The following is a 57,671-nucleotide window of genomic DNA, read 5'->3' on the forward strand; positions in this document are numbered from 1 at the left end:
TACATCAAGATTTGGAGGACTTTTCTGACCTGTTGGAAGGGTGATTGGGTGCTTAAAATCGATAGCAAAAACATGGGTGGAAAACAAAGATTGCTCAAGAAGAAAAACCTATACCTGAGCAGTTACAAAAAATCTATACAATCACCAGCTATATGCATACCCATTTTGATGATAAGCTCCCACTCTCTGAGGTTGCTGAGAAATTTGCCATAAGCCCTTACTATCTCTCGAGGCAGTTCAAGCTGGTCACCGGAACAGGATATGTTACGTATTTACAGATGATTCGGATCAGGCACGCCCAGAATGAACTGCTTTACAGCAAGAAACCCATTCAACAAATCTGTGAAGAAAGTGGCTTCCCCTCCTTCAGCCAGTTTAATCGTGTTTTCCAGCAATACTGTGCGATGAGTCCCTCTGCTTTCAGAAAGGATACTGATCATCAATCCCAGCTCTTGTTAAGACGTTCAGATCCTGAACACAACACCAAAGCAACACTACCAAGAATTCTGCAAACGCCCGAAGAACAAGGCTAAAGCTGCATATCCTTGGTACCAAAATCATAGAGTGGAAGAGAAACAGGAGCTTTGTCCAGATGGCTCTTATAGATGGCAAGTACCAATTCAAGTGCATCTCTTCCCGCTTGAGCTGGAACATAGGGCATCTGATGTAATTCTATTGATTGCTTGCAATTCTCCGAATACCTGAAAATAACTGAGAACATACACAAAGAGGAAAAGTTCTTACGATAGTCGGAATATTACTCAAAACTGTTTAAAAGGGTATCAATCGCTTCTGCATCTATATCACACAGCGCAAACACCTCCATCTAACAAGCAAGCGTAGATGAAAGATGATCGGGAGCACCTACACCCAATCAATGATTATTATATACCCTAGCGAATCCTCACTGCTTTTTCTTCCGCCTCAATTGCCAATTCAATCGCCCTAAAGGTATGTTCCTGTTTCATTGCCGTTTCACTGCGGTCGAGGCAATCCCTGATCAAGCGACCAAAATCAGAAAATCCCACTTTTCCCCTTACACGAAAATGCTTCTCTCCCTCTCCATCAACCAAAATCACATGGTCTCCCTCTTTGGAGGTTGCGACATAAATATACTTCCGTAGTTCTAAGTATCCTTCGGTGCCCACGATGAACATACGTCCATCTCCCCAGGTACCAAGTCCATCAGGGGTATACCAATCGAGAGAGAAGTAGCAGGGGACTCCATTGCTTGCTGTAAAACAAGCATCCCCAAAGTCTTCCAGACCTAGATACTCCCGGTGGTAGAGATTCCCTACCCTACTGGAAACCAATGTAGCATCCTCTGCTCCACTGAGATTGCTTCGCTGTGCAAGCCTTTCAGCCTTCGACGGATAGAAATCACAAAGAGCCCTTACCTTGCAGAGGTCCCCTGAGGCAAGATACCCTTTCACGTGAGCTCATGCAATATACCCAGAACCAATAATTGCAACGCCAAGTTTTTTCATAGCTTCTCCCTTTTCTTTCTTTAGGATACATGCTTACACCACCGGCATAATACATGATGGTTCGAAGAAACCATCAAGTTGCAAATAAGACCTTTTCTGGGCTACTCTTACTGCTGGGAAATCTTCTCATCTCCTGACTGAAAGGGCTGGAATCAACAAGTTCCTGCAATAAGCCAAACCCTCTTCGACCAAGTCGAATCCTGCAGAGCTGATATTCCAATCCAGGAAAAGCCCCCTGATGGCTCTATTGAAAAGCACCGCCAGATAGGAGCTCTCCATGTCCTTTCTGATTTCACCTGTTTGCTGTCCTTTCTCAATGATTGTCTTGATGAACGTATGCCAGAACCGGGACTGGTCGGTAATGACCTTGGTGGAACCCTCGTTGCTCACCTGGTTGGCATAGAGCACTTTCAGCATCTCAACACCAATGACATCCCGTACATAGGTAAGTTGCAACTCAGTAAACTTGAGAAGCTTGTGAGCGGCATCCTCCTCTCTGGACACCTCATCCTCTATGCTTCGGTAGTAGGCATCAATGGCCCAGAACGCATCCACTATGATGTCGCTCTTCGTGGAGAAGTAGGTATAAAAACTCCCCTTTGCAGTCCCTGCATAGTCAGTTATCTGCTGGATGGAAACTTGGTTGAACCCCTTTTGTCTGAAAAGCGTCAGCGCACTTTCAAAGATCAGACGCTTGGTCGCCTCAGCTTTGCTTGTTCCCTTCGATTTCTTGGCCATTGAACTTCCTTATAAGAGAATCTTTCCTGGATTCATGATGTTCTTGGGGTCAAGCGCCTGCTTGACTGCACACAGTAGTTGATACTCAGGTCTAGGAGTTACATCCTTGAAAAACGACCTTCGTTTCAGCCCAATACCATGCTCCCCGCTGATCTTCCCCCCAAGCTCCCCTACGATAAATGCATAGAACTCGGAAAGCAACCGTGGTTCCATCTCCAACCACTCCTCCATGGAACTTTCGGGATTCTTCACCAGCGTCGCATGGAGATTACCATCACCAGCGTGTCCATAACAAGGAATTCTCATGTTGTACTTCCCGGAGAGCTGTTCAAGACAGGGAAGGACCAAAGGAATGGAACCAATGGGGACAACCACATCTTCCAGACTCTGGATGGGGCTGTAGACCTTGATTGCCTCGGCAATATTCCGCCTGATCGACCAGATCCTCTCCCTGGTCGTGGCATCCTCAGCAATGTAGACCTCCATCGCTTTATGCCCAGAGCAGAGATCCCCAACCTGGATCAGATCATGCTCCACCTGCTGCTCATCAGTGCCATCAATCTCAATAAGCAGCATAGCCCCTACTCCCTCCAGTGGCAAACTTTCATTCAGATACGAACAGGACATCTCTAGGGAACTTTTGTCCATGAACTCGATACTGGTGGGTATGATCCCTTGCTTCATGATCAGGGGAACGACAGAGATGGCATCCTGGGCAGTCCTAAAAGGAACCAACAGATTCGAGGCATACTTTGGGACACCAAGGAGCCTAATGGTCGCCTTTGTGATGATGCCAAGGGTTCCCTCCGAACCGATGTACAGCTGCTTGAGGTCATACCCGCTGACATCCTTGGTCACCTTCCCCCCTAGTTGGACTACCTCTCCCTGGGGAGTGACGACCTCCATACCGAGGACATAGCGTCCAGTCACCCCATATTTCACTGCCTTTCCACCACCTGCGTTCTCAGCAATATTTCCCCCAAGAAAGCATGTCTCCAGACTCATCGGATAACCAGCAAAGAAGAGCCCTGTCCTCTTGAGCTGTTCATTCAGCTCATTGGTTACAATGCCTGCTTCAGCGGTCACGGTAAGATTTGCTTCATCAATCTCCAGCACCTTGTTCATCTTCTCAACCGAAAGCACAATTCCCCCATGGATAGGAATTGCACCCCCGGAAAGGCCAGAGCCTGCACCCCGTGGGGTTACCGGAATGGTGTACCGGTCAGCCACCTTCATGACCTCGCTGATCTGTTCTGTGGAGATAGGGGTAAGCACTACCTCCGGCATATGGCTGAATTGTTCCTTGCTGGTTTCGTCATGGCTATAGTTTTCTATTCGTTCCGTGTCGGTAAACAGGTTGTGCTCCCCTACGATCGCCTTCAGCTCTTCAAGAATGGATGGGGTAATTGCTGTATAGCTGGTATTCATGCCTTCCTCCTCTGCTCAAGGCGTTTCTCTATCTCCGGAAGTACCTGAAATAGATCCCCTATGATGGCGAAATCGGCAAGCCCAAGGATATTGGCTTGCTCATCATTATTAATCGCTACAATACACTTGGCTGTCTTGATGCCTGCCAGATGCTGGATGGCCCCAGAGATACCGGCAGCAAGATAGAGACGGGGAGAGATGGTTTTTCCTGAAAGACCAACCTGATGGGGGTAGGAAACCCAACCCCGGTCCACTGCATCCCGGCTCGCACCTACCTCTGCACCAAACGCTTTGGCCAGACGCTCAATCAGGACAAAGTTATCTCGTTTCTTCAAACCCTTTCCTCCGGCAATGACAATATCTGCTTCTTCGATAGACCCACTCTGGCCTTCCAACCCCCGCAGTCCCAATACCTCAACAGAGGATTTTTCACTCCTTGGAGCAACCGGGACCTCCTCTACCACGAAAGGACGGTCGTGTTGGGCTGCAAGCGGCTTGGTCGATCGTGGCCTGACTGTCGCCATCTGCGGCCGATGCCCTGGAGTCTTGATGGTTGCCATGATGTTTCCACCGATTGCAGGGCGGGTCTGCAGGAGGTTCTCCGTCCCTTCTTCAATAGCCAGTTCGGTACAGTCCGCAGTCAGCCCAGCATGGGCCTTGACCGCCACATAGGGCATCAAGGTTCTTCCAGAGGTGGTGGCTGCTGCAATGATGATCTGAGGCTTCTTCTCAGAAATAAGTTTGAGGAGCAACGCTGCATATCGTCCACAAACAAACGAGGAGAGCGAGGGATCATCGGCAAGGTAGAGTATATCCGCCCCCTGATAGGCAAGCTGCTTTACATCGTCTGTATTGATATTGCTGCCGATAACTACGGTCCCCAGTCTCACCTTGAGGGTGTCAGCAAGCGACCGCCCTCGTGCTAATAGCTCGTAAGAGACATCCTTTACCCTACCTTGATGACATTCACTGATTGTCCAAACCTCATGCATTGAGTCCTCCTAGCAGATCGCGTTCCTCAAGAAAGGTAAAGAGTTGGTCTACAGCTTCGATGAGTGAGTCATCATCCTCCACTTTCACCATTCTGCATTGCCTACTGACTTTGGGGGTCGCAATTTTCACCACTCGGGTTGGAGAACCCCTCAGCCCCATGAAAGCTTGATCTGCATCCAGGTCGGAGGCACTCCAAGTGACAATATTTGTGGCCATTGCACGTTTCTTCCCCCTGAGCGTGGGAAGACGAGGCTCTGCAATCTCCTTGACCACGGTAAGAAGGGCTGGGAGTGGAGACTGGACTCGCTGGTACCCCTCCTCGATCAAGCGTTCGACTATCAAGGAGTCACTGGTAAGATTTTCAATTGATGCAACATAGGTGAGAACCGGGAGGTCGAGCCATGATGCCACGGCCGGTCCAACCTGGGCGGTATCACCGTCGGTTGCCCGCTCCCCGGTAATGACCAAATCGGGAATACCAATCTTCTCTATGGCTTTTGCCAGCACATAGGAGGTTGCCCAAGTATCGGAGCCTGCGAAGGCCCGGTCATTGAGATGATAGACATCATCACACCCCATGGCGATTGCCTCCTTGAGTACTTTGACAGCACTCGCTGGTCCCATGGTGATGACCGTCACTCGTCCACCGTTGCGGTCTTTAATCTGCAACGCCGTTTCCAAGGCATACACATCCAAGGGATTCAGAATGGAGGTGGAACCGCTACGGATCATGGTGCCGGTCTCCTTATCCATCTGTACATCACTGGTCTGTGGAACCTGCTTGATAAGAACTATACTATGCATGAAAATTCCCCTCATTTTCTCTATCCTAAAGGGGGTTCTTTGCTAAGTCAACATTTTTTTGACCGCGGTCAATTTTTAATATGCTTCTCCTTCCATTATTAAAGTAGAGGCAGATTCATGACCACCAGTTCTTCTCCACTCCATCGGACTTTCGCGTAGTGTTAAGAAACATAAATTATTCATTCAGCAGAGTTACCGCGCAAGTTACCGCGCAAGTTACCGCGCAAGACACCGCGCAAGACACCGCGCAAGATACCCGATTACACCTGGTGTTGGATTTTTGCTCTGTTCCAAGAACAAGGGAAGAAATACAAGAATATATTGGCATAGAACATAGGGAACATTTTAGAAAAACGTTCCTCACGCCATTACTCGCATCTGGAAAACTCCAGATGACCATACCAGACAAGCCTACCAGCAAATATCAGAAGTACTTTGCCGTACGATGATTTTCAGCTGGAGAATCACTACATTCCTGAGAGCATATCCAAGGCTAGGTCAAACAGTCCCAATTCGTAGTAGAGATCTAGCACGGTATAGCGGTTTCGGATCATCTGAGCACCAGTAACTGCATGGCGGAGCCCTTCCAGATTACTTGCAATATCAGCAGGAGAAACCGGACAGCCAACCTCCTTCATTGCTTCTTTCAGTTCCTGGTACGGGGGTAGTTGCTCATCCATTCTCTCAATTAGGGCAGGGAGCAAGGAGACAAGCTTCTCTCTTCGGGTAAGCAAGGCGTCCCCATCAAGGAATTTCTCTTTTGCGATGGCCAAGGTCTGTTTCCTTACGCTTTCATCGGGGAAGAATGCTGCAATCGATTGCTCGCGTTCCTCCCAACTCTCTGCACCGGTGAGCGGGATACCAGCAAGATCCAACTGCTTGAGCTGTTCATAGAGGTAGGTAATGGTCAGGGTACCGATGGAGACCTTAAAGCCATGGCTTACCGGAAGCCCATCCTTACTCAAGTGTTCCATCTCCCAGATATGGCTGATCAAGTGCTCAGCACCACTGGCAGGGCGTGAGTCATGCATCACTTGCATCGCAAACCCACTTGCTGAAAGCGCATCGAAAAGCAGCCCGATGGAACGCCCCCTTCTTTGTGCTATCCCTGCATGATGGGCATAGACTTTTCTCAGCGGAATCTGGACCATGTCCCATACATCTCTGCGGATTGGGTGAACCCCAACCAGATCTGCAAGAATCCAATCCATACCGGCAGTGTACTTTGCCATGCAATCACCAAAACCACTTGCGATCATGTCCATGGGAGCTTCACGGAGTACTTTGGTATCAGCAAGCACCACCATAGGGGCAGCACAGGGAAGCGTCTGCTTGAAACCACCTACCGAGACTGCTGCGCCATAGGAGGTATATCCATCAACAGAAGGAGCTGTGGCGACAACCATATAAGGACGGTCCAATTCAGCACTTGCACGCTTGGTAATATCGTTGAGTGTTCCAGAGCCAAGGACCACTGCAATACTGTTGTCCCTCTCCAGGCTCAGCCTAACTTGTGCAATTGCATGCTCATCAGCATAAGGCTGCGGCTCAGAAGGGAAAATGAACTGTCTGACCTGGATATCAGCCTTCTCAAGCGATCTGGAAACAGGGAACCCACCGACTTTCAGTGTTATGCCATCTGCTACCAACAACGCCGGGGTATGCCCAAATGCCTCAACAAAGACTGATCCCACCCGTTCAAGAGCCCCTTCCTCAACTACTGAAATTTTCGTATCCATGCAATCCTCCTCGCCCAGCATACCACAGACTCTTGTAGCGGGAAAAGCTGTAGGATACACTACCCGCATGAAGACACAGACCTTTTCCATCCTCGGCGATTCCATCTCCACCTTTGCAGGTTTTGTCCCTGATGAGAACGAAATCTTCTACCCCCGTGAGGGAGTGGATGTAACTCAAGTGGAACACACCTGGTGGTATCTCCTCCAAGAACGTACAGGACTAAAACTCCTGATGAATGAAAGGTATCAATACCCCAGGGCAAGCCCTGGACTCAGGAGGCGTTGCCTCCTTTTCCGCCCCAAGGGACGGGTTATCTCACCTTGCTTTCCCGGCACTCTCTCGGGAGAGGAACCTTCCTGCTGATTCCTTTCCTCTCGCTCCGTTGGGGAATGAGTCTTATTCTGGAAGCAGGATAAGCAGAACAGGAGTCCGACCTCCCTCCTCTTCCTTCTTGGACGAGAAAAGGCAACAGCGGTTGACAGGGAACATCATCATTGTATTCGGAGGAACCAACGACTGGGGACAGGCTGAAGAACCTACCACCATTGAGGTATTTCAAGAAGCATATGAAACACTGGTGAGTGATATGCCTGCAAGACACAAATCGAGCACATTGTACTTCTGTACCCCGCTGCAACGGACAGACAGGGGCCTTAGGGAAGAGAACATCCACCACTGGAACCAGAAAGACCTTGCTGGGAGTATTCACGAGATTGTTTCTAGGCATGAAGGAGTCAACCTCATTGACCTTGCGAGCTACCCGATCAAGGCCGGTGATGGGCTTCTCGCTGACGGATTACACCCCAGCATGGAAGTACTGGCTACCCTGATGCAAAAAGGACTGGGGCTTTAGATTCCAGCAAGGCGTTTCATCGCTCGCTGACGTTCTGCAAGGGTATTTTCTGCCTGCATCTGGATCAATATGGTCTTCACCAAGGAGAAGAGTTCACCCCCGCTGGTGTAATCTGCCTCAGTGAAGAAGTTGATGCGATCCTCCTTCATCAGCCGATAGCTGATCGCCTCTCTGCCCTTCGCATAGACAGCAATGCTCTTTCCCCCGTTCTGTTTTACCAGCTTCATGCAGGGAACATCGGTCAAACCATCACCGATATACACCATATTCCTGAAGGGGACACTACGTTCACTCTCCGCTTTATAGGCATTCAGAGCTTGGTCATCATACACATCAAGCACCCCTTTGTTGATTCTGAACAGAAATTGGGTCTTGGCAGTGTAATTAACCGATAGTTTCGGCCAGGTGGCAACCCCGTTTTCATCATAGAAGTACTCACAAGCATAGATACGTTTGAACTGTTTTCCGATGGCAGATCCTTCGATGATCTCTCTCAAGCCTGAGGAGATGATGAAGTGCTCTATGTCCAAGCCCAATTTCACACCAAGGTTGTTTACCTCATCGAACCACGAGAGTACGCCTGGGAAGAATTCCAGACTCTTGCCCAACGAGACAAAGTCACTTCTTCTGATCGACTGCTCATGGCGCCTGGACTCGTCAAGCATCAGCTTCATATATGCCAGAATGCTGTCCATGCCTTGCTTTCTGGCGAGCGTATTTGACTTCTGCCAAAATGCTTCGGCAGACATCCCAAGCTTGGGAATGAACGTATACTCCTGCATATCTTTGGTGCTCAAGGTCTTGTCAAAATCATACATGATGGCGATGGTTGGTTTCTGCATGGATAGAGTATATCACGAACCGAGGGGAACAGTTGATCATGTCGTAGAGAAGGTACTGTTGCACTACAATTGGTGACCTCATGTTTTCCCAATTATATCGGCAAACCATTAAAGAACATACCCTTTCCTACTCGTGTGGATTTGAGGTATAACTGATTCTGAAGGAAGCACCTGTTTCCTAGTGGGGGAAATACTGCGACATATTGAAGGCAAAATGAAACAGAAGAGAGAAAGAAAGAAAAAATTCTGGCATGTATTCTTATTCATCACCATTCTCATCGGAATGACCCTAGTTGGTCTATTATTCCGCACAGTCGGCTTTCCTGAAACCAACATCGTATTGTTGTACCTATTGGGTGTTCTCCTGATTTCACGATTCACCGGCGGTTACGCCTATGGTATCACTAGTTCCGTATTTGCTACCGGAGCGTTCAACTATTTTTTCACTGAACCCTATTACACCCTGTCTGTTTATGATTCGAGCTACCTCATTACCTTTGCCATCATGATGGCGACCGCCTTCATCACCAGCACACTTACTTCCAAAATCAAAATGAATGCAGAGATTGCACGTGAGAGAGAAGCGGAGGCGAATGCCTTATACCGATTAACTAGTCGCTTAACCGATGTTACGGAAATCTCGGAAATCACCAGCACGGTGGTCGAGATGGTCAGCAATCTCTTTAATTGCCAAGCAGCTTGTCTGGTCTATACAGACTTGCAAGAACCTGAGAATACCTTTATTCAGCAACAAATGAAAGGCAAACAGATTCGTCGTGAGGTTCAGGACCCCCATGCATTAAAACATCAGATTGCTGGATTGAGAACCGAATTCAATGTAGGTGAAGAATTCCATGATTGGCCTTTGTATGGCCGTGATACGATCCTTGGTGTTCTACGGATTCCCAATTCGGATGTGTCCTTTATGAATGATTCCCAGATGAGACTGCTTCATTCAATGATTGAAAGCACTGCCCTGGCAATGGATAGGGTAAAGAGTGTTTCCGAACGACAAAGATTGAAGGAGGAAGCTACGCAAGAGCGATACCGTGGGAATCTCCTTCGAGCGATATCTCATGACTTCCGGACTCCTCTTTCGAGTATCATGGGCACCTCAGAAATGATCATGGGAGTGACAGACCCCGGGGCAGACACGCACATGCTAGCTAACACTATCTATAATGATGCTGAGCGGTTGCATTCTTTGGTAGAGAACATCCTGGCACTTACCCGTTTGCATGAAGGCAAACTGGTTCCGGAGAAACAGCTGGAAGCTGTCGAAGAAGTGGTAGGAGCGGCAATCAAGGCTATGGCGAACCGATTGGCTGATCGTTCTGTCAAGGTGAACATTCCCAACGAAATCCTGTTGGTCCCCATGGATGCAAAACTCATCGAGCAAGTTCTTATCAACCTTCTGGACAATGCCGTCAAACACACACAACCCGACGAAGAGATTTGTATCTCGGTAGTTGAGAATAAAGTAGAGAAAAGAGCGGAGTTTCATATCGCGGACAGAGGGAAAGGGATCTCTTCAGCGGATTTGCCATATATTTTCCAGATGTTCTTTACAAGCCAGAGTGACAAGAAGGAAAAACGCCGGGGAATTGGATTGGGGCTCTCAATCTGCGAATCAATCGTCGTTGCACACGGAGGAACAATCAAGGCCGGCAATAGGATAGATGGTCCCGGAGCGGAACTTATTTTTACACTTCCCCTTCAGATTGATTGCCTGGATGAGGGAGAGACTACAAACAATGATTGACGGGAGACATGTCTATGCAAAATAAGAAGGAGAAAATCCTTGTTGTTGAGGATGATGGGCAGATACGGAAATTTCTGCAATTCGCATTGGAGCAGGTAGGATTCACTGTTTCCACCGCCGGTTCGGCTCAAGATGGCTTGTCACAGTTGGTTACCGGCCAAACCGATCTGATCCTACTTGACCTAGGTCTTCCCGATTTTGATGGATTGGAAGTGATTAGGAAAATCAGGGAGTGGTCTGAAATACCCATAATCGTCATTTCAGCCCGTGATCAGGATAAGGATAAGATATCTGCATTGGATCAAGGGGCGGATGATTACCTGACTAAACCCTTCTCCACGGTGGAATTATTAGCAAGAATACGCGTCGCCTTGCGGCATAGGGACAGACTAGACGGGCATAAATCTGAGACAAGCGCTACTGTAGGGGAGTTGACTATCAACTTTGGCAAGCGATTGGTGTACTTAAAGGGGGAAGAATTACATACCACTCCGCTGGAGTACGCACTTCTTTCATTCCTGTTCAAGAACATTGGCAGAGTGGTCACCACGAAGAGTCTACTTCAAGAGCTGTATGGTATTTCACATAACGACGACACCCAAGCCCTGCGGGCCTTGATGGCGGGTTTACGACGAAAAATCGAGCGTAATCCTGCGACCCCCCGTTATATTTTGACTGAAATTGGCGTAGGGTATCGTTTGGTCGATGAATAAGCCCCAATCACAAATTTGAAATGACCAGAATAGTCGAAGGGGAGTGAATCTCACACCATTCTCACAAGATTCTTGTCGTTCTCACGGGAACCTCATATACAAATTGCTATCATATGGATGCTTGAAGGAAGGTAATAACCTTACTTAGAGGAGCTGAAGTATGGATAGGCAAGACCGAACTGATATTGAGATTCAAAAGTATTGTGACATCATACGGAACCTGTTATTACAGCGAGCTTATGATGAATGCGAGAGACGAATAATGCGAATGATGGAAAGATTTCCCCATCTGCCTGAACCCCACAACCTTTATGGGATTCTCCTGGAGAAACGGGGAGAACATCTTTTGGCGCTGAAACACTTTAGGGCAGCATTGTCGTTGGACCCCTCCTATGCGCCGGCCATCCATAATCTTGAGACATATGCGACGCTGTTTTCCCACGGCGCATATGCAATAGATGAGAGTGATTGTCAATCGCATGAAATCAAAACGGAATACTCCGAGTTGAAACCAAGCGAAAAGAACTGTGTTGAGGAGGAATCAGAATACCCATGCAAATAAAGCCACAAAAGAAAAAATCGTCCTTATTCACAATCATTATCGGATGCGGCAAGTTGGGTGCGTCGATAGCGAATATGATCTCAGATAGTGGAGGCGATGTTCTTATCCTCGATAAGGACAAGGATGCTTTCCGTCGTCTATCACTTCACTACGGAGGTTTGTCGGTAGTGGGGGATGCGCTTGATCTTGATAAGCTGAAGGAGATACAAATCCAAAAGGCTACGACCTTACTCGTTGTAACAAACGACGATAATACCAACAACATGGTAGCCCAGTTGGCAGTGTACCAGTTCTCAATAAAACGTGTAATCGCACGAGTCGTTGATAGAGATAAGGAAAGCATCTTCAACGCAAACGGAATACAAACCTTCTGTCCTGTTTCCTTATCCCAAGAGAGGATTGGTCAACTTTTATCAGCGGATGATCCTGTGGATGGTCAAACTGTTGATACAGAAGGGAGGGAACAATAGATGAAAAAGTCGATAGTAATAGTTGGGGGCCGCAAGAAAGCAATTATTCTAGCCAAATCCATATTGAGAAAAGGGTATGAAGTCATTGTCATAAACGAGTCATATGAAGACTGTTTATCCCTTTATGAGATACCGGGAATCTCGGTCATTCAAGGCGATGGAACAAAACCATATGTTCTGGATGATGCAAACATACACAATGTGGATATAGCGATTGCATTGACACCCAATGATGAGGATAATCTCATGATATGTCAGTTGTGTAAGGCCCACTTCTCTGTAAAGAAAACAGTCGCTGTCGTCTCAGATCCGAAGAAAATAGACTTCTTTTATGCAATGGGAATTGATAGGGCGGTATGCACCATTTCAACGGTCACGAGCATAATCGAGCAACAGGCATTCATCAACGATATCACCAATATCATTCCCATTCGGGGTGGAAATATCCAGATTGTGGAGGTTCGCATCGATGGGTATTCTCCCGCAGTGGATAAGCAGTTATGGGAAATCGATTTGCCATCGGAAGTCATCATCGGTTGCATATTACGTGGTGATGAAGCTTTGGTACCGCGGGGTAATTCCAGAATCTCAATGGGGGATACCCTGGTACTGATTGCAGGACAACAACAAGAAATACCGGCGATCAAAGCATTGACGGGAAGGTGAAGTCATGGGATATTCAGTTTCCAAACTCTCAAGTGTGGGCAAATTCATGATGCTGATTGGCATTCTGGTTGCTATTCCATTGTTAGTTGTTCCATTTGATGCGCAGGACAATCAGTTTGCCTGGAGCTTTATTATTCCGGCGTCATTCTCTCTTCTTTGTGGCTTCCTGTTATTTCTGTATAGAAAAAAAAGGAGTGGAGCGGTAGAAAATCTCGGCTGGAAATCATCAATGCAGCATAGCAGCATCATTGTTCTATTTGCATGGGCCTGGGGTATGGTGATTGGTGCATTCCCGTTTTTCTTAAGCGGTCAATTGCGTTTGATTCAGTCCTTGTTCGAATCGATAAGTGGATGGACAACGACAGGATTGTCAGTGATGGATACATCGAATACACCTAAGATCTTTCTGTTTTATCGGAGTTTCATGCAATTTTGTGGTGGTCTAGGGTTTGTGATGATGATGAACATGTTCATCCAAGAAAAACAATCAATGAGACTTTATAATGCTGAAGGGCATTCCGACAAACTTTTACCAAATTTGAGAAAAACCACCCAGCTTATCTTTCTAATGTATGGAGGATTGTTGGCAGCTGGCACTTTGCTCTATAGCATTGTTGGCATGAATATTTTTGAATCATTGTTACACGCAATGTGTGCACTGTCTACCGGTGGCTTTTCAACTCGATTGGGAAGCATTGGGGAATACAACAGCATCGGAATCGAGCTAGTCACAATTCTTCTCATGCTGTTCGGAACAACTAATTTTGCCGTTCTTCTACTCATATTCAAAATGAAATGGAGACAAGTGGGTCGTGTCAGCGAAGTACAGTTGCTGCTCGGACTTCTCTGTCTCGGGATACCTGTTTTTGCTCTCGGATTGCTGCAAAATCATCAGTATATGGGAATAGAAGCATTCAGGATTGCAGTATTCAATGTGATTTCCGCGCTTTCGACCACTGGTTACTCTACAATTGATTTTCAAGGAATGTCCCCATCTTCACTTGGGGTGATAATCCTGATGATGCTTATCGGAGGTGGAATAGGTTCAACTGCGGGGGGGATAAAGCTGGAACGGGTGTATATTGGTATCAATGTCATCGCACTGAACTTTCGCACCCGAATCAATTCTGCCAGAAGTATCCATCCGGGATTTTTTTACAAAGCCCAAGGTAAGCACATGATTGATGACAAATTAATATTGGAGACTTCTGCCCATATATTGAGTTATCTATCAATAATTGGAGTTGGAACCATCCTTCTTGCGACAGCGGCAAATACCAACCTAATCGACGCACTTTTTGAATTTGCTTCGGCGTTTGGTACTGTCGGTTTATCAATCGGTATTACAAATCCTAATCTTGGTAACGCAGCTTTGCTCATTGAGATGTTCGCGATGGTTCTTGGCAGATTGGAAATCTTTATTGTCTTTATCGCAATCCACTCCAGCATTGAGTTGATGCATTTGAGACCAAAAAAGGCATGAAGCTCAAGATTCAAGAATCATGTCCAATAGTCTCAGTGACAGAGTATTCATCTTTGAGGTAATATTGAACCAGAGAAGAGACTCTGGCTCACAAATGAAACATAGTACCCTGCTACATATTGGTAGGAATATAACCCCCAAAAACCTTCGGCAAGATAAGGCTAATCTCAGGTATGAACGACACGAAAAGCAGTGCAATTATCATACAGACATAGAACGGGAGCGTCGCCTTGACCACCTTCTCCATTGGCACCTTTCCAACGGCTGAACCGATGAATAGCACGGCTCCAACCGGTGGGGTCAAGAGACCGATACCACAGTTGAGTACTACCATGATTCCGAACTGAATCGGAGTTGCAATAAGAATGACCGGTGCCATGTCCATGATGGCGCCAAGAACCAGCAGGATGATGATAATCCTATTGCTGGTGAAGTTTGTGATTGCCTCAGCTGCAAGAGCGGGAACATGGAGTGTAGTAAGGCAGTACCCGAAGACAGAGGAGGTAGCGATAAGGATGAGAACTATCGCAAGGGTTCCTACACAATCGTCCAGTACCTTCCAAACCCCCTTCCAATTCAAGCCTATAACAAAAGACAGAGCATTCTTGCTCCCTCTTGCGTTGCTTGAAAACAGCAACAAAGTCTGGAAGATTATAGAGGGAAAAATAGGAACCGAGCGATGCACTAGGGAGAGGTAATTCGAGAACCTCACACTGGGTTTCATAAGAATGCGGGATTGATTCCCGATTAATGGTTGACAAATCAACCACTATCTTTTATATATCTCCATATGAATACTAGCCTTGGACACCTTGTCGCCATTCTCCACCGAAACAACCAGATGTATCTCAACACTCACCTGAAAGCGTATGGCATTACCAGCGCTGAGGTGGGAATCCTCATGAACCTCTTTAAAGAAGAAGGGAAAACACAGGAAGAACTTTCCAAGTGGTTACACATCGACAAGGCAGCAACTACACGTACGGTGCACACCCTTGAAGAGAAGGGAATCATCATACGTAAGCAAGATGACCGTGACCATCGATGCAACCGCATCTTTCTCACGGAGAAAGGAAAAACACTGGAAACCAAGGTAGTTCCCGTGGTTCTCGCTTGGAGTGATCATATCAGCAAGATTACCGGGAAAGAGACCTACAGCAGGCTCTGTAATGACCTTGCATCCATCTTCACTGCACTGAAAAAGGAGCCTATACAATGAGTACCACCCTCGAGAAAGAGAATCCTCTCGGCACCGAACCAATTTTCAAGCTCCTGGTCCGCTTCAGTGTTCCAGCCATCGTGGGAATGATGGTCAATGCACTCTACAATATTGTTGACCGGATCTACATCGGAAACAGCCCTTCCCTCGGAGCTGACGGTATTGCCGGTATCACCATTGCCTTCCCCATCATGATCATTCTGATGTCAATGGGGGCACTGTTTGGAATCGGTGGAGCAACGCTCTTTTCCATTCGTTTAGGACAGAAAGAGAAAGGACAAGCACAAGAAGTGATGGGGAACGCCTTCTTCCTGCTTGTTGCCAGTGGGCTTACCTTCCTTGTACTCGGTCAGATCTTTCTCACTGATATACTCACCCTCTTCGGTGCCAGTGAGCAGGTACTTCCTTACGCAACCAATTACATGCGCATCATTTTCTTTGGAGCCATATTCCATGTAACCAATATGGGGATGAACAACTTCATACGTGCTGATGGAAACCCAAAGATTGCCATGCTTTCAATGTTCCTGGGTGCAGGCACCAATATAGTCCTTGATCCTATTTTCATCTATGCCTTGGATTGGGGAATGGCAGGGGCTGCCATCGCCACGGTGATCAGCCAGATGGTCTCCTTCACCTGGGTACTCTCTTACTTCTTGGGGAAGCGCAGCAGAGTGAAGCTCAAACTGAGGGCCATCCGTCCCCAGCGTCACAATACTGCTTTGATCATAAGTCTGGGGTTGCCAGGCTTCGTACTCCAGATCACCAACAGCATCCTGAACGTAATCCTCAATAAAACCCTATTGCAGTATGGAGGGGATCTTGGCATCTCAGCCATGGGAATTGTCAACAGCCTGCACACCCTGCTCATCATGCCGGTTATTGGTATCAACCAAGGAGTACAGCCTCTGATCAGTTTCAATTTTGGGGCACAGAAATATGACAGGGTAAAAGAAGCAACCAAGCTTGGCATTATCAGCGCAACCGTTGTTATCATGGTGGGATACCTTGCCACCCGGTTCTTTCCAACAGCCATGGTGGCGATGTTCAACCGTGACCCTGCACTCCTTGAGCTCGGTACAACTGCCCTGACACGGTGGTTCCTGCTAACCCCGCTGGTGGGGTTTCAGATTATTGCAGGAAACTTTTTCCAGGCTGTCGGAAAGAGCAGAATTGCACTCTTGCTCACGCTTTCAAGGCAGGGAATCTTCCTCATTCCTTCCATCCTACTCTTTGCACACTTCTTTGGATTGCAGGGAATTCTCTATTCAGCACCAGTTTCCGATTTGCTCTCGTTCTTGCTGACCTCAATCTTCTTCATCCCAGGTATCAGGGACCTTGAGAAGAATGCTCGCATCATCTAGCGGAAGCTCTGGGTCTTGGCGAATACCTCAAGCAGCGGTTGCCACCACTCTTTTCCTCCACTTACTTCCCCGATGCCTCGAATCTTTTTCAGCCGGTATCGCACAAGATGCTCAGGTGGTTTGCTGCAGAGGTTGTCAAGGTCACGAATTATGGTTTCCTTGATTAAACGAGCTGTTTCCTCAGGGCTCTTTTCCTCAATGATGTCATGGATGACCCCGAACTCTTTCAGGTGATGGCTGGTCATCTTCATGGCCTCAGCCGCTTCCTTGGCTTTCGAAGGATCACGGAGCAGGATGGAGGCAAAGCCCTCAGGGGTAATGACTGAATAGACTGCATTCTCCAACATGTAGAGCTTGTCTCCTATCCCAATTCCCAGAGCCCCTCCGCTACCACCTTCTCCGATGATAAAGCAAAGCACCGGAGTCTTGAGCGTTGAAAACACCTTCAGGTTTTGGGCAATGGCTTGCCCAATTCCCCGTTCTTCACTCCCCAAGCCAGGATATGCTCCCGGGGTATCTATGAAACAGACCACCGGACGGCCGAACTTTTCAGCTTGCTTGGCCAGACGCAATGCTTTGCGATATCCCTCAGGATTACTCATGCCATAGTTGCAAGAGACATTCTCCCTAAAATTGGCACCTTTTCTATTTCCGATAAAGGTGATCGCCCTTCCCTCTACCGTTCCGATTCCTCCGATCATGGCAGGATCGTCACCATAGGAGCGGTCCCCATGCAACTCCATGAACTGATCACAGATCATGGAAATAAAGGCCTTGGCACCGGGTCTTCCACTCTGGCGAGAGAGAAGCACACAATCCCAGGACGATTTTGCTTCAAACTTCTGATTATTGCTAAGCATGGATTCCATATGTTCTACGGTTTCCTGCAGTACTTGTTTCTTTTCATCTGCCATGGGTTATGCCCTCCTTGTGTGGGTTTCGATCAAGAAGGAAAGGGTCTCTTTCAACTTCTTTCTCTCAACGATGGAATCGATGAAACCCTTCTCAAGCTGGAACTCCGAACGCTGGAACCCTTCGGGCAGTTTCTCCCCGATGGTTCCTTCTATTACTCTAGGCCCTGCAAATCCAATAATCGCCCCGGGTTCTGCAAGAATCACATCTCCCAGCATGGCAAAGGAGGCTGTCACCCCACCGGTGGTAGGATTGGTCAAGACCAAAAAGAGCGGGGTACGGGTCTCCTCCAAGAGGGCTGCAGTACTGGCAGTCTTTGCCATCTGCATCAGGCTGAAGATTCCCTCCTGCATCCGTGCCCCTCCACTTGCAGTGAAGAGAACCACAGGATCCCCAGTGAGGGCTCCCTCGACCATTGCCTGTGTGATTTTCTCACCCACCACCGAGCCCATACTACCCCCCATGAAGGCAAAGGACATGATACCGACCACCACGGGTTTCCCCCCAATCGTACATCGGCCGATGGTAACAGCATCGCTCAGCGATGATTTCTTCTGGTTCTCTTTCAACTTCTCTTCATAGCCGGCAAGCGAGATGGGGTTCATCGACCGCATCCCGCTACTCATTTCCTTGAATGAGCCTTCGTCCGCAAACAGGGCAAGGCGTTCTGCAACGGTAAGCGGAAAATGATAATTGCAATATGGGCATATTTTGTGCTCCCCTACCTGTACATCTTTCTGGCACTGGGGGCATCGTTTCAAAACTTCGTTTGACATCTGTTACTTCTCCTGTTCACAAACCTTCTGGTAGAGGTCGGTTGTGAAGCGACCACCCCTGAACTGTTTGGAGGCGATGAGGCGTTTTTGCTCATCTAAATTGGTAGTAATCCCTTGGATGTTCACTTCCTCCAGGGCTCTGAGCATGACTGCAATACCCTGGTCCCTGTCCGGGGCCCAGATGATGATCTTCGCCACCATCGAGTCATAGTAGGGACTTAGAATGGATCCAGCCTCAAGATGGGAGTCCACTCGTACAAAGGGGCCTGACGGCAGTTGAAGAGTGGTGATTACCCCAGCAGAGAGTGCATTGATCCTGCATTCAAGCGCATATCCAGAGATACGAATATCTTTCTGTTTGAAGGGTAGCTTCTTTCCTTGTGCTATCTTGATCTGGGCTTGTACCAGATCAAGGGAGCTTACCAGCTCACTCACTGGATGCTCAACCTGCAAACGTGCATTCACTTCCATGAAGTAGTAGGCATCACGCTCAACAAGAAACTCCACGGTTCCTGCTCCGCGATAACCCAATTCCTTAAAAAGTCTCACAGAATCATGACACATCGCTTTTCTTAGACCTTCATCGAGGTTTGGGGAAGGGCTCTCTTCGAGTAGCTTCTGATGGTTTTTCTGCACTGAGCAGTCACGTTCCCCTAGGTGTACCACCCCGCCCTGCCCATCGGCCAAGAGCTGGATTTCTACATGACGAGGCTGTTCAAGGAACCGCTCCATATGCACCGAGGCATCCCCAAAAAAAGCAAGAGCCTCTTTTCGGGCCATCTGCAAGGACTGCTCCAGCTGTTCCTCTTTCCTGACGATACGCATACCGCGTCCGCCACCCCCTGCGGCGGCTTTGAGGATGATTGGATAACCGATATGTTCAGCAGTTTTCTTTGCATCAGCGAGATCAACCAGTGCTTCACTGCTCCCCGGGGTTATGGGAATTCCAGCGGCAAGGGCAGCCTGACGGGCAGCAACCTTGTTACCAAGCAGTGCAATGGTCTCACTTCTCGGACCAATGAAAACGAGACCGGCGTCCTCCACCTGCTTTGCAAAATCAGCATTCTCTGAGAGAAACCCTACACCAGGGTGGATGGCATCACAACGAAGCGCACAAGCCGTAGTAATAATGTTCCGTACATTCAGGTAACTCTTGTCAGTAGGAGCCTCTCCAATGCAAACCGCCTCGTCTGCCATGGCAACCGGCATACCCTGGGCATCGGCAGTGGAATAGACAGCAACGGTTTTAATCCCCAAGTCGCGGCAAGCCCTGATAACGCGTACTGCTATCTCTGCACGGTTTGCTACAAGCAATTTCTTGATCATAGTTTCTTGACCTTGAAAAGGGGTTGGCCAAATTCCACCAGCTGTTCAGGCTTGGCAAGGATTTCCACAATTTCACAGGAGTACTCACACTCAAGCTGGTTCATGAGTTTCATTGCTTCTATCGTGCAGAGGACCTGCCCACGTTCTACCTTACTGCCTACCTGTACATAGGGAGGGGCATCGGGTGCAGGGGTCAAGTAAAAGGTTCCTACAATCGGGCTGGTGATGATCTCCAATTCCTCTGTATTGTCGGCAGTGGCCGGCGTTGGTTTCACTTGAGTTTCCTGAACGCTTTGTTTCATCGCTTTTACAGGCTCACCTACAACAGGTCTCTTCAGTTTTAGGGAGAAGCTTGAACAGGAAATCTCAAGCTCGCTTAAGGTGCTGGAATCAAATAGGGTAAGGACCTCACTGAGGTCCATGTGTTCAATACTATCCATAGTGTTCCTCATAACAAGATGGGGATGGGATGTTGCAAAAGAACATCCAGACTAAAATTAATCATAACAATAAGGACTTATAGTGTCAATGTTGACATTATTTCTCAAATTGTAATAATGATATACCTATGGTAGTATGTACACAAGGAGGAAGCCATTGAAGCCTCCACAATCGATACACATCACCGCCCTTGGCAGTTACGCACCGACGAGGGTGGTAACCAATAACGACCTGAGTGAGATGGTCGACACGAGTGATGCGTGGATTCAAAGTCACACAGGAATCAGGGAACGACATATTGCTGATGAAGAAGAATTAACCAGCAATCTCGCCTACCGAGCTATCGATGATTTGCTTGCAGGCTACAACCTGGAAGCATCCCATATTGATGGCATCGTGTGTGCAACTGCTACCCCTGACTATCCAGGATTTCCTTCGGTTGCCTGCATGATTGCAGAACACTTCGGTATTACCGGACCAGCACTGGATGTAAGTGCCGGTTGTACAGGCTTCATCTATGCCCTGGAAGTAGCCAGAGCCATGATCGCCACCGGTTCCATGAAGAATGCACTGGTAGTAGGTGCAGAGAAACTTTCAAGCGTAGTGAACTGGAAGGACCGCAATACGTGCGTGCTTTTCGGCGACGGAGCTGGATGCGCACTGCTTGAGCCCTCTGAAGAGGGTGGAACAGGTTTTATCGACACCCTGCTCAAGGCAGAGGCTGCAGGAACCAAGGCACTGACCATTCATCCTAAGAATCATGCCATTGAAATGGATGGAAGGGCGGTCTACTCCTTTGCAGTGAGAACAATCGGGGCTACCATCCTGGCACTGGTGGAACGAAATAATTTGTCTCTGGAATCCATTGACTGGATTGTTCCCCACCAAGCAAACCGGCGGATTATCCAAGCCTGTTCCAAACGGTACGGGATTCCAGAAGAGAAGTTCTATATGAACATTGATCGCTATGCCAACACATCGGCGGCATCCATCCCACTCGCATTGCGAGAGATGGACAGAGCAGGTTTGCTCAAGAAAGGCCAAAATATCCTGCTGGTGGGATTTGGAGCCGGACTGACCTACGGAGGAACACTACTGACATGGACTCACTGATAGCACTCTACCCCGGACAGGGGTCCCAAAAACCAAAGATGGCCTTGGATCTTTATGATGCAAGCAAGCAAGTCAGGCATCTATTCACCCTTGCAAGCGAGGTAAGCGGACTCGATTTGTACCAATTGCTCGCTGATGGCAGTGAAGAGGATTTGAAACAGACCAAAGCTACCCAGCTGGCAGTAACCCTTGCCAGTCGTAGTGCATACCTGAGGCTTCGTGAGCTTGGATTCTCCTTTACTGCCCATAGCGGGTTCAGCCTTGGGGAACTTTCTGCTTATGCAGGAGGAGGTCTCCTTGATGATGAAACGCTCTTCACCCTGGTCGCAAAACGTGCTGCCTTGATGGATGAAGAAGCAAGAAAGATTGAGGAGACACAAGGGAAACTCGGAATGGCAGCTATCATTGGGCTTGATTATGCGACAGTTGAGCAAGCCTTGAGAGAGGCTCAAATACCTGGTGTTTACGCCTCGAATGACAACAGTGCTACGCAGGTGGTCATCGCTGGATTACAGGAGAGCATCAGTAAAGGCAAGGAAGTACTACAAGCAAAGGGAGCCAGGAGAGTAATCCCCCTGAGGGTCTCCGGTCCGTTCCACACCCCCTTTATGGAGGGCGCAACAGAGCCCTTCTCTGCCTTCCTAGAGACGCTCAAGTTTAAGAATCCCCACTCCTTGGTGATCTCAAGCGTGGATGGAACGGTCATTAGAAGTGCTCAGGAAGCAAAGGAGCATCTAGCAATGCAACTGGCAAAACCAGTGCGTTGGACAGAGGCAATGAAGCATCTCGCTTCCATCTCACAGGAAGAGCATGCACAGGTAGCTGAGGTCGGGTTTGGAACGGTGCTCAGTGGTCTGTGGAAAAACAGTAATGCGGCAATCCCTTGCCGGAATCTCGGCAGCGAGGATGCAATCTGGGCATACAGAAAGGAAATGGAATCATGAGTGAAAAGAAACACGCCTTGGTGACCGGAGGGTCACGGGGAATAGGAAGAACCATCATAGAGACGTTGCTTGCCGAAGGATTCGAAGTTTGGTATCTCTCCAGGAGCAAGGCAGAAGGTCTGGAGGCGAACCATATCAGTTGCGATATGGCAAACCGAGGAAGTGTTGAAGCTGCACTGGAGACTGTGGTCTCTGAGGCAAAATACATCGATGTCCTGGTCAACAATGCCGGTATCACTCGCGATGGATTGATCATGCGGATGAAAGACGAAGCATGGGATGATGTCATTGCCGTCAACCTTACCTCAGTGTTCCTTACCTGTCGAAGGATTGGTCGTTTGATGGCAACCCAGCGCCGTGGTGCCATTGTCAACATCTCCAGTGTGGTAGGTATTGTCGGCAACGGTGGCCAGACCAACTATGCAGCAAGCAAGGCTGGTATCATTGGTTTCTCCAAGAGCCTTGCCAAGGAACTTGCAGGGAGAAATGTACGGGTCAATGTAGTCGCCCCAGGCTTCATTGGGACTGCCATGACCGAGGTTCTTTCTGAGAAGTTGAAGGACCAGATCAAGAGCCAGATTCCTCTCTCAAGAATTGGGAATACGGAAGAGGTTGCCCAGAGTGTGGCGTTCCTCGCAAGCGATAAAGCATCCTACATCACCGGCCAGGTTCTCGCGGTCGATGGCGGGATGGCAATGTAAGGAGGAGAACAAGATGGAACGTGTGGTAGTAACCGGCATGGGAACTGTCAACCCACTGGGAACAGAGGTGGAACAGTTCTGGAAGCAGATACAGGCGGGATCCTGTGGCATTGACATGATCACCAAGTTTGATACAACCGACTATCCTGCCAAAATTGCTGGGGAAGTCAAGGATTTCGATCCCTCAGACCTGCTTGATCGCAAGGAACTCAGAGGCATGGCTGACTTCTCTACATTTGCCACCCATGCAGCCGTACAGGCAATGAATCAAGCAAACCTAGAGAAAGGTTCCTTTGACCCCTATAGAAGTGGTGTATATATTGGGAATGGTATTGGAGGATTCGAAGTTGCAGAGGAGAACCTTGCCAAGCTTTTTAAGAGAGGTCCCCATGCAGTAGCACCGCTTACCATCCCCAAGCTTATCATCAATGAGGCTGCAGGAAATATTGCAATTCACTTTGGCATACAAGGCCCCTGTCACACCACCGCCACTGCCTGTGCCTCCGGTACCGATGCAATCGGGGATGCATTCAACGCAATTCGTTTCGGATTGGTAGATATGGCACTGGCTGGTGGCACTGAGGCTGCCATAACACAACTCAGTGTTGCGGGGTTCTGCCGCCTGCAGGCATTGGCAACCAAGTACAATGACACACCCAAGATTGCCAGTCGACCGTTCGACAAGGAACGCGATGGGTTTGTCATAGGAGAGGGAGCTGGCATGCTCGTGCTTGAATCTTTGTCACATGCGAAAAAGCGTGGTGCAACCATTCTTGGTGAGATTGCCGGCTACGGCATAACCTGTGATGCCTTCCACCTTACTGCTCCTAATCCAGAAGGGGAAGGAGCTGCCAGAGCAATGAAACAAGCAATCGAGATGGCAGGAGCAAGTCTTGATGAGGTGGATTATATCAATGCCCATGGCACAAGCACGGCAGCAAATGACTCCATGGAAACCAAGGCGATCAAGCGTGTATTCGGGGATGCAGCGTATAAACTCAAGGTCTCATCGACCAAATCTATGACCAGTCACCTGGTGGGAGCAGCGGGAGCAGTTGAAGCTATCATCTGTCTGCTGGCCATTAGGGATCAGTACTTCCCCTGTACACTTAACCTAACTAATCCAGACAGTGAGTGTGATCTTGACTATGTACCAAATAAAGGTATGTATGGTACAATTCGCTATGCTGTCAGTAATTCTTTGGGCTTTGGTGGGCATAATGGTGTGCTTGTTTTTAAAGCCTATCAGGAAAGCTAAGGAGGAGAAATAATGCAAGAGCAGTTAGAGACGCCGGAGGAACTACTTCCTCACCGAGATCCATTTTTGTTCCTTGATGAGTTGATCGAGGCTGATGAAGAACACACCGTTGCAAAAAGGGTTTTCACCGATGACCACTTCTTTTTCAAGGGTCACTTCCCTGCTTATCCAGTGGTACCGGGAGTCATTCTTGTGGAAACCATGGCACAGTGTGGCGGGGCCGGGCTCTGTCAGACAGGGTTGCTTCCCCATGGGGCCTTCTTTGTACTAGCCTCCATTGAAAAGGCCAAATTTCGTGCTCAAGTACGCCCTGGTGATTGTGCTATCATTGATGTGCAGAACGTCAGAGTAAGCAAGATAATGCTCCGCCAGAAGGGAACCATAACTGTCAACGGGAATGTTGCTGCTGAAGCATCCTGGATGTGCATCGTCAATAGCCAGCAAGAAAGGATTTAGTTGTGATCATCACGAAAAAAGTAATGCGTAATGTCTCTCTTACCGCTCACCCCGCTGGGTGTAAGCGGTATGTTCAACAACAAATTGCCTGGGTAAAGAACCAAGCACAGAATGGGGTGGATGCACGCTATCCCAAGCCAACAGCAGAGATGCTTCCAAGACGAGTGCTTGTCATCGGTGGATCCACTGGGTATGGACTCTCCAGCCGTATCGTTGCCGCCTACACAGGAGGAGCCGACACCATCAATGTGTCCTTTGAGCGTGAACCAGCCGAGAAAAAGACAGCTACCCCCGGCTGGTACAACACCATGGCATTCGAGCAACAAGCTCAGAAAGACGGCATGAAGGCAAGCTCGGTTTTCGGTGATGCATTCAGTACGGCCATCAAGGAAGAGACCGCCCGGAAAATCAAGGAAGAACTTGGGCAGGTTGACCTGGTTATCTACAGCCTTGCAAGTCCCTTGAGAAACGATCCAGTTACTGGAGAGACCTACCGTTCAGTACTCAAACCCATAGGAAAACCATTTACCGCCCTCTCCGTAGACTTGGGTGATGATGTGGTCAAACAAGCTACCATAGACCCTGCCACTGATGAGCAGGTACAGGATACGATCAAGGTGATGGGTGGAGAGGACTGGATGCTCTGGATTGACTTTCTTCTCGCACAAAACCTTCTTGCAACAGGAGCCATGACAGTAGCTTACTCCTACATTGGCCCCAGGATCACCTACCCGGTCTACCGGGAAGGGACCATTGGAAAGGCGAAGGAACATTTGGAAAACAGTGCAAGTGCATTGACCAATAAACTCGAAGCCATCGGTGGCAAGGCATTTGTATCGGTCAACAAAGCCCTTGTCACCCGCGCAAGCGCAGTTATTCCTGTCGTACCTTTGTACATGGCACTGCTCTATCAAGTGATGAAAGAGAAACATATCCATGAGCACTGTACCCAGCAAATCTATCGCCTGTTCCACAGCCGACTGTACACCAAAGATGAGATTCCCACCGACCAGGAAGGACGACTCAGGGTTGATGATTGGGAGATGCTTGAAGAGGTCCAGAAAGAGGTGGAACGCCGGTGGGCTCTCCAAAAGGAAGGGCAACCGCTCTTGCAAGGGGACTTGGATGGGGTCATGGAGGAATATGAACACATCCATGGGTTCGGCTTCCCCGATATCGACTATCAAGCAGACATTGATCCAAGAATTGTCTGATTAGTACATGGGCAACTTCCTTTAGGAGGTTGCCTTTTCTTTCTATAAGTTTCTATTTATTTGCTTTCTTTACTTCCTATCTCGGTCCTTTATTAGAGTTCATTATATAATACCCCCCTGTTCAAATACTACACGAATACATGGTATACTCAGCCTCATCATTGCAAGTGTTTATACAGGTGTGATACATTTTTCTCATCTATGAAACTACTCAGAATGCAAACCATGCTCATACTCATTCTCTCCTTGGCACTCATTGCCACAGGATGTGCAAAGGATGCGCAGCAAAGCGCATCAGAAAAAGCAGGACCAGAGCCAACACTGAAAGTTGGAATGATGAGTGCTGTTGATGCTGCACCGTTCTACCATGCACTCGAGGCAGGGTATTACGAGGATGAAGGCGTAGATGTTGAACTGGTACTCTTTACCAACGGACAGCATCGCCAGACTGCACTGCAAACCCAGCAGGTTGATGGCGCAATGAGCGACTTGGTAGCTCTCATCACCCAGAGCACGAGCGATTTTCGCTTGATCGGTACGCTCTCGACGGACGGGGCTTTCCCTTTGCTTGCCACCGGACCTCTCACAGAGGGGACAACGGTAACGGCGGGAACGATGGAGATCAGCGTTACCAACTACCTCCTTGATGCATATCTTAAAGAGCGCTATGCAGTGGAGAAGGTGTTCATCAATGAAATTCCTGCTCGCCTGGAGGCAGTTGTCTCCGGTCAGTTGGATACAGGAATCTTCCCTGAGCCGTTTGCCAGTATTGGAGAACTCAGAAATCTGGAAAAACTCACGTTTGAGGGTATACCGAGAGAGAGCCTGAACATCATTGCTTTCACCGAGAAGGCGTTAGAGGGGAAAGAAAAACAGATAGCCGGGTTCCATAGAGCCTATGAGCGGGCAGTCAAAGATCTACAGCGTGACCCTGAGCTTGCCCGTACTGCTCTGATGAATGCAATTCCAGCCTTGCCTGAAGAGATACGCTCTACCATGGGACTTCCCACCTATCATACCCCCTCACTTCCCAGTGAATCCTTTACCGAGGAGATCATCTCATGGACTGAAGGCATTACTGGAACCGAGTATACTGTCGGGCCCGAGGACCTCTTTGATGCGAGGTTTATAAACGCCTTATGATACTCTCCCTCACCGATGCAAAGCTCGACTATCCCAAAACCACCGCCTTCCAACACTTTTCCTTGACAGTTGAAGATGGAGAAATGGTCAGCATCATCGGACGGAGTGGGTGCGGTAAAACCAGTTTGCTCTATACCATTGCTGGCCTGCTGCCTCTCTCTGGAGGGACTATGCAGAGGGCTTTTGGAAATGAGGGGGTCGCACTCATGTTCCAACAGGATCGACTCCTTCCCTGGAAACGTATCATCGACAATGTGTTGCTCGGCCTTTCCAAGGAAAAGACAGAAGAGGCTGCTACGTTTTTGCGTTCCATGGGACTGGGCACTGTGATGCATCACTATCCCCATGAACTCAGTGGCGGGATGCGGCAGCGTGTAGCGTTGGCAAGAGCATTAATTAGGAAGCCTAACATACTACTGCTTGATGAGCCCCTTGCCAGTCTTGATGAGCAGCAACGGGAGATGCTACAGAACGATATCAAGAAGTATGTAAGGGACCAAGGAATAACGCTTCTCCTTGTGACGCACAGCATTCAGGAAGCGGTATTCATGGGAAGTAGGATTGTTATGATGACTAACAAAGGAGTTTCCTACGAGCTGAAGAACCAGCTCCATGACGATCCCAACCTCCGTACCCGTGATGAGTTCTTCTCCATGCAGAAGACCTTGCGCCTCCACTTGGAGGCAACACGATGAAATACCTAAGAGGAATGGGTGTTGTATTGTTGCTCTGGTACGTAGCAGCATTTCTCATCTCGTCCCCGGTCATTCCATTCCCCCACTCTGTCTTCATCTATACTCTGGATCAATTTGTTCCCCAGGAGATGCACCTGCATCTCCTCTATTCCCTCTACAGAATACTCTTGGGATTGTTCATTGCGCTCTTCTTTGCCATTCCCACGGGGATGATCGCAGGAAGAGTGCCTGCACTTGACCGCTTGATCTCCCCGGTTCTCTATCTGCTCTATCCACTACCGAAGATTGCTTTTCTGCCTGTGTTCATGGTGTTGCTGGGTATCGGGGACCTCTCCAAGATCATCTTGATTGCCATCATTATCTATTTCCCTGCCTCCGTAACCATACGGGATGGAGTGAAAGAAATTCCGTTTGAATTCCTCCAATTGGCAGTGGCCTACCACCTGAGCAGAAAACAAGTCCTTAAGGACATTATCTGGCCTGCAATACTGCCACGTATTTTCTCTTCCCTACGAATCACACTGGGCATTTCTCTCTCTGTGTTGTTCATAAGCGAGACCTATGCAGCATCCTATGGGCTCGGGTACTCAATCATGAACTACTGGGTCATGGCCCAGTATACAGGCATGTATGCTGCAATCATGCTGCTCAGTCTTCTTGGGTTACTGCTCTACATCATTGTGGATTGGGCTGAGAGACTCTGTGTGCATCCACGGGCGAATATGTAGCAGCCTCCCAATTGAGAGGCTGCCTTACCAACCTAAAAGAACGCTTATGCAATAGTTCTATTTGAAGAAGGTTTTTCGGATCCAGCGTTGTGATTCGACGGCATTTCCTTTTGTAAGCAAATCCCTGATCTCTTCCATTACCTGATCACTCAACTTCTCCTCAATCATTCGCAGGAACTCTACACTCTCGCGTAGCGCACCCTGTCCATCTTCACGATACGGATACTGGTCCATCGAAAGCCACCCATCATACTTGGTTTCTTTCAGCCAGAAAAGCATTTCAATATATCTCGGGAAATGCACCGACCCGACAATCATATCATCATCCCAGGTTCCATAGTTGTCATTGAAATGCATGTGGAACAGCTTTCTTCCGTACTCCTGGAGAATGACAATGGACTCAGCCACATTCTCCCCTGCGACGAACGCATGACCGGTATCAATGCAGACACCCACGTTATCCAGCTTGGTCTCCTTTGCAAGCAACAGGGTATCTGAAGCTCTGGCCATGAAGCTGAAATTTCGTGGTTCTTTTGGCTTATATTCAAGTGCAAACCTGATATCTGGAGCAGCTGTTGCCACTGTTTGGATGGCATCTTTCAACCAGGCACGCTCCTGTACCAGATTGGATTGCAGTGTATAGTCGTATCCATCCTGCCCCGGCCAGATATTCAGTGTTTTGCAGTTCAGCTTCCTGGCCATTTCTACACAGTCGAATGTATAGTCCAGTGCTTGCTTGCGTATTTCACTATCCTTTGCTGCAAGACACCCTTTCCCCCATCGTTTCTGACTGAAATGATCTGGAATAATGGAAACACACTCTAGGCCATACCTATCGAGCAATTCACCAACTTCATCGACATTCTCTGGAGCAACATCCCACGTTCCTACCAGCTCGACACCTTCAACACCCTCAATTTCGGATGCCTGTTTGATCAATTCAGCTTTGGGAATCTCATCCTTGTACCCTGAAGAAAGAAACCTGTCACAGGTGTTCCCTAAGTTTCCTAGAATAATTGAATACTTACTCATGACGTGTACCTCCTTGTCATGTTCTTCTCATAACACTATCCCTAACCACCAAGTTCCCTTGGACAAGCCAGGTGGATGGTTCCAGCACCCATTTTGTTTTTATTTTTTCGAGTAGTACGTGTACTGCCTTCTCTCCGATTCGTCTTGTTGGAATTTTCACGGTTGTTAGATGGGGCTCCATCATTGCTGCCATCGGAAGGTCATCAAAACCGACAACTGAAACATCTCTTGGAATTCTATATTTCTTTTCTTTCAATGCTTTTATCACCCCAAAAGCAGCTACATCATTGTAGCAGAACAAAGCTTCTGGCAGCAAAGGCTCATTATCAAGATACGCTTTCATTGTTTGGTATGCACCATCAAAACCTGGTTCTACAGAAATGAAGGAAGCCTCATCCATCTGGAGGCGGTTATGGGCCATAGCAAGTGCAAAGCCTCGTTCACGCAGTACAATATTCCCTGATTTCATGGAACTGGTAACCATCTGTATTCTCACGTGGCCATATGATACCAGATGATCAATCACTTGATATACTGCATTAATATTTGCCATATCCACAAAATCGCAGGCAACTTGGTCAAAGAAGGTATCAATTACCACAAAGGGAACACTACATGAATGTAGAATCTCCAGGTCAGATTCATCTAATTCTGTACCTATACATACTACTCCTTTGGGGTGTCTTCTCTGAATCTCTTCTACACAACCTTGAAGCGTACTACATTGGGTCTCAAATATTTCAAACTGATATCCTTCAGCACTGACAGCTTTGTTGATACTATCGATATAGTCCATGATGAAAACGCTCTGGTCTTGATTCAACAGCAATCCATGTTTTCTGAGTCGGGCGAGTAAAATCGGGCCATTACTGGGACTACTCATTGGACGGTCCCCAGGCACTCGATAATTCATTTCTCGTGCCAAGGCAATAATCCGCATGCGCGTTTCATGACTCACACCACGATGACCATTTAACGCAAGGGAGACGGTTGTTTTTGACACTCCAGCCTTCTTGGCTATCTCTTTAATTCCCATATATACAGAAGTATCACGCGTAGGAATTCCTGTCAAATAGTTTATTAAATTTTGCTAAACTATTTTATTATTATTACAATTCTTTCATGATTTATGTGTTTTTAGCATTATTTTTCTTTTCTATGTGTTATTTTATCATTTCTTCCTAACAAGTTAATTATATTTGACTTCTCGATAATGCGGCGTTAGAATTCAAATACGTACTGTAAAGGAGGACTACAGAATGAAAAAAATTCTTGCTTTCGCGTTGATTGTTTTGCTTTTAGGACCAACTCTGTTTGCTGCAGGGCAAGCAGAGAAGAAAACAGGCTATGAGATTGTAGTAGTACCTAAGGATGCTTCAAACCCATGGTTCGTGCGAATGAAAGTTGGTGTAGATGAGTATGCCAAAGAAACCGGCTTGAATGTATATCAGAGAGGAACTGCTCAGATTGATGCAACATTACAGGCCCAGTTGGTACAAGACTTGATTGCACAGGGAGTAGATGCTATTTGTGTCGTCCCAGTAGATCTTGAGTCATTGGAACCGGTGCTTGGTCAAGCAAGGGATGCTGGGATTGTGGTAATTGCACATGAAGGTGCTGACCTCGAGAACGTTGACTATGATATTGAAGCCTTCAGCAACGCTGGATATGGCGCATTCATCATGGACAACCTTGCAGAGGCAATGGGCGGCGAAGGATTGTACACCACCATGGTTGCATCCCTTACCAATGGTTCCCACAATGAATGGGCCAATGCAGGTGTCGCACATCAGAAAGCAACATACCCCAAGATGAAGCTTCTGGAACAAGAACCCAGAGTTGAATCAAACGATAATGGTGATGTTGCTTACAATGTAGCCAAGGAGCTTTTCAAGAAGTATCCCAATCTGAAGGGAGTTATGGGGACCTCTTCATATGATGCTCCGGGTGTTGCAAGAGCCATTCAGGAATTGGGCTTGGTAGACAAGGCTTTCACGTCAGGTACCGGTATGCCTCTTGATAACGCTGAACTGCTTGAGAGCGGCGTCGTCAAGTCACTTACCCTCTGGGATCCTGCACTTGCAGGAAAAGCAATGATTTCTCTTGCTGTCAAGGTATTGGACGGCGAAGAAATCACAGAACCAGTGGATCTGGGTGTGGAAGGATACACCAACATGATGTTCAGGAAAGGCAGTAGCACTGTTCTTGAAGGTGAAGGCTGGATCGTTATCAACGCTGATAATGTCTATGACTTTGGTTTCTAAGGATTGCTTCTAAGAAGGATTGCCCTGCAGAATTCGAAATTTCGCAGGGCAATCTTCATTTAGTAGAGACATATCTGATGAACAGAACTGCACAAGAAGGGAGGAATGAGCCATGTCGGAGAGCCTACTCGAGACCGTAGGTATATACAAATCATTTGTGGGAGTGCAGGCGCTCAAGAATGTATCGTTCAGTATGCAGCCCGGAGAGATTCATTGCCTTGCCGGAGAGAACGGAAGTGGGAAATCCACACTGATCAAAGTTATCAGTGGTGTATATACACCAGATGCGGGGCATATAGAGTTTCAGGGAAAGCAATACAAGAAGATTAGCCCGATTGATGCCATCAACAACGGGATTCAGGTAATATACCAAGACTTTTCTGTTTTTCCCAATTTAACAGTCATGGAAAACCTTGCTTTCAACAATGAACTTGCGGAAGGCCGACGGCTTGTAAATTGGAAACGAATGAAAAGCATTGCGGAAGAAGCGCTCTCGAAAATCAATGTTTCAATTGACTTGGATGCCTATGTGGGGACCCTCTCTGTCGCTGAAAAACAAATGATTGCAATCAGTCGCGCATTAATGCAAGATGCGAGACTGATCATCATGGATGAACCTACCACAGCCCTTACTAAAAAAGAGGTTACCAATCTTTTCGAGATTATCACCCAGCTCAAAGCACAAGGTATAGCCACCCTCTTCGTCAGCCACAAATTGAATGAAGTGTTCGAGATATCAGAACGGTTTACCATTCTACGAAGTGGTGAAGTAGTGGCATCTGGAGCAACCTCGGATCTAGATGACAGAAAATTCTCTTTCTATATGACTGGACGCGAATTTGAGAAACGAAACTTTAAGGCTGAAAATGTTTCCAAGAATCCCATTTTTAGAGCAGAGAAAGCAGGGTTGTCTAATCATTTTTCAGATATTTCATTTTCGCTTCGCCAAGGAGAGATTATTGGTATTACCGGACTCTTGGATTCAGGACGAACAGAATTAGCCCTCTCCATGTTTGGTGTCAGGCCAATCGATAAAGGCACGTTCTTCGTGGATGAAAAACCGGTTTCCATACGGAGTCCACGAGATGCAATCAATTATGATATTGGCTATGTCCCAGAAGATCGTTTGAGTGAGGGCCTGTTCCTTTCACAAAGTATTGCAGATAACATCGTCATTTCTAAAATTGACCAACTCACTAAGAAAGCAGGGGTTCTTGACAAAGAGCAACGTTCCAAGGAGGTTGCCCGATGGGTGGAGAACCTTGCTATTGCTACACCGGATGCAAACAACGCAAGTCAGACTCTTTCAGGAGGCAACCAGCAGAGAATCGTGCTTGCAAAATGGCTTGCCTGTAATCCAAGGATTTTGGTTATGAACGGACCTACGGTTGGAGTAGATATCGGATCAAAACATGATATCCATGGTATTCTCCATGATTTGGCGAAGAACGGGATTGGCATCATCATCTTCAGTGACGACCTTCCTGAGGTGATAGAAAATTGTTCCCGTATACTGGTCATGAAGAATGGGACCATTGTTACGGAACTCTCACCAGAGAACACTGATGAGAAAATGATTTTGTCATATATGTTGTAGGGAGGCATTACGATGGATACAACACGTACGTTACTAAAAAAACTTTCTCGTCGGAATGAACCCTATATCTTTCTGGTACTTCTGGCATTGTGTTTGTTGATAGAATTCCGATCCGGACAATTTTTCTCTTCCAACAACCTTGTCGACATCGCATCTGCATTGATTGTTCCCGGTCTATTTGCAATAGGGACTTTCCTTGTAATCATCTCCGGTGGTATTGATGTTTCCTTTCCTGCTCTTGCTTCATTGAGTATGTATGCAACCACGAAGTATCTGTTGGACATCAACTATCAAGGGGGTGTTTGGGCCGCAATCTTGATGGCTCTTGTTATCGGGGCCTTGCTAGGAGCTTTTAATGGGCTGTTCATTGGATACTTCAAGCTTCCAGCTCTCATTGTAACACTCGGATCCTCGAGTGTATTCAAAGGAATAATGCAAGGTGCACTGAATTCCAAACAGTTGACCATCATTCCTTCAGGAATGCGGAACTGGGGAACTTCAGCTATCTTTACAGCCCGTAATCCAGTATCAGGACTGACCAGCCGGATGCCAGTAGCATTCATTGCCTTCGTTATTGTATTGCTCTTTGTCTTTTTCATCCTGAAGTACACCATGTTTGGTCGTGGAATCTATGCAATCGGAGGAAGCGAAGTCAGTGCACACAGAGCAGGTTTCAACGTGGTACGGACCAAGGTTGTCATGTATATAATGGTAGGGATGATTGCAAGTCTTGCTGGCGTTATTAGGGCTTGCATGATGCAACAAGCTCATCCAACCAATATGCTCGGTATGGAAATGAATATTATCGCCGGTGTCGTCTTGGGTGGGACAGCAATTACAGGAGGACGCGGTACACTACTTGGATGTATGCTTGGAACGCTGCTTATCGTGATTGTAGAAAATTCCATGATTCTGTTGGGAATCCCAACTTCATACAGGAGCGTTTTCACTGGTGCTATGATTATCATTGGAACCGGCATAAGTGCATATCAGGTTATGCACATGAATAAGACGCATAGTAAAAGAACAAAGAGCAAGGAGGCTGCATGATGACCAAGGATACAATACAGCCATTGCAACGTTTCCAGCACATGTACCGCAATGATCGACATCTTTGGCGTTTGGTCTTGATGATTGTCCTCTGGTTGTTGTTCATGGCAATTACTCGTTTCAGCAAGTTTTATTCCATGATTAATTTCCAGACGATGGCCGCACAGTTCCCAGAGTTCGGTATTATGAGCCTGGGAGTTATGCTATGCATGATCACCGGAGGCATTGACTTATCTGTTGTAGGGACAGCAAACCTTACTTCCATCCTTATGGGATTCTTGCTCCTTCGGCTTACTGATGCTGCTGGAGGGCTTCCGGCTTTTGCCATTCCCTTGGTATTTCTCCTGGCAATTCTTATAGGAGGATCCTTGGGTCTCTTTAACGGATTACTTGTTTCAAAATTCCATATACCTCCCATACTGGCCACAATGGGCTCGGGTGAATTGTTTACCGGTATATGCCTAGCAATGACGAACGGGAATGCGGTAAGCAAGTTTTCTCGCACGTATGCAAAGACCATAAACAACCGTCTTTTCGACCTGATACCCGTGCAATTAATTATTTTCATTGTGATGGCAGCCCTTATCTGGTTTCTTATTTCTAAGACAGTTTTTGGGACAAAGATCTACATGCTGGGGACCAATGAGAATGTAGCAAAATTCAGTGGTTTGAATATTGACAGTCTGTATCTGAAAACCTATATGCTTTCAGGAATTTGTGCAGCCCTTGGCGGGATGATAATGCTTGCCAATTACAACTCTGCCAGAGCCGATTACGGAACGGTCTATACACTGCAATGTGTCTTGATTGTTGTATTGGGAGGGGTAAATCCTTCTGGTGGCCGAGGACGGATCAGCGGTGTTGTATTAGCAATTATACTGCTGCGCCTTCTTGAAACGGGTCTCAACCGATTCCCAAGAATCAGCAGCTACTATATTTCCCTCATCTGGGGAGGTGTTCTCATTCTGGTCATGGTTATGAATTACTTTACCGAACATAAGAAAGTGGTCTTCCAAGAGCCTACACACCCAACCCTACAAAAGGAAACTACGGAATGAAACGTATTAGAGTCATGCTGGTCGGTGAATCATGGTTCTCTGAAAGTTCTCATTTTAAAGGCTTTGACCATTTCAGCTCAGGGTACTATGAAACAGGACAAGAACACATGAGGAAAGCTCTGGAAGCAGATGGAGAGATTGAATACATGCATCTCCCAGGTCATCTTGCTGGAGAGTCATTTCCTACCAGCATGGAGGAATTATCCAAATATGATGTTGTCATTCTTAGTGACATTGGTGCAAATTCACTCTTATTGAGTCAAGGTGTGTTTGTTGAAGGGAAAACTTCGGTCAATCGCCTTCAGCTGATTCGAGAATGGGTACAAAATGGTGGTGCACTCTGTATGTGTGGAGGATACCTGTCTTTCGCCGGTATCCAAGCTTCTGCCAAGTACTTTAGAACACCGATTGAAGAGGTGCTTCCTGTAGATATTTATACATTTGATGACCGTATTGAGACACCTGAAGGGACAACCATACAGGTCCTTGACCCTGTACATCCAATTATTAAGAACATACCAAAGCAGTGGCCAATCCTCTTGGGGTATCAAGAAGCACCATTGAAAAAGGATGCTCATCTTATCCTAGAAACAGGCTATGGGCATCCTCTTCTTGCTACGATGGAATATGGGAAAGGGCGATCATTGGTTTGGATGTCTGATATCGGGCCACATTGGTGTCCAAAAAAGTTTGTCGAGTGGGAAGGCTATCGGCTGATGTGGCAGAATGCTATGCATTGGCTTGCAAAGCGATGATATTGCCACCCACCCTATGGAGTAATTTTACCAGTTATCTTCTCCTCTTATTTTGTTTAAGAAGCTCAGTATCATGCAATCCACTACTCATTTCACAGCACTTCTCCATGAGTAGCTGCTTCACGTTTGCTTTTACATTCCCCCCGGAGTAATCGGTACGGAAAACCAGCTATATGCGTAATCTCTCAGCAATACAAAGGTAATAAGTACACACTCATCCTCAGGTAAAATGATGGAGTCCCGTTTCGTTGTTTCGCTTTTTAGGAGAAACTTGAGATTTATTTCCAAATACTCTTGTCTCTTTGCATGCCCTTGCGTATTGTTACCAATGAAAATTAATAAAGACTTATTAGTTAAGGATGCAACTAAATGGAAGACAATACATTGAAGGAGCAATTGATACAAGCATTGCTGCGGTTCAAGAGACTGAGTATGACATTCCCCCCTGAGTATCATGTGAATGTCGGAGAATTCTTTGTGATGAAGAAACTGGAAAAAAACAACTTGTGCTCTGAGAGCCCGGTAAATGTCTCGGATATCCATAGCAACCTGCACGTGACCAAGCCTGCCGTCTCCCAAATGTTGAATTCCTTGGAGAAAAAGGGATATGTAAGCCGAGCGATTGACAAGACCGACAGGCGGCGGATTTCCGTCACATTGACTGCGGAAGGGATGAAGGTATTGAAGGCAATGACACAGTATATGGACCAAACGCTCGGGACGACCGTTATGCGGTTTGGAGAAGAAAATACTCGCCAGCTTATTTCACTTTTCACCTTACTTGCAGATATTTCAGAAGATGTGCAAGCAGAAGCCATGGCTGCATACAGGAAGGGAGTAAACCCAATTGACTAAATTAGCAAAATATTTGAAGCCATTCTCCGTTGGCTTGATACTGACTATTCTGTTATTGGTAGTCCAGGTGGTAAGTACCCTGAGTCTACCCAATTACATGTCGGATATCGTGAATGTCGGGATTCAGCAGAACGGAATCACCCATGCAGCCCCCGAAGCCATCAGTGAAACCGGTATGCAGCTGATAACCACGTTTATGGATGAATCGGAGAAGCAAACATTTACCCAAAGCTATACACGCAAAGCCGTAACAGATGTGAATAAATCGGGAGTCAGCTACCAGACGCTGTATCCGAAGGCAACAGGTGCTCTGTATGTCAAGCAAGCAGGAAGCGCAAAAAATCAGCAGCAGCTTGACCAGATATTTGGGGCGGCAGCCATGACCATGGCGACTCTGCTGCAGGACATGGGTACTGCCGATGCATCTGCCATAAGTACGCAACAGATGGACAGTACAACGCTCTATCAAGTGGCGAAAATGGTGGATTCCGTACCGCAATCGGCCATTTCCGAAGTTCATGCCAACGTACTTGAGAAGGATCCATCGTTTCTTAAGCAAAGCGGTATTGTGCTTTCCAAAATCTTTTTGGCTGAAATCGGTGTTGATGTGATGGAGACACAGACATCCTACATCCTAAGAATTGGGATGATCATGCTGGTAATCACGCTATTGGGGGGTATTGCCACCATCTTGGTGAGCTTCCTGTCCTCAAGGATATCCAGCGCAGTGGCACGAGACCTTAGAAAGGATGTCTTCGAACGAATCGAAAACTTCACCAATGCTGAATTTGACCGATTTTCTACCGCTTCCTTGATTACTCGTTGTACGAACGATGTCATGCAAATCCAACGGTTTCTCACAATGGGCATCAGAATGATCGCCTACGCCCCGATCATGGGACTGGGCAGCGTGCTAATGGCCATTGACAAGTCCGTATCGATGAGTTGGATCATCGCAGTAGCCTGTCTGGTCCTCATTGGTTTGATCATGGTGCTGATGGCCATCGTCATGCCCAAGTTCAAGGTCATCCAGACGTTGGTCGATCGATTGAACCTGGTTTCCCGAGAAAACCTGAGCGGGTTGATGGTCATCAGGGCATTCGGTACCCAAGCATATGAGAAACAACGGTTTGCACTTGCCAATGATGATCTGACCAAAACCAATTTGTTTGTGAACCGGGTCATGTCGTTGATGATGCCATTGATGACATTGGTCATGAATGGGGTAACTTTAACCATTGTGTGGGTTGGTGCCCACCAAATTGCCAATTCCGTCTTGCAGGTCGGGGATATGATGGCATTCATGCAATATGCCCTACAGATTATCATGGCATTCTTGATGCTTTCCTTCATGTTCGTCATGGCTCCCCGTGCAGCGGTGTCCGCAGGCCGTATCGCCGAAGTTCTAGAGACCGGGATTGCCATCAAGGACCCTGAGCATCCCGAACCGTTCAAGGAAGAAAGGAAGGGGTATGTGGAATTCAATCATGTGAATTTCCGGTATCACAATGCAGAGGAAGATGTGCTCTCCGATATCACCTTTACTGCAAAGCCAGGGGAGATGACTGCGATTATAGGTTCAACGGGTTCAGGAAAATCCACAATAGCAAATATGATTCTTCGTTTCTATGATGTCACTGCAGGTGAGATTCTGGTCGACGGTGTTGATGTCAGGCAGGTAAGGCAACAGGAGCTGCGTGAGAAAATCGGGTACATCCCGCAAAAAGGGATGTTGTTCTCCGGAACCATTGCCTCAAACCTGCGCTACGGAAAGGAAGATGCCACAGACGCGGAGGTCGAGGATGCTGCTAGGGTGGCACAAGCCATTGATTTCATTGATGAGAAACCTGATCGGTTCGATACGCCGATTTCCCAAGGTGGTTCGAATGTCTCGGGAGGACAAAAACAACGTTTGTCAATTGCCCGTGCATTGATCAAGAAACCAGAGATTTTCGTGTTCGACGACAGCTTCTCCGCTTTGGACTACAAAACGGATGTGATGCTGCGAAAAGCATTGAATGAATCCACTGGAGACAGTACGGTCATCATCATTGCACAACGGGTAAGCACAATCAAACATGCCCAGCAGATTATCGTGTTGGATAAGGGAAGAATCGTCGGAAAGGGAACACACGAGGAATTGCTGAAAACCTGTACACCCTATTATGAGATTGCGTCTTCGCAACTCTCCCAGGAGGAATTGGCATGAAAGAAACTACTACAAAGAAAAGCATGCCGCAACGAAACCCAACGAGGCCAAGAGGCGGTCATGGGATGATGATGCAGGGGGAGAAAGCGAAAGATTTCTCCGGATCCATGGCAAAATTGATTGCATATTTGGGAGCTTATAAATGGGCTATTCTCTTCGTATGGGTTCTGGCCATTATCTCTACCATATTCACCATCTTAGGACCGAAATTTCTGGGGATGGCAACCGATGAACTGTTTTCCGGCATTATGGCCAAACTTGCAGGAAGCGGAGATGTGAATTTTGGAAGGATCTCTCAGATCATTATCTTTCTGATCGGCTTGTATATCGTCAGCGCATTGTTTTCCTACTTGCAACGGTATGTGATGGCAGGAGTGTCAGCCAAACTTACCTTCAGATTGCGCAAGGATATCAACGAAAAAATACATGCGCTTCCGTTCTCCTATTATGATAAGACTACTCATGGGGAGGTGCTGAGTAGGATTACCAACGATGTCGATACAATCAACCAGACGCTGAATCAGAGCATGACCGAAATCATCACCTCTGTGACAACTTTGCTCGGTATCATTGTGATGATGCTCACCATCAGTTGGCAACTCACCTTGATTGCCTTGTGCATCCTCCCCCTTTCCTTGCTGGTGGTCATGGTGATCATCAAGAAATCTCAGAAACATTTCATGAATCAGCAGAACTTTCTGGGAAACGTCAACGGACATGTAGAGGAAATGATCTCCAGCCATGTAGTCGTTAAGTCCTTCAATGGGGAAGAGAAGTCGATGAAGACATTCAATACTTTGAATGACAACCTGTACAAATCGGCATGGAAGGCTAACTTTCTTTCCGGCCTGATGAGGCCCATCATCACCTTTATCGGCAATTTCGCCTATGTAGCCATCTGTATATTCGGTGGATATATGACAATCAAAGGGACTATGACTGTCGGTGGCATCCAGGCATTCATCCAATATGTCAGGACATTCACCCAACCTATTACCCAAATTGCCAACATTTCCAATGTGCTGCAGCTCACCGCTGCTGCAACAGAACGGGTGTTTGAATTTCTGGGAGAAACGGAAGAAGCCGCTGACGCTCCTGATGCATTGACGGTGCAGCGTGATTCTAATCTTGCTCCTTCGCCGAACAGCGTAAAGGTGGAAGGGACAGTAAAATTCAACGATGTTTCCTTTGGCTATGATCCAGAGAAGCTCGTCATCCACGATTTCAATGCAACGGTCAAACCAGGGCAGAAGATTGCCATTGTCGGTCCTACCGGTGCCGGGAAGACAACCATCGTGAAGCTGCTGATGCGGTTCTATGATGTGAACAAGGGATCAATCACGATTGACGGGAATTCCATACAACTGTTCAAACGTAATGAGCTACGCTCGTTGTTCGGTATGGTGTTGCAGGATACCTGGCTGTTCAACGGTACCATTGCAGACAATATACGGTATGGAAAACTGGACGCCACAGATGAGGAAGTCAAAAAGGCTGCGCAGACTGCACAAGTGGATCATTTTGTTCACACACTTCCAGAGGGGTATCATATGGTCCTCAACGAGGAGGCGGATAATATTTCTCAGGGACAGAAACAGCTGCTTACTATTGCCCGTGCCATTCTCGCTGATCCTGAGATTCTCATTCTTGATGAAGCGACCAGCAGTGTCGATACCCGAACGGAGATCTTGATCCAGAAGGCTATGGACAACATGATGAAAGGACGGACGAGCTTTATCATCGCCCACCGGTTGTCTACCATCCGCAATGCCGATCTGATTCTGGTGATGCAAGATGGTGACATTGTTGAGCAAGGCACGCATGATGAATTGATCAAACACAAGGGTGCGTATGCAGCCTTGTACAACAGCCAGTTTGAATTAGCTGTCTGATAGGTGTTTGGCAAGGTCTTTTGTGCGAAGTACCTTGCCAAGCTTGCTTCAACTCCCCTCTTGTTGCTATGGGTTTAAGCTGCCTGGGAAACACTGTGATTTCTTTTATCTCATAGCTCGTCTTCACGAGAAGGGCAACCAGATTATGTTCTGAACACAGAAGAAAAATATGCAGCTATGCTCCTACAAGAATGGGAATCTGGATCTCAGTAATAAATCTACTACTATCACGCTCTACAAACTGATCGAGAATATTGAAATTGACCTCCCAATCAGCAAGGCGATACTCCCCTTTCCCTTTCCTGATCCGTTCTATTGCTGTCCCTATTGTCTCGTACGAACCCTGATGATAGCCACAAAGGAAAGCTCCTCCTTTGATGACTGACACATCATGAAGTGAAGGAAGCTCTGTCTCATCAGGTATGTATTCAAAGAGGTATGCACCAAACTGTTTCGTGTTTTCCCGATAAAACACCAGTGTTGGATGGAAATAGAATACATCAGATCCGTAAAGTATCTCCTCTGAACCGATGTCTAGATAGTACCGGTCAGGGAATGTCTTCACCTGTACCTCCTGCAGACTCACCTGAGGAAGCTGCACCTTGATAAACTCAATTTTTCGCTGGATTGCAGAATCGATGGAAATAAGTTCTTGCCAACGTTGCTTGAGAAGAGCCGACTGCCCTTGCAAGCGTTCGATGGTGTGATCAAGGGTTCTGCTATCCAAATACTCCCGGATTTGCTCCAAAGAGTACCCTAACCGCTTCAAATACCGAATAGAAGCAACCTGGTAGACCTGGTCAAACTTGTAGAGCCGATAGCCGTTGGCATGATTCCTGTGGGAAGGTATCAACAGGCCAATCTTGTCATAGTACCGTAGTGTCTGCACATCGATGGCAAACAAATCCGCCAATTCCCCGATGGTGAAAAAGTCTTTCATGAAGCAATATTAGCGCTTGTCTCGCTCATACGGAACCCCCAGTGCAGAGGGATCCTGACTCTTTCCAATTGAAAAGAGCAGTACCAGAATTGTCACTAAGTAAGGGAACATAGCAAACGCCTGGGAAGGTATCAAAGAGCCCATTGTTTGGAGTCGAATCTGTAGGGCTTCAGCTGAACCTATAACCAATGCAGCGGCAAGAACTCCAAGAGGATTCCGCCGCCCAAGAATGACCGTGACCAAGGCAATATAGCCCTTTCCACTGGTGAGATTCTCCATAAAGAACCCAAGCTTCACCGTTGAGAGATATGCTCCACCCAGTCCACCGAGCACTCCATTGATGCATGCAGCACTGTAACGAACCATATTGACCCTAATTCCTGCAGTATCCGCGGCTCGTGGATTCTCTCCAACTGCCTTGAGGATGACCCCCCACTCCGTCTTATAAAACAGCACAAACAGCAGTATCACACACAGGAACAGCAGATACACGAAAGAATCTTGGTAAAACAATGCAGGACCAATGATGGGAATTCTGTTGAGCAAAGGAAGCTTTACACGACTGATAATCTCGATGGAAGGAAGTGTAGTAGTCTTGCCAAACTGGATCAGGAACAAGAAGCTGGTCAACCCAAGAAACAAGAAATTCAGGGCAAGTCCTGCAATTGTTTGGTCAGCCTTGTAGTGGATGCTCAACACCGCATGAATCATGCTGGCGGCCACACCACCGGCAATACCGGCAAGCAGACCAAGTACAACACTGGAAGTCTGAAACATCGCCCAGAAGCTGAAATATGCACCACTGAGCATAATTGCTTCCACTCCAATATTGCTTATTCCAGCACGTTCACTTACTGTCTCTCCCAATCCAGCAAGTGCTATAGGAGTTGCCATACGGATAGTTGCTGCAAGAAAGGTTGTTACCAACGTAAGCGTTACAGGATTCATCCTACACCTCCCTGTAGCCAAAGAACTGCTTCCGTGCCAGAATCATAATGACCAACAACCCCATGATGATACTGGCGATGGAAGTCGGAACCCCACTGCTGCGTTGCATTGCCATCGATCCAACCTGCAATGCTGCGATACCCAGTGAGCTGAGAATAATCCAGAAGGGGTGATTCTTACCCAGGAGAGAGACCACGATAGCCAAGTACCCATAGCTTGGGCTGATTCCTTCGATCAAGCGGTGATGCAAGCCTGCAATCTCACTCACCCCCGCCAAACCGGCAAGTCCACCACTGAGCAATGCAGAAAGCACCATGTGGCTTTTCACAGAAATACCGCTGCACATACTAGCCCGTTTATTAAGGCCCACAGCCCGCATACAGAACCCCGTTGAAGACCTAAACATCAGTAAGTAGACCAAAACGGCGCAAATCAGGGCAAGAAGAAATCCTGCATGCAGGCGCGTAGGCAAAAGCAACATAGGAAAATACGAAGCAGGAGGCAGTATCGGTGACATCGGATAGGGATAGGAGGGATCCTTCAAACTGGTCCTCACCAGTATCCCCACCAAGTTGATTGCAATGTAATTCAGCATAATGGTGTTGATAATCTCAGAAAGACCAAACTTGGCCTTGAGAATACCAGGGATGACCGACCAAACCCCTCCAGCGAGAAACCCTACCAGTATCGCAAAGAAAATCATCAGTATTGGCGGCAAGGAGGGAAAAGTCATCCCCAACCAAGTAATTGCAATAGCGCCAAGGTAAATCTGCCCCTCTGCACCAATATTGATGAACCCAGTACGAAACCCGATGGAAACACCCAGGGCAGCAAGCATCAGGGGGGTTGCGCGTACCAAGACTTCCCCGATCGAATACGTTGATCCCACGATACCCCGTATGAAACTAGAGAGAGATGAAGGAATACTACTACCCACCATGGCGATTAGAAGGAGAGAAACGCCCAGTACGATACACGTCACTACGGTGAGCGAAAGAGCATTGGAAACAGACCGTTTCATGCATTCCTCCTTGCAGGGGATCCTGCCATCAATAGTCCAAGATAGGTCAAATCAACATCTCCTTCTCTCTCGATTACATCAACAATGGTTCCACGATACATCACGGCAATGTTGTCACTCAAATCCAAGATTTCCTCTAGGTCGGAAGAGATCAGAATGACAGATGAACCTTGGCTTCTGAGTTCCAAAAGGGTTTTATGGACATCCTCAGTCGAACCTACGTCCAAACCTCGTGTAGGCTGGCAGGCAATGACTACCTTCACATTTCCAGCCAGTTCACGGGCAAGAATCAACTTCTGTTGGTTTCCTCCCGAGAGATAGCGCACGGGATGCTCCAGCGACCCACTCTTGATCGCATACTTCTTTACTGCCTGTTCAGTCAACTCACGTAGCTTCTTTCGAGCAATGAAGTGGTGGTGATTGCACTCCTGTCCACGATAGCGGGTAAGCAGAAGGTTTTCCTGCATATCCATATCTAACACTAGGCTATCGAGCAAGCGGTCATCGGAAATGTACCCAAACCCTAACGCCCTGCGTTGTTTTACCCCCAGGTGTTCCAGGTTCTTACCATCCAAGGTCAAGGAGCCTTCCTTTATCTTTCGTATTCCCAATAGCAACTCAGCAAAGGCTTTTTGTCCGTTACCATCGACACCGGCAATCCCGATAATCCTTCCAGGGGGAACTTCCAAGGAGATGGGGCCTACGGATTCCTGAGCATCCTGTATAGCTGTAATACTCAATCCTTCTCGGTCAAAGGTACAAGGCAACTTTGCTCGTATCATCCGATTGAGTCTTCTTCCCACCATCAGCTGGGAGAGTTCTGCTTCATTCGTCTCTTTTGTCTTGACGTCCCCTACCTTCAAGCCTCCCCTCAGGACTGTTATCCGGTCAGTGAGTGAGAGAACCTCAGCAATATGGTGCGTAATGATGATGACAGAGTGTCCTTCTGCTCTCAACCTTTTAAGGATGTCAAACAGGCTCTCCACCTCTTGCGGTGTGAGCACAGCTGTTGGTTCATCAAGTATGAGCAACTGTGCTTCTCGGTAGAGGACCTTGATGATCTCCACCCGCTGTTGCTGTCCTACTGAGAGTGAGCTCACCAGCGCCGTGGGATCAACGGCAAGGTTATAGCGCTCACTCAGCAAACGGATTTCCTCATCGACCTGCTTGCGTTTGACAAACGGGTACCCTGGGCTTTTCAACCCGAGGGTGATGTTCTCACTGACTGTCAGGGTGGGAACCAACGTAAAATGTTGATGTACCATTCCAATCTTATGGTTGATGGCATCCTTCGGACTTTTTATCTGGACGAGAACTCCATCCAACGTGATAGAACCACCATCTGCTTGATAAATCCCGTAGAGAATGTTCATCAAGGTGGTCTTTCCTGCCCCATTCTCACCAAGCAAGGCATGAATCTCCCCATGGTCAACATACAAGTTAACCTTGGAATTGGCGCTCTTGCCAAAGAATGCCTTGTCAATGTCAATCATTTCCAGAAACGCCATGCCATCTCCTCATACAACTAAGCATGCTCCCCGTTTATAGGGAGCACGACATTTTTTATATTACTTGGTTCGCGTCTCGATTAAGGGAACGGTAAGGCTCCCATCAAGAATCTGCTGTCTGGTTGAGGCAACCATGTCCTTGACGTCCTGTGGAATCTTGTCCTCAAAACTGTTGTACCCTGAGATATCCACAACCCCATCCTGCATACCAAGGTTGAATACCCCACCCTCATAGGTATCGGTACTTACCTTCTCAACTGCAGTCAGGACCAGGGCAGGTACACTGTAAATGGTAGAAGCCATTACGGTATCAGGGGCGATGGAGTTCTGGTCGTAGGAGTCACCGGTTGCAAGCAACCCGCGCTCCTCAGCGGCCTTAATCACTCCGGTTCCTGCCTGGTTCGCACAGTGGGAGAGAACGTCTGCTCCTTGGTCAGCCATGGAGAGCGCTGCCTCCTTTCCTAGTGCCACGTCAGTGAAACTGCTTACATAGGCTTCCAATACCCTGATTGATGGATTCACTGCCTTGGCGCCAATCTTGTATGCCTCCAGTACCTTAACGATGGAAGGCTGTTCGAATCCGCCAACAATGCCGATGGTTCCACTCTCTGACATGGAAGCTGCGAGCATACCCATCAAATATCCGGCCTCTTCACAGGCCATTACATAGCTGGCTGCATTGTCGCTGTAAACATTGGATTCAATTGCCATGAACTTGGTATTGGGGAACTGGGAAGAAATCCTGACAGCTGGTTCACCAAATTGGAAACCGTGTCCGATCACCAAGTCATACCCTTGAGCTGCATAGTCTCGGAACGCTGCCTCTCCATCAGCAATTCCCACATTCTCTGAATATGCAGTCTGGAGATTGTACTTCTCCTCTGCCTCTTTTAAACCGGCAAAGGCTACTGCATTCCATCCTTGGTCGTTGGCCGGCCCAGAAAGCAACAGCGCAACCTTCATCTTTCCCTCTGCTTCATCCTTCTCTGCTGAGCCACCAGCAAACAAGAGCGATGTTCCGAGTACCAGAATCAAACAAGTTACCATCAATGTCTTTTTCATGTTCGTTACTCCTCTAAAGGGTTTCCCCTGTGAATGCCAACTTACCTAAAAATCTCGGGAAATAGAGAGCGCAGCCTCTCATCGCAAGCTTGTTCTGCCTGGGTTGCCAGACGGACTTCATCAATGCCTGTCAGCTCTCCGTCCTTGAATTTGATCTCACCACCGACCATGGTCATTGCAACCTCCCCGGTATACCCGACACGGGCAAGAAGATTAAGCGGATCATGCAAGGTTCCAGCAAGTGGAAGCGTATTTACGTCAATGGCAAAAAGATCGGCTGCCTTTCCAACCTCGAGGGAACCGATATCATCCCTGCCTAGCATCTTGGCACCACCAGCTGTAGCCATTTTGAGCATCTCATAGGCTGAAGGGGCTCCTCCTCGGCTCTTGCTATGGTAAGACTGAGCCAAGTAAGCCATGCGCAAGGAATCGAGCAGGTTGGAACTATCATTGGTAGCAGAACCATCACAACCAAGCGAAACGTTCATCCCTGCCTTCGTCATCGCTGGGATATCGATGATGGGAAAGCCTCCCAGAACGGCAGGGGCCGGACAGTGGGAAAGTCCGGTTCCCGTCTGTGCCATTACATTGTATTCATCCTTCTGGAGTTCCCATCCATGCGCAAACCAGACATCCTCCCCAACAAACCCAATCTCTTCTGCCCAGGCAAGCGTTCTCTTGCCGTAGCGTTCCACCATAATGGAGTTCTCCCCCTCGCCGAGGTGGGTGTGGAGCCTGAGGCCATGCTTCCTTGCAAATGCCAATGACTCCTCGAACGTTTCCTGATAGCTGTTAATCGGTTGGCAGGGAGCGACCACAATCTGGCTCATGCTGTTGGGATTTGGGTCATGATACGCTTTCATCAAACGTTCACAATCAAGCAGGAACTCATCGGTGGTCTCCAACATCTCCTCAGGGATGGTACTTCCCTTCTCCCTCTCCAAGGTATTGCAACCTCTGCCTGCATGGTACCTGATACCCAACAGGGATGCAGCTTCCACCTGGCGGTCCACCGCTTCCTTTCCGGTTTTCTTGGTATAGCAGTACTGGTGGTCGAACGCAGTGGTACAACCATGTTTGAGGAGGTCTGCCATGGCAACAAGAGAGGAGTAGTAGATACCTTCGCTGTCAATCTGGGAAAAAATAGGATAAATCTTGTCGAGCCAGTCGACAACAAGAAGATTCGGATAATCGATGGTTATCAGATTCCGTACAAACGTCTGGAAAAAGTGATGGTGCGTATTCACCAATCCTGGATACACAATGTAGTTACTTGCATCGATGACCTGAGCATCACCACGAGGAAGATTCTTTCCAATCTTAGCAATTTGGTATCCGTCAATCAGGAGATCACAATCGGAGTAAACAGTATCAGATCCATCGCAACTCACGAGAGAACGTATATTTGTAAGAAGTTTCTGGTTACCCATCACCTACCACCTTACTGACTTGATGACTGCACGATAAACCCTATAGTTACTATAGGGTCAAGAAAAAACAGAAACTTTTCCTAGTTCTTTATCTATGATACATCCATCATGTACTATGAGTACAATTACCTTGGTTGCTATTGCAAACGACTGCACTAAACAGCACTGTTGCTTTATCTTTTATGACAACTGTAAAGCCGCAGGAACCAAGAATTTACGATTAAAGGTAATAAAAAGCACCTTTGAACACCCATAGGGATTCCATGCTCAATAATCCAAAACCAATAATAAGTATGAAATGTAATGACATATATTGACTTATTCATTACATATAGTTATTGTATTGCTAGAGAGGAGAAGCGTATGGGACACCAGACTGTAAATATAAATTTTCGCATGGATGCAGAGTTGAAAAGCAACTTGGAGAAAGCCTGCCAAGAACTTGGCTTGACCCCTACTGCGGCTTTCACCATTTTTGCTACCAAAGTGGCAAGGGAGAGACGTATCCCTTTTGAGGTTGCTGTCGATCCATTCTACAGCGAGCGAAACATGGCGAGGCTCAGGAAATCGATTGCCCAGATGGAATCGACCGGCGGCACAATCCACGAGGTGGATGTTAGTGATTAAGGCTTGGTCAGACGATGCTTGGGAGGATTTTGAGTACTGGACACAGCAGGATAAGAAAACCTTAAAGCGAATCTTGTCACTTCTCTGAGATATCGACAGGAATGGGTACAAAGGAATCGGTAAACCGGAGCGGTTATCTGGGAACCTTGCACCGTATTGGAGCCGAAGGATTGATGATTGCAACCGCTTGGTTTACCGTATCGATGGGAATGTCATTCGCATCGTTCAATGTGGATCGCATTATCGGGATAGATGAAGGGTGGGCACCCTATCAGCAAAGCCAAGTAGGAATTGTCTCGTTATTCATAAAAGATGCTTTGCAAAGAATGAAAGGTATCAATACCCCAGGGCAAGCCCTGTACTCAGGAGGCGTTGCCTCCTTTTCCGCCCCAAGGGACGGGGTATCTCACCTTGCTTTCCCGGCACTCGCTCGGGAGAGGAACCATCATGCTGATTCCTTTCCTCTCGCTCCGTTGGGGAATAAACACTATCTTTAATTCTTTATCCGTAATGCAAAAGTCATATGCTATACGTACAGATACCTTGGCTGCTATTGCAACTCTGCCATTTCATCTTCACTCAGTCTCCTGATATCCAATCCCTGTCCCAGATACCAGAGCTTTGCACTCTCCTCGAACTCCTCGGCAGCGAATACTGCTTCCTGAAGTGTCTTGCCGGTGGTAATGAGCCCATGATTCTGCATGAGATAGGTGGAGAACCCAGGTTTCTTACGGATATCCTCTGCAATAAGGGGAGAACCTGGTTTTCGGTATGGGAGAATCCCCACCTTGTTCACCTTCATGATGAAATAGGGAGTGAAAGGGGTAAAGGGACTGCCATCCCTCAAGTCCTTGGTGCTCGCAAGCAACGTTGCATAGGTGGAGTGCAGGTGAACTACGGCTCGAATCTCAGGGTGAGAAGCATAACAAGCTAGATGGAACGGAACCTCCTTGGTAGGCGCCTTTCCCCCAAGCAACGTTCCATCCTCCTTGAAGTGGGACACCTCTGCCTCGCTCAACATACCAAAGGAAGAACCGGTTGGAGTGGCAAGGTAGGTACCATCAGAAAGCTTTACCGAGATATTTCCTGCACTTCCCACGACAAATCCTCGTTGGTAAAGGCTTGTCGCGAAGGTAACCAGTTCTCGTTTCATCTCAATTTCATCCATTGATAGACTCCTGTGCTTTCTCCAAGAAAGAAACTGAACCAAAGTTACCGCTCTTCAATACCAGTTGGTATCTCCTGTCCAAGGACTGTACCCAAGAGACTCCCGGGTCGATCTGCTCTCCGATTAGGTAGGCATCCACCCCCAAGGTAGAGGCGACCACCCCGCTGGTCTCTCCGCCTCCTACAATGAAGGTTTCAACCCCTTCTCGTGCAAGGATAGCTGTCATCTTTCCAAATACCTGCTCAATAATTCCTGCTAAGTCCACTCCCTTGAACCGTTCTCGATTATGCTGCAGATCCTCTGGTGAGCGTGTCGCAAAGACCATGGGAGCAAGTGTGCTTCCCTGGTGGGCAAGTACCCACCGGGCAAGTGTCTCTGGATAGGAAGGGTCATCCACACAGGCTTGTTCATCAATACTGAGACTCTCGGCCTTCTCCTGATAATAGGCAACCTGCTTCTGCATCATTGCAGAACAAGAACCTGCAATAACCACTGCTTTCGTCTTCCTAGGCAGGAACGCAGGCATAGCCGTGCCTTTCTTTCCAAGGGACTCAGCCCAAACTGCGGCAATACCTTGGGCTAGACCAGAGCCACCGGTGACAAGAAGCATGTCTTGACTTGCCTTGGCAATCGTTACCAAGTCCTCATCATTGATGACATCGACTATGATGTTGTTCACCCCGTTCTTTTCCAGAGCCTCAATGCGGTTTTTTACTGCTATAGCCCCTTGCCTGACTTCCTCATAATAGACATGGCCATTGGTTGCAGGACTCTGCATGGCAAGCAAATCGGCGAGTTTCGACTGTTTCATCGGATTGAGAGGATGGTGACGCATTGGCGAGTCACTGAGCAGTTGGTCACCTACAAACAGGTAGCCGTGATAGACGGTTCTTCCATTGACAGGGAGAGAGGGACAGATGAGCGTACTGGAGAGCCCCAGTGCATTCCTGAGTGCATCACTTATAGGGCCGATGTTCCCTTTCTCCGTGGAATCGAAGGTTGAGCAGTATTTGTAGTAGAAGCGGTCACAACCAGCTTCCTGAAGGAAAGCAAGAGCAGAAAGAGATTCTGTCACTGCATCAGAAGAGGGGATACTCCTAATTTTCAGGCTCATGACAATCGCATCGGTTTCGGGAAGTTGCTCTGTAGCAACAGGCTTCGCACACATGAGTGTTCTCATGCCTCCAGATGCCAAAAAACCCGCTATATCCACGGCTCCGGTAAAATCGTCTGCGATAACTCCTAGTTTCATACATCCCCCATTACGGCATCGTTGGGTTACATAGTATGCCAATATTCTACGCTCTCTGCCACTATCGATCAAATCTTTTCTGTTGACCCTCTCTTGATACCACTTCTTTCTACGAATAGCGCTGAAATCATCCTCTTCATAAATTCCCTAAAGAGAAGCAAACTTCCAAACATTAAATGCTGATAGAAAAACTATTAGGAGCATTACACCCATGAACAGCCGGTCAACCTGCTCATTGGCAAGACGCTTCGTCAGTGATCTCCCTACCATTGCCCCTACAATACCAGTGACCATCATACTCACAAGCAGGAGCATATTGAATTCCGGAAAGGTACCCTGGATGACATTGGTAAGGAAATTTGCAACCTGGCTGAAAAAGATGATGTAGAGACTGTTCAGTGCAGCATGCTTGCTATCCATCGAGAAGAAATAGGAGAGGAACATAATATTAATTGGGCCACCTCCGATCCCCAGGAAGGATGAGAAAACACCCAACACAAAACCAAGCAATCCCGCTACTCCTTTGCTTGTTACCTGCAGGGTATGAATCCTTGCTTTTTCCAGAACATAGATGAATACCGTGGCAGTCAACACGACCATGATGATGTTCTGTATCATTCCTATGAGAGCGTTATTGCCTGCTGCTGCCTTGACCCAAGAGAACACCATCTTTCCAGCTACCCCACCTATTGCACCGCCAAGTGCAAGAGGGGTACCAACCAATGGGTCAACGGAAATGGTATCCTTCCGACTCCTAAGCAAGGATACAGCCGTCATCGCAAGGACGGTACTTCCGCTGAGAAAGCTAATTGTAGCGATTGGAAAATCAACCAAGGCATCCATGGCCGGTTTGATGATAACCCCACCACCAATTCCACTGATAGCTCCTATCACTGTTGCAGCAAATGTCAGTATTACGAGTATAATTTCCACATGCGTCCCTTTTATGTTCTAGATTTTAGAGTATTGGCTACCATTTCCAAGCGATTAATAACATAGGGAAAGAACGATTTCATGGAAGCACAAAAGCGATACCCGTCCTCATTACGATACCGTTTACAGCCACCTCTGCAAAGGGCTTTCCAAGGACAGGGAACACAATCATCAATTGAATTGGAAGAATCCTCAATGAACCTAAGGGCACTCCGTCTTGCATCAAGTGATGCAATGGGGTCCCGAGTGATGTTTCCCAAGAGATAGGAGTCAAGGCAGAAGAAATCACAGGGATAGACATCCCCATTGCTCTCTGCGACATACTGGACTGAACACACCCCGGCCATATCACAAGCCTCAGGGGGATAGCCGGCTAGCATACCCACTAGGTTGTCAAAAAAGCGGACTGAGACAGGCTTGCCAGACTGGAATGAGGCAAACCAGAGGTCGAAGAGATCCTTAAGGAATTGTGCGTACTGTGTAGGGGAAAGGAACCGTTTCTCTCCATCAAAGGAATCCATACAGGGGATGTACTGCTGGTAGACCAGCCCATGTTCAACAAAATATGGGTAGACCACACCAATATTCTGTGCCAATTCATTGGTGACCACACTGAGGACGTTGAATTCCACCCCTTCTTTCTGGAGAAGGGAGATGCTTTGCATCACCTTTCTTCCGCTGCCTTTGCCTTCCCGGTCTTTTCTGTGTAGGTTGTTCAGACGCGGGGGACCATCAAGGGAGACTCCCACCAAGAACCCATGTTGTGTAAAAAACCTTGCCCAAGTTTCATCAAGCAACATGCCATTGGTCTGAAACGCATAGCTTACCTGAGAGTCTTCTTTCTTGGTCCGACCTACTTTGTCCACAAAATACTCAAAGAAGGAAAGTCCTGCCAAGGAGGGTTCTCCCCCTTGGAACGCGAAGGAACAGTGTTTTGCTGCCTCTAGGCTCTTCTCGATGATTGCATCGACAACACTCCGCTCCATAAGTGGTCTGATACCCTCTGTTCGGGTATCTGCCTCATCGAAATAGAAGCAGTAATCACAGCGAAGATTACACGCAGCTGAGGCTGGCTTTATCATCATGGTAAGGTAAGGTCGACGTGTATCCATTACTTATTGTATAGCCGGTTACGTAATTCTAGGCAAGCAACCATGAGTAGATATACTCTGGTTCAGCCCACTCTATCGTTCCTTGTTGGAGCAGCAGGTGTGCTCTTGATCTTTCATGACAATGCCCAAAGATATTTTTATAAGCCTCTAGCTACTCACTATCTCTCTGCCTAGTTCAATGCTGCACCATGATACTTTAGAGTTTTTAGTATTCCATTCTTCAGTTGCAAGAACTAGGAAATACTGGTAGTTGAACATGAGAGAGGAGGCCTACTCGCCATCCTTTTCATCCGTAACTGTTTGCGGAATTCAGAAGGAGCAATGTGATGAAACTCCTTGAATGCCTTGGAAAAAGCTAGCTCATCATCAAATCCTACACAATGAGCGACTTGACCTATGTTCATATATTTCGAAACCAAGAGGCTGGCAGCATGTTCCATTCGAACACTATCCAAAAACTGCTTCGGCGATACCTTATATACATCCTTGAAACAAGAATAGAGATAATTCCTGCTAATTCCAATTTCACTTGCAAGGTCCTGAATCTTAATGGATTTAGAAAAATTGTCCATAATGTAGTGGTAGACTTTCCTTGCATATTGAGCGGACTGCAAATTACTTTCGCTACCCAATACCCCCTGTGCTTGGTAGTCCTCAATCAAGTGGGCAATAAAATGGAAGAAACACCCATTTCGGCGGAGCTCGTTCGTGAACGTGAGATGATAGGTTTCAATCATCCCCTCGATATCATGTTGAAGGATACTTTCATTACCGACAGCCCTAACAGGATGTTCCAAGCTGAACCCTGCCATCCCCATGCTCTCTTCAGACATCAATCCAGAAAAACCTACCCACATATAGGTCCATGGATCTGTTAAATCCGCTGTATACTGTGCAGAAACTCCCGCAGGAATCAAGAATGCCTGATGCGCACAAAGATTGTATTCTCTTCCTTGCATTCTTAATACTCCTTTACCACTAGTAATAACATGAATAAAACTAGTATCTCGTATCTCTGGTCCATTGTTATGCAAGGGAGAACACTGTTGAATTCCACAGTAGGAAAGGGCTAGATCGATAGCAGACTTCTTTAACCCATCAAGGCCAACAAATCGAGCGGCTTTAATCAGGAGTTCATCATCTGACATGCAAACAGCCTCCTTTCCTACATAGTATACACCAATCAAAGATCAAAATCCAAAATCAATGCCTCATAAAAGACAGATCATCAGCAATACATCGCCATGAATTGACCATGTGCATCAATCATCTCGTTACACATCTTGACGATATCATCAATTGAAAGCTCAGAGGCGGTATGTGGGTCAAGCATGGCTGCATGATAGATTGCATCCTTTCGCTTACTTACTGCCGCTTCAATGGCTAACAATTGCACATTGATATTCGTCATATTCATTGCAGCAAGATGTACAGGCAATCGTCCCACATGGCAAGGAGTGACCCCGCTACCATCAACTAGGCAAGGTACTTCTACACAAGCCTCACCAGGAAGATTATCAATCAAGTGGGTATTCAAGACATTCCCATTAATTTTGTATGGCGTATTGGTTACCACGGCCTCCATGACATGGGAAGCATATTCGAGAGATCGCTCATGAGTAATGTTACCTTTGTTAAGTATACGCTCCTTCTCTTCTGTCCACTCAGCAATCTGGTTGATACAACGCCTCGGATACTCATCGAGTGGAATATTGAAGTCCTCTATCAATTGGGGGTACGCTTTTTTGATGAAGAAAGGATTATACTCCGCATTATGCTCGCTCGACTCAGTACAGTAATACCCTAGATGTTTTATGTACTCAAAGCGAATCATATCCTCATGTTTCTTTTCCTTATTTTTCCGTAGCGCACGCTTCCTAATCTCAGGATAGAGGTCATTACCGTCCTTATCATGCAAACTGAGCAACCAGGCCATATGGTTTATTCCTGCAATCGTTTCTACCCGCCCGACAAGTTTGTCCTCCATGGAAAGCTCTTTGAGCAACGTCTCGGAACACACCTGTACACTATGGCATAGACCAACATTCTTCACCTCGGTGTAGCGCTGCATATACCCACTAAGCATCGCCATCGGATTCGAGTAATTCAAGAACAAAGCATCTGGACACACCTCTTCGATAGCTTTTGCAAAATCATCCATGACAGGGATAGTCCTTAAGGCACGCATAATTCCCCCGATTCCTATCGTATCAGCAATAGTTTGTCGCAGACCATACTTCTTGGGAATCTCAAAATCGATGACTGTACTTGGATCATAACCCCCAACCTGGATAGCGTTGACAATAAATCGAGCTCCCTTCAGAGCTGCTTTCAAGTTTTCCAAACCGTGATAGACCACTATCTTTGCTCTGCCTTGGTTGATACTCTGATTCATGCTCTCCAATATGATTCGCGATTCCTCCAAGCGTCTGGCGTTGATGTCATATAACGCCATTTCAGCCTGTTGTAATACCGGCGTACCAAGACAATCTCCAAGCACGTTGCGTGCAAACACCGTGCTGCCAGCTCCTAAAAACGTAATTTTCATCCTATTTCTCCCTTCTTCCTGGATTTGAAAACCAAAAATCTTGTACTATCAAATACTTCTGATGAGCATATGTACCCTGTAGCTAGCTCTTGCAATAGCCTTACTAACACTATGGACTAAACATCTTCACTTACAACTTTCCTCCCGAGGTTGCGATACCTTCGATAAACTGCTTCTGGAATATGAAGTACAGAATGATCATCGGGACACATGCAATCAAGGAGGCTGCCATGAGCTCTGGATAATTTGAAACATATTGTCCTTTCATTTTGGCAAGTGCTGACGCCAATACCAATGCATCTTTGGATGGATTAACAATCATCGGCCACATAAGATCCTTGTATGCAAAAACGGCAGTGAATACACTCAAGGCAATTAAACTGGACTTGGTCAATGGTGCCAAAATAAGCAGGAAAGTCTTTCCAATATTCAACCCGTCAAGTTTGGCTGCTTCCTCAAGATCTTTTGGAAGCATCTTATATGCCTGCCGCATCAAGAATGTACCGAACGCGGTAACCAACCCAGGAAAGACCAGTGCAAAGATGGTATTCGTCATACCCATCCGTGAAATCATCTGATATTGGGGGATGATGAAAATTTGAGGAGGAATCATCATCTGTATCAATACAAGGGAAAATGCAATATCTGAACCCCGGAAATGTAATCTTCCGAAGGCAAATCCTGCCATACTGGCGGTGATTACCGCACACAGAATTCTGAAAGCAATCATAAGCAACGTATTCTTGTATAGGTTCAAAAAGTTGTTCGTGGTAAACACCCTTGTGAAGGCTTCCATACGAATTTCAGAAGGAAAAAATACAAAGGGATCGAGCTGTACTGATTCACCAACGGTTTTGAAAGATGTTAAAACCATCCAAACAAAAGGGACAATCATAATGAGAGCAACTATGATAAGAACGCCATGCATTACGATAACGGAAAGTATATTTCTTCTCTGCATAACGTGCTCCTAATTATAATGTACCCATTTTTTCTGGGCTATCATTTGCAATGCTGTGATGAACATGATAATCATCAGCAATACCACAACAATAGTGGATCCATATCCAAGATCTCGTTCCACAAACGAGGATTGGTAGAATAGGAATACCAGAGACTGTGTCTTGTACAATGCTGGATTAGAGCGCTCCATCACCATGAAAATGGTGTCGAACACCTGCATAGCAGCAATCATCCTGGTAACAATGACGAAGAACAGGATTGGACTGATCATAGGAACCGTTATATGGACAAAACTCTGTACTGCACTAGCCCCATCCAAGTCAGCTGCCTCGTAATAGTCCTTTGGAACCTCCTGCAATCCTGCAAGGAAAAGAATCATATTGTACCCGATATCGGACCAGATACCGATGATAGCGATTGAGAACACAGCAATGCTCGGATTTGAGATCCAGTTGACATTCAAATTGAACAGATTATTGATCAACCCAAACTCAGAATTATACAACCAGCGCCATACCATGGCGATAGCAGCAGGGGCTACAACCATCGGCATGAAGTAGATGGTCCTGTATATCGATCTTCCCCTGATCTTCTTATTGAGCATGACTGCAAGTAT

At 47.2% G+C, this 57,671-nt stretch carries 60 protein-coding genes (1 of these 60 running past the window's edge); 31 read left to right on the forward strand and 29 right to left on the reverse strand.

The annotated features are described in order from the left end of the window. The first annotated feature begins 152 nt into the window (after window positions 1-152). Window positions 153-533, forward strand: a complete 381-nt coding sequence (locus DYP60_RS11315) for a helix-turn-helix transcriptional regulator (RefSeq protein WP_165849562.1) — start codon at window positions 153-155, stop codon at window positions 531-533. On the opposite strand, the gene DYP60_RS14635 is transcribed toward DYP60_RS11315, so the two are convergent. From DYP60_RS14635 to DYP60_RS11345, 6 genes are all read right to left on the reverse strand, one after another. Beyond that, window positions 530-661 carry a hypothetical protein gene (locus DYP60_RS14635; RefSeq protein WP_276308965.1) on the reverse strand — a complete coding sequence of 44 codons (132 nt, stop codon included), beginning with the start codon at window positions 659-661 and terminating at the stop codon, window positions 530-532. The genes DYP60_RS11315 and DYP60_RS14635 overlap by 4 nt on opposite strands. A gap of 232 nt (window positions 662-893) precedes the next feature. Next, a complete protein-coding gene (locus DYP60_RS11325; RefSeq protein ID WP_117331131.1) occupies window positions 894-1,433 on the reverse strand; it encodes a Gfo/Idh/MocA family oxidoreductase in 540 nt (179 codons plus the stop codon). A 180-nt stretch (window positions 1,434-1,613) separates the two neighbouring features. Further along, a complete protein-coding gene (locus DYP60_RS11330; protein ID WP_117331132.1) occupies window positions 1,614-2,225 on the reverse strand; it encodes a TetR/AcrR family transcriptional regulator in 612 nt (203 codons plus the stop codon). Window positions 2,226-2,234: 9 nt separating this feature from the next. Further along, window positions 2,235-3,653 carry an FAD-binding oxidoreductase gene (locus DYP60_RS11335; RefSeq protein ID WP_117331133.1) on the reverse strand — a complete coding sequence of 473 codons (1,419 nt, stop codon included), beginning with the start codon at window positions 3,651-3,653 and terminating at the stop codon, window positions 2,235-2,237. Continuing rightward, window positions 3,650-4,645, reverse strand: coding sequence for an electron transfer flavoprotein subunit alpha/FixB family protein (locus DYP60_RS11340; protein ID WP_117331134.1), 996 nt, complete (start codon window positions 4,643-4,645; stop codon window positions 3,650-3,652). Before DYP60_RS11340 ends, DYP60_RS11335 begins: the two co-directional genes overlap by 4 nt. Continuing rightward, window positions 4,638-5,450 (reverse strand): electron transfer flavoprotein subunit beta/FixA family protein, encoded by an 813-nt coding sequence (locus tag DYP60_RS11345; RefSeq protein ID WP_117331210.1) that lies wholly within the window; start codon window positions 5,448-5,450, stop codon window positions 4,638-4,640. The genes DYP60_RS11340 and DYP60_RS11345 overlap by 8 nt, the downstream gene beginning before the upstream one ends. A 269-nt stretch (window positions 5,451-5,719) precedes the next feature. Here DYP60_RS11345 and DYP60_RS14690 point away from each other — a divergent pair, with 269 nt between their 5' ends. Continuing rightward, window positions 5,720-5,899: a Fic family protein gene (locus tag DYP60_RS14690; RefSeq protein WP_338067795.1), complete on the forward strand. Its 180-nt coding sequence runs from the start codon at window positions 5,720-5,722 to the stop codon at window positions 5,897-5,899. Window positions 5,900-5,917: 18 nt separating this feature from the next. Here the strand turns inward: DYP60_RS14690 and DYP60_RS11355 are convergent, their stop codons facing one another. Next, window positions 5,918-7,189 carry a sn-glycerol-1-phosphate dehydrogenase gene (locus DYP60_RS11355; protein WP_117331211.1) on the reverse strand — a complete coding sequence of 424 codons (1,272 nt, stop codon included), beginning with the start codon at window positions 7,187-7,189 and terminating at the stop codon, window positions 5,918-5,920. Window positions 7,190-7,256: 67 nt separating this feature from the next. Between DYP60_RS11355 and DYP60_RS14795 the strand changes: the two genes are divergently transcribed. Further along, window positions 7,257-7,553, forward strand: a complete 297-nt coding sequence (locus DYP60_RS14795) for an SGNH/GDSL hydrolase family protein (protein WP_117331135.1) — start codon at window positions 7,257-7,259, stop codon at window positions 7,551-7,553. Next, on the forward strand, window positions 7,435-8,043 hold the full coding sequence (locus DYP60_RS11365; RefSeq protein ID WP_476712871.1) for an SGNH/GDSL hydrolase family protein: 609 nt from the start codon (window positions 7,435-7,437) through the stop codon (window positions 8,041-8,043). The genes DYP60_RS14795 and DYP60_RS11365 overlap by 119 nt, the downstream gene beginning before the upstream one ends. Here DYP60_RS11365 and DYP60_RS11370 read toward each other — a convergent pair. After that, window positions 8,040-8,885: an HAD family hydrolase gene (locus tag DYP60_RS11370; RefSeq protein ID WP_117331137.1), complete on the reverse strand. Its 846-nt coding sequence runs from the start codon at window positions 8,883-8,885 to the stop codon at window positions 8,040-8,042. The two genes, DYP60_RS11365 and DYP60_RS11370, sit on opposite strands and share 4 nt — an antisense overlap. A 214-nt stretch (window positions 8,886-9,099) precedes the next feature. Between DYP60_RS11370 and DYP60_RS11375 the strand changes: the two genes are divergently transcribed. The 6 genes from DYP60_RS11375 (at window position 9,100) to DYP60_RS11400 (ending at window position 14,541) form a co-directional block, all read left to right on the forward strand. Further along, window positions 9,100-10,647 (forward strand): sensor histidine kinase, encoded by a 1,548-nt coding sequence (locus DYP60_RS11375; RefSeq protein ID WP_133299339.1) that lies wholly within the window; start codon window positions 9,100-9,102, stop codon window positions 10,645-10,647. A 14-nt stretch (window positions 10,648-10,661) separates the two neighbouring features. Continuing rightward, window positions 10,662-11,360, forward strand: coding sequence for a response regulator (locus DYP60_RS11380; RefSeq protein ID WP_117331139.1), 699 nt, complete (start codon window positions 10,662-10,664; stop codon window positions 11,358-11,360). Window positions 11,361-11,520: 160 nt separating this feature from the next. Next, complete coding sequence (locus tag DYP60_RS11385) at window positions 11,521-11,922, forward strand: hypothetical protein (RefSeq protein ID WP_206363136.1); 402 nt, start codon at window positions 11,521-11,523, stop codon at window positions 11,920-11,922. Then, window positions 11,913-12,392 carry a potassium channel family protein gene (locus tag DYP60_RS11390; RefSeq protein WP_117331140.1) on the forward strand — a complete coding sequence of 160 codons (480 nt, stop codon included), beginning with the start codon at window positions 11,913-11,915 and terminating at the stop codon, window positions 12,390-12,392. Before DYP60_RS11385 ends, DYP60_RS11390 begins: the two co-directional genes overlap by 10 nt. After that, on the forward strand, window positions 12,393-13,058 hold the full coding sequence (locus tag DYP60_RS11395) for a potassium channel family protein (protein ID WP_117331141.1): 666 nt from the start codon (window positions 12,393-12,395) through the stop codon (window positions 13,056-13,058). Between the two features lie 4 nt (window positions 13,059-13,062). After that, a complete protein-coding gene (locus DYP60_RS11400) occupies window positions 13,063-14,541 on the forward strand; it encodes a TrkH family potassium uptake protein (RefSeq protein ID WP_117331142.1) in 1,479 nt (492 codons plus the stop codon). 112 nt (window positions 14,542-14,653) lie between these two features. On the opposite strand, the gene DYP60_RS11405 is transcribed toward DYP60_RS11400, so the two are convergent. Further along, window positions 14,654-15,253 carry a TRAP transporter large permease subunit gene (locus DYP60_RS11405; protein ID WP_240622875.1) on the reverse strand — a complete coding sequence of 200 codons (600 nt, stop codon included), beginning with the start codon at window positions 15,251-15,253 and terminating at the stop codon, window positions 14,654-14,656. Between the two features lie 78 nt (window positions 15,254-15,331). Here DYP60_RS11405 and DYP60_RS11415 point away from each other — a divergent pair, with 78 nt between their 5' ends. Both DYP60_RS11415 and DYP60_RS11420 read left to right on the forward strand, forming a co-directional pair. Beyond that, window positions 15,332-15,760, forward strand: coding sequence for a MarR family winged helix-turn-helix transcriptional regulator (locus DYP60_RS11415; RefSeq protein ID WP_117331143.1), 429 nt, complete (start codon window positions 15,332-15,334; stop codon window positions 15,758-15,760). After that, window positions 15,757-17,124: an MATE family efflux transporter gene (locus tag DYP60_RS11420; RefSeq protein WP_117331144.1), complete on the forward strand. Its 1,368-nt coding sequence runs from the start codon at window positions 15,757-15,759 to the stop codon at window positions 17,122-17,124. The genes DYP60_RS11415 and DYP60_RS11420 overlap by 4 nt, the downstream gene beginning before the upstream one ends. On the opposite strand, the gene accA is transcribed toward DYP60_RS11420, so the two are convergent. The 4 genes from accA to accB are packed head-to-tail and all read right to left on the reverse strand — an operon-like array spanning window position 17,121 to window position 20,578. Beyond that, window positions 17,121-18,038, reverse strand: coding sequence for an acetyl-CoA carboxylase carboxyl transferase subunit alpha (gene accA, locus DYP60_RS11425; protein ID WP_117331145.1), 918 nt, complete (start codon window positions 18,036-18,038; stop codon window positions 17,121-17,123). The genes DYP60_RS11420 and accA overlap by 4 nt on opposite strands. A 3-nt stretch (window positions 18,039-18,041) precedes the next feature. Then, window positions 18,042-18,812, reverse strand: coding sequence for an acetyl-CoA carboxylase, carboxyltransferase subunit beta (accD, locus tag DYP60_RS11430; RefSeq protein ID WP_117331146.1), 771 nt, complete (start codon window positions 18,810-18,812; stop codon window positions 18,042-18,044). A 3-nt stretch (window positions 18,813-18,815) separates the two neighbouring features. After that, window positions 18,816-20,138 carry an acetyl-CoA carboxylase biotin carboxylase subunit gene (locus DYP60_RS11435; RefSeq protein ID WP_117331147.1) on the reverse strand — a complete coding sequence of 441 codons (1,323 nt, stop codon included), beginning with the start codon at window positions 20,136-20,138 and terminating at the stop codon, window positions 18,816-18,818. Next, a complete protein-coding gene (gene accB, locus DYP60_RS11440; RefSeq protein ID WP_117331148.1) occupies window positions 20,135-20,578 on the reverse strand; it encodes an acetyl-CoA carboxylase biotin carboxyl carrier protein in 444 nt (147 codons plus the stop codon). The genes DYP60_RS11435 and accB overlap by 4 nt, the downstream gene beginning before the upstream one ends. Before the next feature lie 157 nt (window positions 20,579-20,735). Here accB and DYP60_RS11445 point away from each other — a divergent pair, with 157 nt between their 5' ends. The 9 genes from DYP60_RS11445 (at window position 20,736) to DYP60_RS11485 (ending at window position 28,831) form a co-directional block, all read left to right on the forward strand. Beyond that, complete coding sequence (locus tag DYP60_RS11445; RefSeq protein WP_237446381.1) at window positions 20,736-21,692, forward strand: beta-ketoacyl-ACP synthase III; 957 nt, start codon at window positions 20,736-20,738, stop codon at window positions 21,690-21,692. Beyond that, window positions 21,680-22,636, forward strand: coding sequence for an ACP S-malonyltransferase (locus DYP60_RS11450; RefSeq protein WP_117331150.1), 957 nt, complete (start codon window positions 21,680-21,682; stop codon window positions 22,634-22,636). Before DYP60_RS11445 ends, DYP60_RS11450 begins: the two co-directional genes overlap by 13 nt. Beyond that, on the forward strand, window positions 22,633-23,337 hold the full coding sequence (gene fabG / locus DYP60_RS11455) for a 3-oxoacyl-[acyl-carrier-protein] reductase (protein WP_160527910.1): 705 nt from the start codon (window positions 22,633-22,635) through the stop codon (window positions 23,335-23,337). The genes DYP60_RS11450 and fabG overlap by 4 nt, the downstream gene beginning before the upstream one ends. A 13-nt stretch (window positions 23,338-23,350) precedes the next feature. Further along, complete coding sequence (gene fabF / locus DYP60_RS11460) at window positions 23,351-24,595, forward strand: beta-ketoacyl-ACP synthase II (RefSeq protein ID WP_117331151.1); 1,245 nt, start codon at window positions 23,351-23,353, stop codon at window positions 24,593-24,595. Between the two features lie 12 nt (window positions 24,596-24,607). Continuing rightward, window positions 24,608-25,051, forward strand: a complete 444-nt coding sequence (gene fabZ, locus DYP60_RS11465) for a 3-hydroxyacyl-ACP dehydratase FabZ (RefSeq protein WP_117331152.1) — start codon at window positions 24,608-24,610, stop codon at window positions 25,049-25,051. Window positions 25,052-25,053: 2 nt separating this feature from the next. Further along, on the forward strand, window positions 25,054-26,265 hold the full coding sequence (gene fabV, locus DYP60_RS11470) for an enoyl-ACP reductase FabV (protein WP_117331153.1): 1,212 nt from the start codon (window positions 25,054-25,056) through the stop codon (window positions 26,263-26,265). A gap of 201 nt (window positions 26,266-26,466) precedes the next feature. After that, entirely contained in the window at window positions 26,467-27,408 is a 942-nt protein-coding gene (locus DYP60_RS11475; RefSeq protein WP_117331154.1) for an ABC transporter substrate-binding protein, read from the forward strand. Beyond that, window positions 27,405-28,103: an ABC transporter ATP-binding protein gene (locus tag DYP60_RS11480; protein ID WP_117331155.1), complete on the forward strand. Its 699-nt coding sequence runs from the start codon at window positions 27,405-27,407 to the stop codon at window positions 28,101-28,103. The genes DYP60_RS11475 and DYP60_RS11480 overlap by 4 nt, the downstream gene beginning before the upstream one ends. After that, on the forward strand, window positions 28,100-28,831 hold the full coding sequence (locus tag DYP60_RS11485; protein ID WP_117331156.1) for an ABC transporter permease: 732 nt from the start codon (window positions 28,100-28,102) through the stop codon (window positions 28,829-28,831). Before DYP60_RS11480 ends, DYP60_RS11485 begins: the two co-directional genes overlap by 4 nt. A gap of 57 nt (window positions 28,832-28,888) precedes the next feature. On the opposite strand, the gene DYP60_RS11490 is transcribed toward DYP60_RS11485, so the two are convergent. Continuing rightward, the gene (locus DYP60_RS11490) at window positions 28,889-29,863 is read right to left on the reverse strand and encodes a sugar phosphate isomerase/epimerase family protein (protein ID WP_117331157.1); all 975 of its coding nucleotides are present in this window, start codon (window positions 29,861-29,863) and stop codon (window positions 28,889-28,891) included. Window positions 29,864-29,879: 16 nt separating this feature from the next. Beyond that, entirely contained in the window at window positions 29,880-30,899 is a 1,020-nt protein-coding gene (locus tag DYP60_RS11495) for a LacI family DNA-binding transcriptional regulator (protein WP_117331158.1), read from the reverse strand. A 223-nt stretch (window positions 30,900-31,122) separates the two neighbouring features. Between DYP60_RS11495 and DYP60_RS11500 the strand changes: the two genes are divergently transcribed. The 8 genes from DYP60_RS11500 to DYP60_RS11535 all read left to right on the forward strand — a co-directional run bounded on the left by DYP60_RS11500 (window position 31,123) and on the right by DYP60_RS11535 (window position 41,543). Then, window positions 31,123-32,127 (forward strand): autoinducer 2 ABC transporter substrate-binding protein, encoded by a 1,005-nt coding sequence (locus DYP60_RS11500; RefSeq protein ID WP_117331159.1) that lies wholly within the window; start codon window positions 31,123-31,125, stop codon window positions 32,125-32,127. A 112-nt stretch (window positions 32,128-32,239) separates the two neighbouring features. Continuing rightward, window positions 32,240-33,724 (forward strand): sugar ABC transporter ATP-binding protein, encoded by a 1,485-nt coding sequence (locus DYP60_RS11505; RefSeq protein WP_117331160.1) that lies wholly within the window; start codon window positions 32,240-32,242, stop codon window positions 33,722-33,724. A 12-nt stretch (window positions 33,725-33,736) separates the two neighbouring features. Next, on the forward strand, window positions 33,737-34,774 hold the full coding sequence (locus tag DYP60_RS11510) for an ABC transporter permease (protein WP_117331161.1): 1,038 nt from the start codon (window positions 33,737-33,739) through the stop codon (window positions 34,772-34,774). After that, entirely contained in the window at window positions 34,774-35,832 is a 1,059-nt protein-coding gene (locus DYP60_RS11515; RefSeq protein ID WP_165849563.1) for an ABC transporter permease, read from the forward strand. The genes DYP60_RS11510 and DYP60_RS11515 overlap by 1 nt, the downstream gene beginning before the upstream one ends. Further along, entirely contained in the window at window positions 35,829-36,587 is a 759-nt protein-coding gene (locus tag DYP60_RS11520) for a glutamine amidotransferase (protein ID WP_117331162.1), read from the forward strand. The genes DYP60_RS11515 and DYP60_RS11520 overlap by 4 nt, the downstream gene beginning before the upstream one ends. A gap of 369 nt (window positions 36,588-36,956) precedes the next feature. Beyond that, window positions 36,957-37,442, forward strand: coding sequence for a MarR family winged helix-turn-helix transcriptional regulator (locus tag DYP60_RS11525; protein ID WP_117331163.1), 486 nt, complete (start codon window positions 36,957-36,959; stop codon window positions 37,440-37,442). Further along, entirely contained in the window at window positions 37,435-39,651 is a 2,217-nt protein-coding gene (locus tag DYP60_RS11530) for an ABC transporter ATP-binding protein (RefSeq protein ID WP_117331164.1), read from the forward strand. Before DYP60_RS11525 ends, DYP60_RS11530 begins: the two co-directional genes overlap by 8 nt. Then, on the forward strand, window positions 39,648-41,543 hold the full coding sequence (locus DYP60_RS11535) for an ABC transporter ATP-binding protein (protein WP_117331165.1): 1,896 nt from the start codon (window positions 39,648-39,650) through the stop codon (window positions 41,541-41,543). The genes DYP60_RS11530 and DYP60_RS11535 overlap by 4 nt, the downstream gene beginning before the upstream one ends. 175 nt (window positions 41,544-41,718) lie before the next feature. On the opposite strand, the gene DYP60_RS11540 is transcribed toward DYP60_RS11535, so the two are convergent. Genes DYP60_RS11540 through DYP60_RS11565 form a run of 6 tightly spaced genes read right to left on the reverse strand, consistent with a single transcriptional unit; the run spans window position 41,719 to window position 48,452 of the window. Continuing rightward, window positions 41,719-42,483: a MerR family transcriptional regulator gene (locus DYP60_RS11540; protein WP_117331166.1), complete on the reverse strand. Its 765-nt coding sequence runs from the start codon at window positions 42,481-42,483 to the stop codon at window positions 41,719-41,721. 9 nt (window positions 42,484-42,492) lie between these two features. Continuing rightward, a complete protein-coding gene (locus DYP60_RS11545; RefSeq protein WP_117331167.1) occupies window positions 42,493-43,431 on the reverse strand; it encodes an ABC transporter permease in 939 nt (312 codons plus the stop codon). A gap of 1 nt (window position 43,432) precedes the next feature. Next, a complete protein-coding gene (locus tag DYP60_RS11550; protein WP_117331168.1) occupies window positions 43,433-44,452 on the reverse strand; it encodes an ABC transporter permease in 1,020 nt (339 codons plus the stop codon). Next, window positions 44,449-45,960, reverse strand: coding sequence for an ABC transporter ATP-binding protein (locus DYP60_RS11555; protein WP_117331169.1), 1,512 nt, complete (start codon window positions 45,958-45,960; stop codon window positions 44,449-44,451). Before DYP60_RS11555 ends, DYP60_RS11550 begins: the two co-directional genes overlap by 4 nt. A gap of 60 nt (window positions 45,961-46,020) precedes the next feature. Beyond that, window positions 46,021-47,022, reverse strand: coding sequence for a BMP family protein (locus DYP60_RS11560; protein WP_117331170.1), 1,002 nt, complete (start codon window positions 47,020-47,022; stop codon window positions 46,021-46,023). A 41-nt stretch (window positions 47,023-47,063) separates the two neighbouring features. Further along, the gene (locus DYP60_RS11565) at window positions 47,064-48,452 is read right to left on the reverse strand and encodes an amidohydrolase (protein ID WP_117331171.1); all 1,389 of its coding nucleotides are present in this window, start codon (window positions 48,450-48,452) and stop codon (window positions 47,064-47,066) included. A 363-nt stretch (window positions 48,453-48,815) separates the two neighbouring features. On the opposite strand from DYP60_RS11565, the gene DYP60_RS11570 reads away from it, so the two are divergent. Both DYP60_RS11570 and DYP60_RS14800 read left to right on the forward strand, forming a co-directional pair. Next, complete coding sequence (locus DYP60_RS11570; RefSeq protein WP_117331172.1) at window positions 48,816-49,079, forward strand: type II toxin-antitoxin system RelB/DinJ family antitoxin; 264 nt, start codon at window positions 48,816-48,818, stop codon at window positions 49,077-49,079. Window positions 49,080-49,194: 115 nt separating this feature from the next. Then, window positions 49,195-49,335: a type II toxin-antitoxin system YoeB family toxin gene (locus DYP60_RS14800; protein WP_476712872.1), complete on the forward strand. Its 141-nt coding sequence runs from the start codon at window positions 49,195-49,197 to the stop codon at window positions 49,333-49,335. A gap of 294 nt (window positions 49,336-49,629) precedes the next feature. Here the strand turns inward: DYP60_RS14800 and DYP60_RS11585 are convergent, their stop codons facing one another. From DYP60_RS11585 to DYP60_RS11620, 8 genes are all read right to left on the reverse strand, one after another. Continuing rightward, window positions 49,630-50,247, reverse strand: a complete 618-nt coding sequence (locus tag DYP60_RS11585; protein ID WP_117331174.1) for a class II aldolase/adducin family protein — start codon at window positions 50,245-50,247, stop codon at window positions 49,630-49,632. Beyond that, entirely contained in the window at window positions 50,240-51,499 is a 1,260-nt protein-coding gene (gene otnK, locus DYP60_RS11590; protein ID WP_117331175.1) for a 3-oxo-tetronate kinase, read from the reverse strand. Before otnK ends, DYP60_RS11585 begins: the two co-directional genes overlap by 8 nt. 147 nt (window positions 51,500-51,646) lie before the next feature. Next, window positions 51,647-52,432 carry a sulfite exporter TauE/SafE family protein gene (locus tag DYP60_RS11595; RefSeq protein ID WP_160527951.1) on the reverse strand — a complete coding sequence of 262 codons (786 nt, stop codon included), beginning with the start codon at window positions 52,430-52,432 and terminating at the stop codon, window positions 51,647-51,649. Window positions 52,433-52,443: 11 nt separating this feature from the next. Then, window positions 52,444-53,544: a radical SAM/SPASM domain-containing protein gene (locus DYP60_RS11600; protein WP_117331177.1), complete on the reverse strand. Its 1,101-nt coding sequence runs from the start codon at window positions 53,542-53,544 to the stop codon at window positions 52,444-52,446. Window positions 53,545-53,777: 233 nt separating this feature from the next. Continuing rightward, window positions 53,778-54,692 carry an AraC family transcriptional regulator gene (locus DYP60_RS11605; protein WP_117331178.1) on the reverse strand — a complete coding sequence of 305 codons (915 nt, stop codon included), beginning with the start codon at window positions 54,690-54,692 and terminating at the stop codon, window positions 53,778-53,780. Window positions 54,693-54,772: 80 nt separating this feature from the next. Further along, window positions 54,773-56,092 carry an alpha-glucosidase/alpha-galactosidase gene (gene melA, locus DYP60_RS11610; protein WP_117331179.1) on the reverse strand — a complete coding sequence of 440 codons (1,320 nt, stop codon included), beginning with the start codon at window positions 56,090-56,092 and terminating at the stop codon, window positions 54,773-54,775. Between the two features lie 130 nt (window positions 56,093-56,222). After that, window positions 56,223-57,053, reverse strand: coding sequence for a carbohydrate ABC transporter permease (locus DYP60_RS11615; RefSeq protein WP_117331180.1), 831 nt, complete (start codon window positions 57,051-57,053; stop codon window positions 56,223-56,225). Window positions 57,054-57,062: 9 nt separating this feature from the next. Beyond that, window positions 57,063-57,671, reverse strand: partial view of a carbohydrate ABC transporter permease gene (locus tag DYP60_RS11620; protein WP_240622876.1) — the 3' portion only. 258 nt of this gene lie beyond the right edge of the window; the window shows 609 of its 867 coding nt (coding positions 259-867); its start codon lies beyond the right edge, outside the window; the stop codon is at window positions 57,063-57,065.

The sequence above is a fragment of the Sphaerochaeta halotolerans genome (assembly GCF_003429665.1).
Lineage (GTDB): Bacteria > Spirochaetota > Spirochaetia > Sphaerochaetales > Sphaerochaetaceae > Sphaerochaeta > Sphaerochaeta halotolerans.

Coding starts and splice junctions, on each gene's coding strand:
- DYP60_RS11315 (WP_165849562.1), top strand. CDS start 153: ATGCATACCCATTTTGATGATAAGCTCCCACTCTCTGAGGTTGCTGAG.
- DYP60_RS14635 (WP_276308965.1), bottom strand. CDS start 661: ATGCCCTATGTTCCAGCTCAAGCGGGAAGAGATGCACTTGAATTGGTA.
- DYP60_RS11330 (WP_117331132.1), bottom strand. CDS start 2,225: ATGGCCAAGAAATCGAAGGGAACAAGCAAAGCTGAGGCGACCAAGCGT.
- DYP60_RS11335 (WP_117331133.1), bottom strand. CDS start 3,653: ATGAATACCAGCTATACAGCAATTACCCCATCCATTCTTGAAGAGCTG.
- DYP60_RS11340 (WP_117331134.1), bottom strand. CDS start 4,645: ATGCATGAGGTTTGGACAATCAGTGAATGTCATCAAGGTAGGGTAAAG.
- DYP60_RS11345 (WP_117331210.1), bottom strand. CDS start 5,450: ATGCATAGTATAGTTCTTATCAAGCAGGTTCCACAGACCAGTGATGTA.
- DYP60_RS11355 (WP_117331211.1), bottom strand. CDS start 7,189: ATGGATACGAAAATTTCAGTAGTTGAGGAAGGGGCTCTTGAACGGGTG.
- DYP60_RS14795 (WP_117331135.1), top strand. CDS start 7,257: ATGAAGACACAGACCTTTTCCATCCTCGGCGATTCCATCTCCACCTTT.
- DYP60_RS11370 (WP_117331137.1), bottom strand. CDS start 8,885: ATGCAGAAACCAACCATCGCCATCATGTATGATTTTGACAAGACCTTG.
- DYP60_RS11375 (WP_133299339.1), top strand. CDS start 9,100: ATGAAACAGAAGAGAGAAAGAAAGAAAAAATTCTGGCATGTATTCTTA.
- DYP60_RS11380 (WP_117331139.1), top strand. CDS start 10,662: ATGCAAAATAAGAAGGAGAAAATCCTTGTTGTTGAGGATGATGGGCAG.
- DYP60_RS11385 (WP_206363136.1), top strand. CDS start 11,521: ATGGATAGGCAAGACCGAACTGATATTGAGATTCAAAAGTATTGTGAC.
- DYP60_RS11390 (WP_117331140.1), top strand. CDS start 11,913: ATGCAAATAAAGCCACAAAAGAAAAAATCGTCCTTATTCACAATCATT.
- DYP60_RS11395 (WP_117331141.1), top strand. CDS start 12,393: ATGAAAAAGTCGATAGTAATAGTTGGGGGCCGCAAGAAAGCAATTATT.
- DYP60_RS11400 (WP_117331142.1), top strand. CDS start 13,063: ATGGGATATTCAGTTTCCAAACTCTCAAGTGTGGGCAAATTCATGATG.
- DYP60_RS11415 (WP_117331143.1), top strand. CDS start 15,332: ATGAATACTAGCCTTGGACACCTTGTCGCCATTCTCCACCGAAACAAC.
- DYP60_RS11420 (WP_117331144.1), top strand. CDS start 15,757: ATGAGTACCACCCTCGAGAAAGAGAATCCTCTCGGCACCGAACCAATT.
- accA (WP_117331145.1), bottom strand. CDS start 18,038: ATGGCAGATGAAAAGAAACAAGTACTGCAGGAAACCGTAGAACATATG.
- accD (WP_117331146.1), bottom strand. CDS start 18,812: ATGTCAAACGAAGTTTTGAAACGATGCCCCCAGTGCCAGAAAGATGTA.
- DYP60_RS11435 (WP_117331147.1), bottom strand. CDS start 20,138: ATGATCAAGAAATTGCTTGTAGCAAACCGTGCAGAGATAGCAGTACGC.
- accB (WP_117331148.1), bottom strand. CDS start 20,578: ATGGATAGTATTGAACACATGGACCTCAGTGAGGTCCTTACCCTATTT.
- DYP60_RS11450 (WP_117331150.1), top strand. CDS start 21,680: ATGGACTCACTGATAGCACTCTACCCCGGACAGGGGTCCCAAAAACCA.
- fabG (WP_160527910.1), top strand. CDS start 22,633: ATGAGTGAAAAGAAACACGCCTTGGTGACCGGAGGGTCACGGGGAATA.
- fabF (WP_117331151.1), top strand. CDS start 23,351: ATGGAACGTGTGGTAGTAACCGGCATGGGAACTGTCAACCCACTGGGA.
- fabZ (WP_117331152.1), top strand. CDS start 24,608: ATGCAAGAGCAGTTAGAGACGCCGGAGGAACTACTTCCTCACCGAGAT.
- DYP60_RS11475 (WP_117331154.1), top strand. CDS start 26,467: ATGAAACTACTCAGAATGCAAACCATGCTCATACTCATTCTCTCCTTG.
- DYP60_RS11480 (WP_117331155.1), top strand. CDS start 27,405: ATGATACTCTCCCTCACCGATGCAAAGCTCGACTATCCCAAAACCACC.
- DYP60_RS11485 (WP_117331156.1), top strand. CDS start 28,100: ATGAAATACCTAAGAGGAATGGGTGTTGTATTGTTGCTCTGGTACGTA.
- DYP60_RS11490 (WP_117331157.1), bottom strand. CDS start 29,863: ATGAGTAAGTATTCAATTATTCTAGGAAACTTAGGGAACACCTGTGAC.
- DYP60_RS11495 (WP_117331158.1), bottom strand. CDS start 30,899: ATGGGAATTAAAGAGATAGCCAAGAAGGCTGGAGTGTCAAAAACAACC.
- DYP60_RS11500 (WP_117331159.1), top strand. CDS start 31,123: ATGAAAAAAATTCTTGCTTTCGCGTTGATTGTTTTGCTTTTAGGACCA.
- DYP60_RS11505 (WP_117331160.1), top strand. CDS start 32,240: ATGTCGGAGAGCCTACTCGAGACCGTAGGTATATACAAATCATTTGTG.
- DYP60_RS11510 (WP_117331161.1), top strand. CDS start 33,737: ATGGATACAACACGTACGTTACTAAAAAAACTTTCTCGTCGGAATGAA.
- DYP60_RS11515 (WP_165849563.1), top strand. CDS start 34,774: ATGACCAAGGATACAATACAGCCATTGCAACGTTTCCAGCACATGTAC.
- DYP60_RS11520 (WP_117331162.1), top strand. CDS start 35,829: ATGAAACGTATTAGAGTCATGCTGGTCGGTGAATCATGGTTCTCTGAA.
- DYP60_RS11525 (WP_117331163.1), top strand. CDS start 36,957: ATGGAAGACAATACATTGAAGGAGCAATTGATACAAGCATTGCTGCGG.
- DYP60_RS11535 (WP_117331165.1), top strand. CDS start 39,648: ATGAAAGAAACTACTACAAAGAAAAGCATGCCGCAACGAAACCCAACG.
- DYP60_RS11540 (WP_117331166.1), bottom strand. CDS start 42,483: ATGAAAGACTTTTTCACCATCGGGGAATTGGCGGATTTGTTTGCCATC.
- DYP60_RS11545 (WP_117331167.1), bottom strand. CDS start 43,431: ATGAATCCTGTAACGCTTACGTTGGTAACAACCTTTCTTGCAGCAACT.
- DYP60_RS11550 (WP_117331168.1), bottom strand. CDS start 44,452: ATGAAACGGTCTGTTTCCAATGCTCTTTCGCTCACCGTAGTGACGTGT.
- DYP60_RS11555 (WP_117331169.1), bottom strand. CDS start 45,960: ATGGCGTTTCTGGAAATGATTGACATTGACAAGGCATTCTTTGGCAAG.
- DYP60_RS11560 (WP_117331170.1), bottom strand. CDS start 47,022: ATGAAAAAGACATTGATGGTAACTTGTTTGATTCTGGTACTCGGAACA.
- DYP60_RS11565 (WP_117331171.1), bottom strand. CDS start 48,452: ATGGGTAACCAGAAACTTCTTACAAATATACGTTCTCTCGTGAGTTGC.
- DYP60_RS11570 (WP_117331172.1), top strand. CDS start 48,816: ATGGGACACCAGACTGTAAATATAAATTTTCGCATGGATGCAGAGTTG.
- DYP60_RS11585 (WP_117331174.1), bottom strand. CDS start 50,247: ATGGATGAAATTGAGATGAAACGAGAACTGGTTACCTTCGCGACAAGC.
- otnK (WP_117331175.1), bottom strand. CDS start 51,499: ATGAAACTAGGAGTTATCGCAGACGATTTTACCGGAGCCGTGGATATA.
- DYP60_RS11600 (WP_117331177.1), bottom strand. CDS start 53,544: ATGGATACACGTCGACCTTACCTTACCATGATGATAAAGCCAGCCTCA.
- DYP60_RS11605 (WP_117331178.1), bottom strand. CDS start 54,692: ATGTCAGATGATGAACTCCTGATTAAAGCCGCTCGATTTGTTGGCCTT.
- melA (WP_117331179.1), bottom strand. CDS start 56,092: ATGAAAATTACGTTTTTAGGAGCTGGCAGCACGGTGTTTGCACGCAAC.
- DYP60_RS11615 (WP_117331180.1), bottom strand. CDS start 57,053: ATGCAGAGAAGAAATATACTTTCCGTTATCGTAATGCATGGCGTTCTT.